This is a genomic window from Anoxybacillus sp. TBDG-1 (assembly GCF_054815885.1).
This window is the reverse complement of sequence record NZ_JBTZSY010000022.1, coordinates 1-43,761: the sequence shown is the minus strand read 5'-3', so window position 1 is coordinate 43,761 and position 43,761 is coordinate 1. Positions and strand designations below refer to the sequence as shown.

Below are 43,761 nucleotides of genomic sequence, written 5' to 3'. Positions count from 1 at the left end.
AATTGTATATAGAGTTTTATGGATTTTTACAAAAACATTTTAACAGTTACTACCCCCCTTAACGCTAGCGCGTTGTGTGATGACGTAATACACAACAACGAGAACAAGCGTAAATAAGAAAAGAAGGGTAGATAAAGCGTTAACGGATAATGAAATCCCTTGGCGTGCGCGCGAATAAATTTCAACAGACAACGTCGAAAAGCCATTGCCTGTCACGAAAAACGTGACTGCAAAGTCATCGAGCGAGTACGTGAGCGCCATGAAAAAGCCAGCAAAAATGCCTGGTGTAATGTATGGGAGGACAACTTTCGTTAAGACGTTCCATTCGTTTGCCCCTAAATCGCGTGCTGCATCAATCAATGTCGGACTCATTTCTTGTAGCTTCGGTAACACCATCAACACGACAATCGGAATGCTGAAAGCAATATGAGATAATAAGACAGACGTAAATCCGAGCTGAATGCCAGCAATCGTAAATAAGATCAGAAACGATGCTCCGATGATGACGTCAGGGCTGACAATTAAGATGTTATTTAGCGTAAGCAACGTTTGCTTCCAGCGATGTTTTGCATAATAAATGGCAATCGCGCCTAAAACGCCAATGATTGTCGCAAGCGATGACGATAATAAGGCGATAATCATTGTATGCAAAACGATAATAAGCAAGCGTGTATCAGCAAACACTTCTTTATACCAATCAAGCGTAAACGATTCGAAATGATGCATCGTCCCACCACTATTAAACGAATAATAAATTAAATATAAGATAGGCATGTATAATATGAAAAACACAAACGCTAAATAGAGGCGAGAAACTTTCATTGTCTCACCCCCCATTTTTTATTTCCTGTTAAAGCCATGATGCCGGCCATGGCAATCATTAAAAAGACAGCGATTGTCGCACCCATCCCCCAGTTTTGCGTCACGAGAAAATGTTGCTCGACAGCGGTACCAAGCGTAATGACGCGGTTTCCGGCGATTAATCGCGTCAACATAAAGAGCGAAAGCGACGGAATGAACACCGCTTGACAACCTGCTTTGACACCATCGAGAGTAAGCGGAAAAATGACGCGACGAAATGTCGTCCATTCGCTCGCCCCTAAGTCACGCGCAGCATCGATTAAAGAAGGATTCAATTTTTCAAGCGCATTAAAAATCGGCAAAATCATAAACGGAATAAAAATATAAACAGATACAAAAACAAAACTAAAGTCCGTAAACAATAGTTGTTTCGTTCCAATTCCAATCGCTTCAAATAGCGCATTGACTGCCCCATACGTGCCAAACAAACCGAGAAAAGCGTACGCTTTTAACAATAAATTGACCCATGTTGGTAAAATAATAAGCAACAACCATAACTGCTTATGTTTCGTTTTTGTTAACAAATAAGCGGTTGGGTACGCAATAAGGAGTGAACATGCTGTAATTAGAAATGCATACCAAAACGAATTTACTGTCATTCGTAAATAAACTGGCGTAAAAAAAGTTTGATAATTGACGAGCGAGAAATGGCCTTCGATATCGAAAAAAGAATAATAAATAATAAGAATAATCGGTGCAACAACGAACAACCCGATCCATAACCAATAGGGGATGGCATAAGCATAGCGGCGCATATTATTCTCCCCCGTTTCTTTTCATAACATGAATAGCTTCTGGTTCAAAATGTAGGCCGATTTCTTCTCCGATCTCTGCTTTTTTTGTCGAGTGAACGAGCCACTCGTTACCATGCGTATCATAACAACAAAGCTCATAATGTACGCCGCGAAATAAGACAGAATCAACACGCACGTGCAATTTGCCTCGCTCAACCGTTGTTAATTCTAAATCTTCAGGGCGAATGACAATATCGACTTGTTCATTTTTCGCAAATCCGTGATCGACGCACGTAAATTGTTGATTCGCAAATTCCACAACAAAATCGTCGATCATCGTTCCAGTAATGATATTTGATTCCCCGATAAAATCAGCGACGAAACGGTTCACAGGTTCATCATAAATATCTTTTGGTGTACCACGTTGTTCAATCTTTCCTTTATTTAACACAAAAATTTCATCTGACATCGCAAGTGCTTCTTCTTGATCGTGAGTGACGAAAATAAATGTAATGCCAAGTCTTCGTTGTAATTCGCGTAACTCGTATTGCATTTCTGTTCTCAGCTTTAAATCAAGTGCTGATAGCGGTTCATCTAGTAACAGCACGTCCGGTTCGTTGACGATCGCACGAGCGATAGCGACACGTTGTCGTTGACCTCCTGACATTTCATGAATGGCCCGTTGTTCGTATCCTTCTAAGTTGACGAAGCGAAGTGCTTCTTTTACTTTTCGCTCAATGTCTGCCTTTGGCACTTTTTTTATACGCAAGCCAAAAGCAACGTTTTCAAACACGTTTAAGTGAGGAAAAAGCGCATAATCTTGAAATACTGTATTCACTTGCCGTTTATTTGCTGGAACATTGTTCATTCGTTTTCCGTGAAAGTAAATATCTCCTTTTGTCGGTTCGATAAACCCAGCAATTAAGCGAAGAATGGTCGTTTTTCCACAACCGGAAGGACCAAGAAGCGTATAAAATTTGCCACGCTCCATTTCAAAACTGACGTTATCGAGCACAGGAGGATCATCATCGTATTGTTTTGTGACATGGTCAAAGCGAATAATGACGCGATCGTCCATATTGTTTTTCCCACCTCATTTAGCCATTTTTTAAATTCATTATGAACGATCGGTTCATATTCAGCAACTTTTTATTGAAGAACACCGTAGCTAATGATTTTAACTGTCGGGTGAATGTTAATGTCTGCTTTCGCGAATGCTTTTGGCCAGCTTTTTACCTTTTGAAACTGTTTGTATTCGTAAGCGCGGGCATACAAACCAAATCCGATCGGATCGACTTCAAATTTTTGTAGTTTTTTAATGACATTTTCAAGCTGCTTTTGTATTTCTTTCGTGAGTAATTTCTCAATTTTTTCCTTATCTTTTTTCATATCAATGTACGTTGTTGACTCTGTTAAAATAGCGCTTAATTTCATGTGCACATCAAAGTGAAAAATTCCGTTTTGAAACGACGGTTTATATGAAAAATCACCATGTTCAATAGAAATGCTTACGTATTCCGTCTGTTTTGTTAATGTTTTAATTGGTAACGTAATCGATGTCGCGGGTTTAATATTTTTTTGCAATATCGCAAAATACGGACTTTCTTTTTGTGATAATGAGCCGACATATTTCCTCTGTTTGTTAAATAAAGCAATCCCTCCTGCGACTAAATCCCCTTTATGTACTTTTAAAATTGGCGCAAATGGGGTTTGGGAACGATCAAGCGATAAACGTCGAAATTCAAGCAAGTTTATTTTTGTTGTTTGTTTGCCTACATTCGCTGTTAATAGTACATCTCGAATTGCGACAGATAAACGAGGTTTATCTTCAAGGCGAATATACATTAGCTCTTTTAACGGTCCATCGAAAACGATAAAATTGGCTGTTGTTGAATTTTTCGGATCGCGATAAAGCACATCTAAATATGGAAACATATTAAGCTTTTTCGCGAGAGTTTTGCTTATAACTACATTTTGTGTTTTTCCTCCAACTATTTTTCCAGTGGCAAAGGCGTTTGCTTTAAAACGATTATCACGCAACGTTAATCCGGATGTACGAATGACTTCGTAAATGTTTTTTGACTCTTTATTAAACACAGGGCTTACAGAGTAAACGAGCAAATTTTTGTCTTTTCCTTCATCTAAACCGACCGTTAAAACGAGCGTCAATTCATCGAGCTGTGTTCGCGTGCCACATCCGACTGTTAAGAGAAAACAAAGAACAAAGTATATATATTTTCTCATTTCTTTTTTCCCCCTTGAAACCATTGCGCAACGGAAACGTAAATGAATAAAATGATAGGAAAAATGTAAGCACCCCATAGACCGTATCGCTCCCACCACGACCCCATCGTTTGAATATGGGAAAACGATGGATTGTATAAAAAAGATATTAAAATAAATATGCAAACTGCAATAAGCAATACAATCGTATGGTCTTTTTTTCCGATAAGTTGACTAATACCAAAAACAGTTGTGAAAATGTACGGGATACCTGTCGTTGACATCACGAACAAATAAAACGATAAAAAAATCACTTCAAACCGTTCAATAAATGAAAACTCGATTGTTTTAAGCAACAATAATGTCGGCCAAATAAGTGAAGGTGTTTCGTCAGGGCTAAAAAAAATAAAACAAGTGATCGTAATTAATAAAAAAGTAAAAGCAGAGATACTGTTGGCGATAACCATTGCTTTTACCGCATGTCTTTTTTCTCTTAAAAACGGATAAAAGACGAACGCTAATTCAAAGCCTAAAAACGACAAAATGGTCGTTTTCACCGCTTGAAAAATAGGTGTCCATCCTTCTTTTAAAATAGGGAGCATATGCAAAATCGTTCCTTTTTGTAACGGTACAGCGATGAGAATCGGCATCCAAAGCGTTAAATAAAAGATGACTTCTGCGTAGCGACCGAGCACGCGTGCACCATTTCGCGTAATTAAAAATCCGGGTAGCATAAATAACATCATAATAAGATAGTTTGGAGTGTTCGGCAAAATCCATACTTGTGTAATATGAATGGCAGTAAACACGACGGTGATGGACGCTAATAGAGCGTAAGCGACAAAAGCGATATGGATCAAAGTTCCGAATATACGACCGAAGTAGCGGCGAGAAAGATCGAAAATGGTATCTTGCGGATGCGTATTCATCGTTTTTATAATGATCGTACTTGCGATAATCGAAATGATCCAACCGATAAGAAGCGCAATCCAGCCATCTGTATTGGCGATATCAGCAAGCTGGGCTGGAAGTGATAAAATGCCAATGCCGATTTGAGTGCCCGAAATAAGAAAAATATATTGCATCGTTGTCATTTCGTTAAATTCATATCGTTTCATATGCACCACTTATTTGCGAAATTTTTTTTGTCTCGTCAGCTGTGTTGGACGGGCAGATAATGGACGCGTGCGCATCATCCAAAGCGGAAAACGTAAAATCGTATCTTTCCAGTCGCGCAATCGTGCAGGGGCAAACGGGCTTCCTTCAGGTGTACCAAGCGATTCTAATGAAATAAGGTGCCCAATAATAAGCATAAAGCCGATTACCATGCCGACTAAACCAAATAAAGAAGCGGCAATCATCATCGGAAAGCGCAATAAACGAATCGATTCCGACATATCTGGATTTGGAATAATAAATGACGCAATCGCCGTTAATGAGACGATAACGACCATAATGTTGCTGACGATACCGGCTTCTACAGCTGCTTGCCCGATGACGACCCCTCCAACGATGCCGACCGTTTGTCCGATCGGTGCAGGCAGGCGCAAACCTGCTTCACGTAACATTTCAATCGCAAGTTCCATTAAAATGGCTTCTAAAATAGGGGGGAGCGGAACACGTTCGCGCGATTCGCCAATCGTTAACAATAAATTGAGCGGGATAATTTCGTAATGAAACGAAAGCGCTGCAATATAAGCGGACGGTAAAAAAATAGCCATAAAAAAGGCAAGCAAGCGCAAAAGCCGTAAAAATGATGCGATCATCCACCGCGTACTGTAATCGTCAACTGTTTGGAAAAACGTAATAAATGTCATTGGTCCGATCATGACGCTAGGCGAGCGGTCGACGACGATCACGATGCGCCCTTGTAGTAAATTGCTGACCGCAGCATCTGGCCGTTCGGTTAATAAAAATTGCGGAAACGGTGAAAACGGATTATCTTCAATATGCTGCATCAATTCCCCTGTATTGACGATCGTATCGACGTCAACTTGTTCAATGCGATCTTTTAATTCTTGCAGTACTTCTGGATGGGCAACGTCTTCTAAATACAATAAGGCGACAGGTGTATGTCCGCGTCTGCCGACAGTCGTTTCTTCAATTTTTAGTTGTTGATGTGGCAAATAACGGCGAATAAGCGCAATATTTTTTTCGCATGTTTCAATAAATCCTTGATGCGATCCTTTTAGTGACGATTCAATTTGCGGTTCAGCGATGGCACGATGCGGCCACCCTTGTGTATCTAAAAGTAATACTTGATTGTCGCCGTCTAGGAATAGCGCTGTTTCCCCTTGAAATATATGTTGCATGACATGTTCCCATTTTGTCGTATATGATTTTGAACCAATCGGGAGTTGAATATCCGCAATTGTATGAATGTGTTTCGTTTCAAATAAAAGCGGATCAATAATGTTGTTGTTAATCGAGTTTTTATCAACGAGCGTATTAAGATATACAAGTAACGCCCGTTTTTTCGGCTCACCAATGAGTAGATGGCAGTATACAAGGTCAGGCGTTTTTGTAAAATAGTCACGCAACGTTTGTTCATTCGCATCAAGCGAATGAGTCAATAGTTGTTGAGTGCCGTTCATTATTCATCTCCTTTCAGCTGTTGAAGCGGTTCGATGGCTGGTCCTTCTAGCACTTTTCCTGTAAAACAGAAGCGTGAACCGTGGCATGGACAGTCCCATGTCCGTTCACTATTGTTCCACTCCAGTTCGCAACCCATATGTGTACACGTCGTATCGACGACATAACGTGTACCTTCATCATCGCGATAGGCCCCTGCCCGTTTTCCATTTACATTGACAACGGCCCCTTCTCCTTTTGATATGTCGCGCGAGGTACGAAGGGCATATTCAAGTTTTCCGATTAGGAAATGCTTCGCGACATCGATTCCTTCCGTCAGCAAGTGATTGAGCGACGGATCAGCAACAAATCGTGACGGAGTAAACAGTTGAGCGTAACGGTTTTCTTTTTGTAATGCTAAATCGGTTAACAGATGAGCAGCAACCGTGCTTGTCGTCATGCCCCATTTTCGATACCCTGTCGCGACAAGAATGTGTGGAAGACCTGTGCGAACAGAACCGATGTATGGAAGATTGTCTAGCGTGATGAGATCTTGCGCCGACCAACGATATAGCACATGTGATAAACCGAACGTATGTTGACAAAATGCTTGTAACGCTTCATAGTGTTGAATCATGTTGATCCCTTGTCCGACTTTATGCGACTCGCCACCGATTAGAAGAAGCGGCTTGCCGTCCATCGTTGTGCAGCGAAGAGATCGCTTTGGTTCATTTGCGCTTAAATACATGCCTTGCAGTCGTTCGTGTGACTGGACTGCAATAACGTACGATCGTTCTGCATGCAAGCGTGCAAAGTAAAATGCAGGGTCAAAAAACGGAAAGTGGGTACAAATAATGACGGTATCACATGTAATGGTAGATCCGTTTTTTGTTTGGACGACTGGTCGTGTCGCTGTTTCGATATGTTGTGCAACAGTTTGTTCGTAAAAAGATGCCCCATGTTTTACTGCAACATCGACTAATGTTTTGACGTAATGAAGCGGATGAAATTGCGCTTGGTTGCGCATCATGACTGCACCTTGGATGGAGAAAGGAAGTGACAGTTGATCGACATATGCCCCGTCGATGCCGAGCGTTTCATACGCTTTCCATTCCGCCTCAAGCTTATATAATTGCGTTTCTTCAGTCGTATACACGTATGCGTCTTCTACCGATAAGTCACAACGAATATCGTGTTCTTTTATCGTTTGCAAAATCGATTGCAGCGCTTCTTTATTTGCTTCGTAATATTGACGAGCGCTATCTTCACCGAAGTGGGCTATCAGTTCATGATAAATGAGATCATGCTGGGCAGTGATTTTTGCGGTCGTATGCCCTGTTGTGCCGTGACATAGCCGATCTGCTTCGATGACGGTGACGCGCACTCCTTGTTTAGCGAGCAAATAAGCCGTCGTAATGCCTGTTATTCCTCCTCCAATAATCGTCACATCCGTTTTAATCGGTTGCTTCAGAGGGGGGAAAGACGGAATCGTTGTTGATTGTAGCCAATACGATTGTGATAACTTTGGTAAAGACATGTTTTTGTTCCTCCATAACCACGTTTTTCTTAATTTTCCCCAAATCGAAAAGTTTATGATGAACATTTGTAAAGATGATAAAATGGAAATAGACGAGTATCGAAACGTTTTTATAACATAACGTAAGAGGGAGATCGAAAGTGAATAAAGATGCAAACATTCGTTTACAAGATAACGTGGTGTTAGAACATTATGGGCTTAATGAATTGCATTTAGAATCTGTTCGTCATTATCGCGAACAATTTGCAAAAGCAAAGCCAAACCATCCATGGAACGGGTTAGAAACGAAAGATTTTTTATATAAAATTGGGGCATGGGGGAAAATACGAGATACAAACAAAGAAGGGCTCACATTAGCAGGGCTCCTTATGTTCAGCGAAGAGCGAATGATTACAGAAGTTTTACCACAATACTTTTTGGAATATCGCGAACATGACGACAATGATATGCATTGGACAAATCGTTTCACTTCACAAGACGGAACGTGGTCGGGAAATATTTATGATTTTTATTTTAAAGTGATGAACGAGTTTAAAGATGTATCTACATTTGAAAAAGAAGCTGTGCATGAAGCGCTCATCAACGCGATTGTCCATGCCGATTATAATGGCGATGGAGGCGTTATTGTTGAACGGCAGCGATCATATATACAATTTTCTAATCCTGGGCTTTTCGGCATTCCTTTAGAACAAGCGTATAGCGGCGGGATTAGCCATTTGCGCAATCCGAATATGTTTAAAATGTTTATTTACATTCAATTTTGTAAACGTGCTGGAGTCGGTTTAAAAACGATAGAGACGATTTGCTTACAACAACTTGCTGTCGAGCAATATGATTTCCAAAAACGAACGGTCGTTACATTGCCTATTATGTCCTTCTCAGAAAGACACGAACATATAGAGAAGATCGAGGCAGTAAGTGATTGGACGGATGATGTGCCATTATTGGACTCCGTAAATAAAGATGAAAACTCCTATAATATCGAACGAAACTCCATTAATAACGATATTGAGTCCATAAATAAAGAACGAAACTCCTTAAATAGCGAGCTTAACTCCGTAAACAAAGGGCTTAACTCCGTAAATAATAAGGATAGCTCCATAAATAAAGACGAAAACTCCGTAAATATCCTTTTTGACTCCGTAAATAAATCGGATGAGAAAGCAGAAATAAATATCGATCAGGAGCTATGGAACATTGCTGAAATTGCACGTAAGAAAAAAAGGCTTGCACCGACTAAAATGGAAGAAATCATTTTGCAACTATGTGCTCATCGACCGTTAATGCTAAAACAATTATCGTATTTATTAGATCGAACGCCAGACGGTTTACGAAACAACTATTTAGGAAAGTTATTAGCAGAAGGAAAAATGAGGTTAAAGTATCCAGAACAACTAAATCATCCGAAACAAGCATATATGACGAATAAGTAATATTCATGATTTGTTCAATATTTCACAATCTATAATAGAGAAAAGAATGTTACAATGATGGTAACAAAAGAAAAGTTGAGGTGACAAACAATGCTTGTATGCGAATGGAGAAACTTTTCAACAGATGCGGAAACATATACACTAGAGCTATTTGAAGAAATGATTGGCGATGAATTTGAGGCGATGATGTTTGAAGATGATCAAGAAATTCCTTCTTATATATGGACAGTAAACTATGTTGTCATTGTCAAACGAAATACGCGCATGTACAACGATATTTCGTTTACGAAAATTCCGCGCAATCCAGTATGTGAGTAACCGCCTTCTTTATGAAGAAGCGGTTCTCTTATAAAACATAATTGCTCAATATTTCACAAAGTTGACACACACGAACAAAATTCCTTTCGCTATAATGAAAATGTGAAAAAAATCACAATTTTATTTTCAATTAACTTGTGAAAAAATTCACAAATAATAATACAGGAGGGTCTTATATGGCTGTTGATGAAAAAGTATTAGACCAAAAGAAAGAAGTTACGAAAATGATCGACACCCTTGTGGCGAATGCGCAAAAGGCGTTAAAAGCATTTCGTGATTACGATCAAGAAGCGATTGACCATATCGTCAAGCAAATGGCGTTAGCTGGACTTGACAAACATATGTATTTAGCGAAGTTAGCGATCGAAGAAACAAAACGTGGCGTGTATGAAGATAAAATGATTAAAAACATTTTTGCGACAGAATATATTTATCATAACATTAAATACGATAAAACGGTTGGCGTCATCCGAGAAAATGAACAAGAAGGCATCATTGAAATTGCCGAGCCTGTTGGGGTGATTGCTGGGGTTACACCGGTAACAAACCCAACATCAACAACGATGTTTAAGGCGCTTATTTCAATTAAAACGCGCAACCCAATCATTTTTGCGTTCCATCCGTCCGCGCAAAAATGTAGCAGTGAAGCAGCACGCATTTTACGCGATGCAGCCATTGCAGCTGGTGCACCAGAGTATTGTATTCAATGGATCGAAACGCCTTCTGTCGAAGCGACTCAACAATTGATGCATCATCCTGGCGTTTCGCTTATTCTTGCGACAGGTGGAGCAGGCATGGTTAAAGCGGCATATAGCTCAGGAAAGCCAGCATTAGGGGTTGGACCTGGCAACGTGCCTTGCTATATTGAGAAAACCGCAAATATAAAACGTGCCGTGAACGATCTCATTCTATCAAAAACGTTTGACAACGGTATGATTTGTGCATCTGAACAAGCGGTCATTATTGATAAAGAAATTTATGATGCCGTGAAAAATGAGATGATCGTAAACAAATGTTATTTCTTAAATGAAGAAGAAAAGAAAAAAGTTGAAAAGCTTGTCATTAATGAGAATACGTGCGCAGTCAATCCGAATATCGTCGGTAAACCAGCATATGAAATTGCGAAAATGGCAGGCGTTGATGTGCCAGTTGATACGAAAATTCTTGTGGCAGAACTAAAAAGCGTTGGCCCGCAAGAGCCGCTTTCTCGTGAAAAATTAAGTCCGGTATTGGCGTGCTATAAGGTAAATAGTACAGAAGAAGGATTAAAACGAGCAGAAGAAATGCTTGAGTTCGGTGGACTTGGTCATTCTGCTGTTATTCATTCAGAAAATCAAGAAGTCATTCTTGAATTCGGTAAGCGAATGAAAGCAGGGCGAATCATTTCTAACGCACCATCTTCACAAGGGGCGATCGGTGACATTTACAACGCATACATTCCGTCATTGACGCTCGGTTGCGGTACGTTCGGTGGCAACTCTGTTTCGACAAACGTTGGTGCGACACATTTAATTAACATTAAAAAATTAGCGAGAAGGAATGTAAACATGCAATGGTTTAAAGTTCCGCCAAAAATTTATTTTGAAAAACACGCGACACAATATTTAGCGAAAATGCCAAACATCTCACGCGCCTTTATCGTTACAGACCCAGGCATGGTGAAGCTCGGCTATGTCGATAAAGTGTTGTACTATTTACGCAAACGCCCAGATTATGTGCATTGCGAAATTTTCTCAGAAGTTGAACCAGACCCATCAATCGAAACAGTCATGAAAGGTGCCGACATGATGCGTGCGTTCCAGCCAGACGTCATCATCGCTCTCGGCGGTGGTTCAGCGATGGACGCAGCGAAAGCGATGTGGTTGTTCTATGAACATCCAAATACAGACTTTAACGGCTTAAAACAAAAGTTTTTAGATATTCGTAAACGTGTATTTAAATATCCAAAGCTTGGTCAAAAGGCGCAATTTGTCGCGATTCCAACAACGTCTGGTACAGGTTCGGAAGTCACATCATTTGCGGTCATTACAGATAAGAAAAATAACGTTAAATATCCGCTCGCTGATTATGAGTTGACACCAGATGTCGCCATCGTTGATCCACAATTCGTTATGACGATGCCAAAACATATTACAGCGGATACAGGTATGGACGTATTAACACATGCGATTGAAGCGTACGTATCGAACATGGCGAACGACTATACAGACGGGTTAGCGTTAAAAGCCATTCAGCTTGTCTTTGAATACTTGCCACGTGCATACAAAAACGGCAACGATGAAGTAGCGCGCGAAAAAATGCACAACGCATCAACGATTGCCGGTATGGCATTTGCGAACGCCTTTTTAGGCATTAACCATAGCTTAGCGCATAAACTTGGTGCAGAATTCCATATTCCGCACGGACGTGCAAATACGATTTTAATGCCGCATGTCATTCGTTACAACGCGCAAAAACCGAAGAAATTTACAGCGTTTCCGAAGTATGAACATTTCGTGGCTGACCAACGTTACGCTCAAATTGCCCGCTTGCTTGGCTTGCCAGCGAAAACGACAGAAGAAGGAGTAGAAAGCCTCGTTCAAGCGATCATTAAGCTCGCAAAAGAGCTCGACATGCCATTAAGCATCGCAGCAACAGGCGTCAGCAAAGAAGCATTCGAAAGCAAAGTCGAACAACTTGCTGAATTAGCTTTCGAAGATCAATGTACAACAGCCAACCCAAAATTGCCATTAGTCAGCGACCTTGCCGACATTTATCGCCAAGCATATAAAGGGGTTTAAGATGATAAGGGGCGTCCGATGAAGGATGTCCCTTCTTTTTGTTTATGGTACACTAATAGAGGAAAGAGAGGGACGGATCGTGAAACAAGCGAAGACGAATGCTGTGCGCATGCTTGATCGCGCACGTGTGCCGTATGAACTGTTGACTTACGAATATACAGATGGACAAATTGATGGGATATCCGTTGCGAGAAAAACTGGACAACGTGAAGAAATAGTGTATAAAACGCTTGTCACAAAAGGGGCGAGCGGTCAACTTTACGTATTTGTTATCCCTGTCGCAGCAGAACTGGATTTAAAAAAAGCGGCGATCGCTGTCGGTGAAAAAAGTGTGCATATGTTGCCTGTGGCGGATATCGAAAAAATGACGGGGTATGTGCGAGGTGGTTGCTCGCCAATCGGAATGAAAAAAATGTATGCCACATATGTGGATGAATCGGCGTTTTTGCACGAACAAATCATTGTGAGCGCAGGGAAAATCGGCATGCAAATGAAACTTTTTGTTCAAGATTTATTAAAGTTAACGAAAGGGAAAACCGCACATGTCATCAAAGCGTAGGAGGGTTGTCGCATGCGAATGACAAAAGAGGTAGAACGTCAATGGCTTAAGCAGCGCATCGAAGAAGGACTGTTGACAGACGACAATCGCTTGCTTTGGGAAATGATTTTGCCAAGTCGCTTAAAGCGCATGTACGATGTGTTAAGCGAACGGACGAGGTATATTACCATTTTGACGGAAGCGGTAGACGACCCACACAATCAAGCAGCAGTGTTACGTTCAGCCGAGGCGTTTGGCATTCAAGACGTTCATGTTGTCGCCGGAGCCGCTCCGTTTGAACCGAATAAATGGGTGACGCGACGTGCGGACAAATGGTTAACTGTGCATAAACATTCATCGATTGAACACGCCATTCGCCGCCTTCAACAAAACGGCTATCAAGTATATGCAAGCTATTTAGGAGAAGGAACGATTCCGCTTGAACAAATCAACGTATCGAGGCCAACGGTGCTTTTGTTCGGAAATGAGCATCGCGGAGTATCGGAAGAGGCGCTTGCTTTGGCGGATGGGAAGTTTATCATTCCGATGAACGGCTTTGTGCAAAGCTTTAATATTTCCGTTGCAGCAGCTATTTCTCTTTACGATGTCACGAAGCGGGCGAAACAAGTGGCGAATGGGCGCTACTATTTGTCGCTTGCGGAAAAGAAGGAAATATATGAGCATTGGATGAAACTTTCGCTTAGTCCACGGCTAAGAAAAATGGTGGAAAGTAAAATAGGAGGAAGCAATGATTGAAGGAGTGATTTTTGATTTAGATGGCGTCATTGCTGATACGGTTGAGCTGTACTATATCGCGACAAAACGCGTCGCCGATGAAATCGGAGTGCCGTTTGATCGACAGCTCAATCAAAAGCTGCAAGGTATGAGCAGACAGGCGATGGTTGAGGCGCTTCTTGGTGAAACGGCGCATGAATGGACGGAAGAAGAAAAGCGTGCTCTTGGCGATCGCCGTGGCCAATATTATCGTGAGCTGATCGAGCAATTGTCGCCAAGTGACGTGTTGCCGGGAATGATAGATCTCCTTCGCGACATTCAGCGCGACGGCGTCCCGATGGCGCTCGCATCGTCAAGTTCAAACGCACGTATTGTTGTTGAACGGCTTGGCGTACGCTCTTTTTTTGATGTCATTGTCGATGTAAAAACCATTGCGCGCATGAAGCCAGATCCAGAAATTTTTTTAACAGCTGCAACACAACTTTGTGTGGACCCATCCCATTGTGTCGCTATTGAAGATGGGGAAGCGGGAATGAAAGCAATTAAGCAAACAAATATGTTTTCTGTCGGCATCGGGGTGCATTTAGCCTCGCTGTCTCCCGATTGGCTCGTTCAGCGGACAACGCAATTGACATGGGATGAGTTGAAAGTAAAATTTATGCAAAAAGCTGGTCAATGACGACCAGCTTATTTTGCGCCTAATATTTGTTTTGCTTTTTCAACACTTTCTTCTGATGGCGTCGGGATGCCTTCAAGCGGATACGTCAGTCCAAGTGCTTTCCATTTGTACACGCCGAGTTGATGATAAGGAAGCACCTCAATTTTTTCGACGTTGCGCAACGTACGAATGAATGCAGCTAAGCGTTGCAAATCGTTTTCATCGTCTGTGACGGTTGGAACGAGCACATGGCGAATCCAGACGGATACGTTTCGTTCAGATAAAAGACGAGCAAAAGCTAAAATATGTTCATTTGTTTTGCCAGTTAGTTTCCGATGTTTTTTTTCATCGATATGTTTTACATCTAGCAAAATTAAATCTGTGTATTGAAGCAATTCATTTAATTTTTTTTGAAATGATGCTTCCGTCGTATAACATCCGCCAGACGAATCGATCGTTGTATGAATGCCAAGCTGTTTACAACGGCGAAATAGTTCAATTAAAAAATCGATTTGTAAAAGCGGTTCTCCACCACTAACCGTTATCCCGCCGCCGGATGCTTGCATAAACGGCAAATACGTTTGGGCATCAGCGATGATTTCATCGACGGACATTTGTTTTCCTTTGCCAATTTCCCACGTATCTGCGTTGTGGCAATATTGACAACGCAATAAACATCCTTGGGTGAAAATGACATAACGAATGCCGGGACCATCAACTGTTCCGCACGATTCAATCGAATGAATAAATCCGTTCACGATGTTTTCCTCCTAGGTAGAAAGCTCCCACGATGTGTGGGAGCTTCCATTACATAGTTTCATGGAACGTCCGATTAATGACGTCAATTTGTTGTTCACGTGTTAATTTAATAAAGTTGACTGCATAACCAGATACGCGAATGGTTAGTTGCGGATATTTTTCAGGATGTTCCATCGCGTCAAGTAATGTTTCGCGGTTAAAGACGTTGACGTTTAAATGATGACCGCGTTTTTGTGCATAACCGTCTAAAATGGCGACAAGGTTTTGAAGACGTGCCGCGTCATCTTTACCAAGCGCTTTTGGTACGATCGAGAACGTATTTGAAATGCCGTCTAATGCATATTCATACGGTAATTTGGCGACAGAGCTTAATGAAGCGAGCGCTCCTTTTGTGTCGCGACCGTGCAACGGGTTAGCGCCAGGTGCGAACGGTTCGCCAGCGCGGCGACCATCAGGCGTATTTCCTGTCTTCTTACCATATACGACGTTTGATGTGATCGTTAAAATCGATGTTGTATGCTTCGAATCGCGATACGTTTTATGTTTGCGCAATTTTGTCATAAAGCGCTCGACAATATCGACTGCAATCGAATCGACGTGATCGTCGTTGTTTCCGTATTTCGGGAAGTCACCTTCAATTTCAAAGTCGACCGCTAAGCCATTTTCGTCGCGAATTGTTTTTACTTTTGCATATTTTATTGCGCTAAGTGAGTCAGCAACGACAGAAAGACCAGCAATTCCCGTTGCCATCGTGCGCATGACGTTCGTATCATGAAGCGCCATTTCAATGCGCTCATAACAATATTTATCGTGCATGTAATGGATGACGTTTAACGTATTAATATACAACTCTGCTAGCCATTCCATGACGTTATCGAATTTGCGCATCACTTCATCGTAGTCTAAGTATTCAGACGTGATTGGTGCAAACTCTGGTCCGATTTGCACTTTTAACTTTTCGTCAACACCGCCGTTAATTGCGTATAACAATGCTTTCGCGAGGTTTGCGCGTGCGCCGAAAAATTGCATTTGTTTACCGATGCGCATGGCGGATACGCAGCATGCGATGCCGTAGTCGTCGCCGAACTCAGGACGCATTAAATCGTCATTTTCATATTGAATGGAGCTTGTTTGAATCGACATTTTCGCGCAATATTTTTTAAACGCTTCTGGCAACTGTGTTGACCAAAGCACCGTTAAGTTTGGTTCTGGCGCCGGGCCTAAGTTATCGAGTGTATGCAAGAAGCGGAATGAGTTTTTCGTCACAAGCGGACGCCCGTCAATCGCGACACCGCCAATGGATTCTGTGACCCACGTTGGGTCGCCGCTAAATAGCTCATTGTATTCTGGCGTTCTTGCGAATTTGACGAGACGCAATTTCATGACGAAATGGTCAACAAGCTCTTGCGCTTCGCGTTCCGTTAATGTTCCTTCTTGCAAGTCGCGTTCAATATAAATATCTAAAAACGTGGAAACGCGACCTAAGCTCATTGCTGCACCGTTTTGTTCTTTAATCGCAGCAAGATAGGCGAAATATAACCATTGAAAAGCTTCATGTGCGTTGCGAGCTGGCTTGGAAATATCGTAGCCGTAGCTTGCCGCCATTTCTTTTAGTTCTTGCAGGGCGCGAATTTGTTCCGCTAATTCTTCGCGGAGACGAATGATGTCTTCGCTCATTGTGCGTGAACCTGTGTTGCGTAAATCTTTTTTCTTCTCCTCAATGAGGCGATCGACACCATATAAAGCCACGCGACGGTAGTCACCGATAATGCGACCGCGTCCATATGCGTCAGGAAGTCCTGTAATGATACCTGCTTTGCGAGCGGCTTTCATTTCATCCGTATATACGTCGAATACGCCTTGGTTATGCGTTTTACGATATTGCGTAAAAATTTTCTTTACTTCATCGCCTACTTCATATCCGTAAGCTTCACATGCTTGCTCCGCCATGCGAATACCGCCAAATGGCATAAGCGCCCGTTTAAACGGTTCGTCTGTTTGAAAACCAACAACTTTTTCAAGTTCTTTATTCAAATAGCCCGGTCCATGTGACGTAATTGTCGATACAATTTCAGTATCCATGTTGAGAACGCCGCCTCTTTCGCGTTCTAACTTTGAAAGCTCCATCACTTGTTCCCACAGTTTTTTCGTCGCTTCTGTCGGACCTTGTAAAAATGATTCATCCCCTGTGTAAACGGTTACGTTATTTAAAATAAAATCACGAACGTTAATTTCTTTTTTCCATTTATCACCTTTGAACGTTCTCCATGCGTCCATCAACGCTTCATTTACGGTAAGTAGCGTCATGATAATCTCCTCCCAATCATCAGAATTAACCCCTATATAAAGAATACTACTTTTTTACATGACGAGGAGAAAGAAGGATTGACGAATTTGTGAAACATTGATCAAAAATATTTTCTAAAATAAAGATTTTTCCAAAAATTATTTTTATAAAATTTGTTGCATAAAAACAATAAAGCTGATAATATGTGAAACATAGAGAGCATAACATGTTTATACACAAATATTTATTATTTTACAGCAAATAGTAAGGGGGAATAACAATGGTAAAAAAAGGGATGATCGCAGCGCTCGTTTTTATACTTATTTTTGCGCTTTTTGGCTGTAGTAGCTCGACAGAAAAAACAGCAACAACAGAAAAGAAAATTACAGTTGTGACAGACGCAGCGTTTGCTCCTTTTGAGTATATGGATAAAGGTGAAATTGTCGGCTTTGATGTCGATTTATTAAAAGCAGTCATGAAGGAAGCAGGACTAGCATATGAATTAAAAAACATCGGTTGGGATCCGTTATTTGCGGCTATTCAAGGAAAAACAGCGGATATGGCCGTCTCAGGTATTACAATTAACGACGATCGGAAACAGACGTATGATTTTTCGATTCCGTATTTTGAATCGACACATATGATTCTTGTGAAAGAAGGAAGTTCGATTAAAAGCGCGAAAGATTTACAAGGAAAAGTGGTCGGTGTTCAAAATGGTACAACGGGACAAGAAGCTGTTGAGAAAATTTTAGGAAAAGAGAATAAAAATATTAAAAAGTTTGAGAATACAGTCGTTGCGATTATGGATTTATTAAACGGCGGTGTCGAAGCGGTTGTGACAGATAATGCGGTTGCGAATGAATATGTAAAAAATAATCCAGATGCTAAAATTGTAGCGTTTGAGGATCCTGAACATTTTGAATCTGAATTTTACGGCTTTATGTTCCCGAAAGGAAGCGAGTTAAAGCAAAAAGTAGACGAAGCGTTGAAAAAAGTCATCGAAAATGGAACATATGCAGAAATTTATAAGAAATGGTTCGGGACAGAACCGAATATTGAATCATTACAACAACAGCAATAACGTTGAAGTAAAAATTGCGTAACTGTGTAAAGTTACGCAATTTTTACAAAAAGAAAGGTGATTGATGATGGATTTTCGTTTCAATATTATTTTGGAATATGCACCATTTTTCTTCAAAGGAGTGCTATGGACAGTCGGTTTATCGTTAGTCGGTATTTTTTTTGGAACGATTCTTGGTTTGGCGATTGGGCTGGGGAAAATGGTTCAAAACCGCCTCGTCCGTTTGCCGTTTGATTGGTACGTTCATTTTTTCCGTGGCACGCCATTATTTGTACAAATTTTACTTATTCATTTTGGCGTGATGCCGATGTTTACTGCCCAACCGAACCCGCTCGTGTCTGGCGCCATTTCTTTATCTTTAAACGCAGCGGCGTATATTGCGGAAATTTTCCGTGCTGGCATCCAGTCCATTGATCGCGGTCAAATGGAAGCGGCCCGTTCGCTTGGAATGACGCATGTACAAGCGATGCGTTACATCATTTTGCCACAAGCAATCAAACGCATGATTCCACCGCTTGGTAACGAATTTATCGTCCTTATTAAAGATTCATCGCTTGCAGCAATTATTGCAGCGCCTGAACTCATGTATTGGGGACGAGCGATGCAAGGTCAATATTATCGCGTGTGGGAACCGTACTTAACTGTTGCGCTCATTTATTTAGTGCTTACCCTCTCGTTAAGCAAGTTGCTACATCGGTTAGAAAGAAGGTATGACGCATGATTCGGGTTACAAATTTAAAAAAATCGTTCGGATCGCTACAAGTGTTAAAAGGAATTGATGTGCATATTCATGAAAAAGAAGTGGTCGTCGTTATCGGCCCTTCTGGATCAGGAAAGTCGACATTTTTACGTTGTTTAAACTTGCTTGAAGATTTTGATGAAGGGGATATCGTCGTTGACGGATTTCATTTAAAAGATCCGAAAACAGACCTAAATAAAGTGCGCGAGGAGGTGGGTATGGTATTTCAACGATTTAATTTATTTCCGCATATGACGGTGCTTCATAATATTACGCTTGCCCCGATGAAAGTGCGCAAATGGTCGAAAGAAAAAGCGACAGAAAAGGCGATGCAATTGCTTGCGAAAGTAGGTTTACAAGATAAGGCGCACGTATATCCAGATTCGTTGTCGGGCGGGCAGGCACAGCGTGTAGCGATTGCTCGTGCGCTTGCGATGGAACCGAAAGTGATGTTATTTGACGAACCGACGTCTGCGCTCGATCCAGAAATGGTCGGTGAAGTGCTTGCGGTAATGAAGCAACTAGCTAAAGAAGGAATGACGATGGTCGTTGTGACTCATGAAATGGGATTTGCGCGTGAAGTTGGTGATCGTGTGCTCTTCATGGACGGTGGAGTGATCGTAGAGGAAGGAACGCCACAACAAATTTTTGATGCACCACAACATGAGCGAACAAAGTCATTTTTATCGAAAGTGTTATAGAAAAAGGTGTCCCGTTTGCCAGGACACCTTTTGTTGTATAAAAATTCGAGTTTAGAGAGCTGTCTAGCTCTGATCACATTTATGCTAACAATTGCTTTTCTAACGCCACTTCAACTGGAACGTAATCGTAACCGAGGTCGCGTGCGACAGCTTCGTATGTGATTTCTCCGTTTGCGACGTTTACACCAAGGCGTAATGCAGGGTTGTCTGCGACCGCTTTGTGTACACCTTTATTTGCAATTTGTAGTGCGTATGGCATCGTAACGTTTGTGAGCGCAAGTGTCGAGGTGCGCGGAACCGCCCCTGGCATGTTTGCAACCGCGTAATGAACGACGCCATGTTTCACATATGTTGGGTTGTCGTGCGTTGTCACATGGTCGCTCGTTTCGACAATACCGCCTTGGTCGATCGCTACGTCAACGATGACCGAACCTGGCTGCATCGCTTTCACCATTTCTTCTGTCACTAGTTTTGGCGCTTTTGCTCCTGGAATTAATACCGCACCGATCACAAGGTCAGACTCGGCAACGGCTTGTGCGATGTTCATTGGGTTAGACATAAGCGTATTAATTTGGCTTCCGAAAATATCATCAAGCTCACGTAAACGTTCTGCGCTTAAGTCGATAATTGTGACGTTTGCGCCTAAGCCAATTGCAACTTTGGCAGCGTTTGTTCCGACAACACCACCACCAATAATTGTCACTTTTCCACGGCTAACGCCTGGCACGCCGGAAAGAAGAATACCTTTTCCGCCTTTTGTTTTTTCAAGGAATTGCGCACCAATTTGTGCCGCCATGCGTCCCGCTACTTCGCTCATCGGTGTTAAAAGTGGTAACGTACGTCCAACTTGTACTGTTTCATAAGCGATGGCAATGACGCCTTTTTCTTTGAGTGCACGTGCTAACTCTGGTTCAGCAGCAAGATGTAAGTATGTGAATAGCACTAATCCTGGACGGAAGTATTCGTATTCGCTTGGTAGTGGCTCTTTTACTTTCATGACCATATCTGCTTGCGCCCAAACATCTGCAGCACGCTCAACAATTTGCGCTCCTGCACTAACGTAAGCTTCGTTTGTGAAACCGCTCCCAACTCCTGCATCTTTCTCAATGAGCACAGTATGTCCATTGCTGACAAATGACATGACGCCAGCAGGTGTAATCGCTACGCGATTTTCGTTATTTTTAATTTCCTTTGGAACACCAATAATCATGTGCTGTTTCCCCTTTCGTGTTGTCTTTCATTATTATCTACAGTATAAATGTTTTTTATCATTTGTTGTTTGTTTAGAAAAGAGAAAGAAAAAACAAGCTTTTGTGGATTTCCACAAAAGCTATGTTGTCCGATATTTGTCTAATTTCATATCAATATATAGTTTTACTTTTTCGCTCATATTGCTTAAGTCAATGTTTCCAATTTCACTTATTCGCTTCAGACGGTAAGCGAGTGTATTCGGATGAATGTTCAGTGCTTTTGCTGTTTCGTTTACGTTGCTGTCATAGTCGAGATATGTTTCGATCGTCTCGACTAAGTTGGTATGATGTTGGGCATCGTATTGTTTTAGCTTTTCTAGCGAAGCATTGTGAAAATCCCCATGTCGTTTTTTTTCAAAAAGTAAATCAAAAAATTGATACATGCCAAGGTGTTGATAACTTTGAATGTTCGTAAGCAGATGGGGAAAGGCACGTTTCATTTTTAATACGGTTTGCGCTTCTTCGTAACTCTTGGCGATTTTCGTATAACATTCATACACATTGCCGAATGCTCCCATCATAATGTCCACGCGGAATCGCTCTTTCATTTGCGTCATAAACGAGCGGAAAAAACGTTCAATATGCGCTTCGCCGTAGATGTTTGAACTTGGTGCAACGAGTACAATTAATCGTTGATGATCGATCGTATAAAGTGGTACGGCGAGTTGTTGTGTCGTTTTTAATAAGTAATCAATTTGTCTTTCTACTTGTGTTTGAATATGTTGTTGAAATTGAAAAATGCCGACAGAAAAAAACGGATACACATGTACGTTTAATTGATGACATTGTTCAATTACTTCGTGAGGAGATGGAAAATGCCCAGTCAATAGCTTCCAAAAAAATTCTTGAATCCGCTCTTCTTTTTTATGTTTGCGAATTTGTAATTGCAATAATAAATTTTTGGCGGATTTCGCTGCTTGTTTTAACAATTCAAACTGTTGCTCTGTCCATGTTTCGTTCATTTCAATTGCCCAAATAAACCCGAGTACCTCTTTATTTTTCCAAATCGAAATGGCGATGCGATTGCCGAGTCCTACTTCTGAAATTTCTGTGACACGAACAGGTTCTTCGCTCTGCAAAAGTTTTGGAATTACCCCTTCGCGCCATAAACTATTAATGACGCGCTCTGGCACGCGCCGATGGATGATTGTCGCCGTGCGAGCCGGATCGGTGTAATGCTCATGCCCGCTATAAGCAATTAAACGATGGTTTGCATCTTCAATCGTAATCGGACATTGTAATAGTTCACTTACACGATCAGCAAACTCCTCTAAACTTTCAAAGTGAGTGGCAAAAGGATTCATTACATCCACTCCGTTTCTTACGTTGTTTTACGATTATTGTAGCACGTTTTGTTATTGTACGTTGCATTTGTATCATTGTACGTATTACGATGGAATGGGAGGGATGATGATGAAGCAAGGAGTTATTAGTCTTGGTGAAGCGTTAATTGATTTCATTCCGCTCGATGCAACAAATCGGGCTTACCAAAAAAGTCCTGGTGGGGCGCCAGCGAATGTCGCGGTCGGTGTCGCACGACTGGGCATACCATCGACATTTGTTGGAAAAGTCGGACGTGACGTACTCGGTGTCTTTTTGAAAGAAACGCTTGATGAATACGGTGTAAATACGACTTGGCTCCAATTTAGTGATGATGTTCGTACCGGTGTTGTTTTTGTGACATTAGCCGAAAGCGGAGAACGAAGCTTTGATTTTTACATTAATCCGAGTGCCGATCGCTTTTTAAGCGAAAAGGAAGTGGATGAGTCGTTATTTCGCACGCATCGCATTTTCCATTTTGGTTCTATTTCACTTATTAGCGAACCAGCACGAAGCGCGACAAAGCGGGCTGTTATGTTAGCTAAAGAAAATGGAATGATCGTCTCGTATGACCCGAATTTACGTCTCGGTCTGTGGGGAAGCGAACAACAAGCTCGCCAAATGATTATATCTATGTTAACTGAAGCGGACGTATTGAAAATTTCCGAAGAGGAATTGACATTTATTACAGGGGAAGAAGATATTCAAAAAGGTGTAGATGCCCTTGCTTCCTACAACATTCCACTTATTGTCGTCACGCTAGGAGAAAATGGAAGTTATGCGTTCACGAGGGAAGGATCGGTATTTACCCCAGCGCTTAAAGTAGAGGCGGTGGATACGACAGGGGCAGGAGATGCGTTTGTTTCCGGTATGCTTTATTGCTTGCATGAGCGAGAAGGGACGATCGACGACTTGTCGCTTGCGGAAGTTGAACAAATGGCGCGTTTTGCGAGTGTTTCAGGGGCGCTAGCTGCATCAACAAAAGGAGCGATGACAGCGTTGCCAACACGTGGTGAAGTGGAACGTATTTTACGTGAAGGTTGGTCAAAATAATAGAAATTATGTTAAAACTTTTGCTTGTCAAATGTTCAGTCATTTTCGTATGATGAAAGAAAAGGGAGTATTCCTTCAAATATGGAAGGCTGCTCCTTTTTCATTCGACATGAAAAGGTGATGAAGCGATGGAGCAAGAAAAGTTGAAAAAAGTTGTTGAGGCGGCGAAGTTGTATTATTTGCTAGACTACAATCAAAACGACATTGCTAAAAAGCTCGGCGTGTCGCGACCGACTGTGTCCCGTTTATTGCAGCAAGCGAAAGAGGAAGGAATTGTGGAAATTAAAATTAACGATCCAGCAGAGGATATTCAACAGTTGGCAAAACAACTTGAACAAAAGTTCAACCTAAAAAAAGCAATTGTTGTGTCGGTTCCTGAACATCAAGATGGCATTATTAAAAAATATGTAGGGAAAGAAGCTGCGGAATATTTACGTTCGATTGTAAAAGATGGGGATGTGATCGGTGTCACATGGGGAACGACGTTATATCATGTCGCATTGCAACTAAAGCATAAACATGTCAAAGACGTGAAAGTTGTACAGTTAAAAGGTGGCGTCAGCTTATCAGAAACGAATACGTTTGCTTCTGATATTTTGCATTTGTTTGGAAGCGCATTCAACGCAACGGTGCATCATTTGCCGCTTCCAGCAATCGTTGATCATGTCGTTGTGAAACAAGCGATGGAAGCGGACCGCCACATTCGTAAAATCCTCGATCTAGGACGCCAAGCGAATATTGCTGTATTTACGATTGGACCAATTAAATCAGAGTCGCTATTGTTCCAGCTTGGTTATTTTACAGAAGAAGATTTGCAAACGATTTATTCAAAAGCTGCTGGTGACATTTGTTCACGTTTTTTTGATCAAAATGGAAAACTATGTAGTGAAGAGTTAAATTCGCGTACGCTCGGTATTGAGTTAGAAGAGCTCAAGAAGAAAGAATACTCGGTTGTGATCGCGGGAGGTATTCATAAAGTTGCTGGCATATACGGTGCATTGAAAGGGAAATATGCAAACGTATTAGTCACAGATCAATTTACTGCCGAATGCTTATTAGAAAAAGAATAAAGAAACGACAAATGGGGGAAAAGAAGAAAGCCCCCTTTATTTATGCAAACAAGGAAGAAAGATTTAGTCAAACCATGAATTTTCTTTGACATTTGTTCATGTTAACGTTTACATATGTTCGTTTTCCTGTTATATTGATTACGTAATCAAAATTCAACTTATAGGAGTGTGCAACATGAATATCGTTTGGGGACTTGTTGGTATTGTCGTTGTCCTTGGGATCGCTTTTCTTTCTTCTAACAATCGTAAAGCGATTAATCCGCGAACGATTTTAGGTGGTCTTGCGATTCAAGTTACTTTTGCGTTTATCGTTTTAAAATGGGAAGCAGGAAAAGCAGCATTGCAATGGTTAACAAATGGTGTGACGAACATTATTAACTATGCGAACGAAGGAATTAACTTTTTGTTCGGTGGTATGTTTGTCGCAAAGGGAATCGGATTTGTGTTTGCGTTTCAAGTGTTGCCCGTTGTCATTTTCTTCTCCGCGTTAATTTCCGTTCTTTACTATATCGGTGTCATGCAGTGGATCATTAAAATGATTGGTGGCCCGCTTGCAAAGTTGCTCGGAACGAGTAAAGCGGAGTCGATGTCAGCAGCAGCGAACATTTTCGTCGGTCAAACAGAAGCACCGCTTGTCATTCGTCCGTATTTATCAAAAATGACGCAATCTGAGTTGTTTGCGGTCATGACGGGAGGATTGGCATCTGTTGCGGGTTCTGTTCTTGTCGGTTATTCGCTTTTAGGTGTTCCACTTGAATATTTACTTGCCGCAAGTTTCATGGCGGCGCCAGCAGGATTAGTGATGGCGAAAATGATTGTGCCAGAAACAGAGCCGATTAAAGAAGACGAACATTTTGAAATGGAAAAAGACGAAGAATCAACAAACGTCATCGACGCAGCAGCTCGCGGGGCAAGCGATGGTTTGAAGTTAGCATTAAATATCGGTGCGATGTTGTTAGCGTTTATCGCTCTTATTGCGTTAATTAATGGATTGCTTAGCGGCATCGGCAGTTTGTTTAATTATGAAGGTTTAACACTTCAAAACATTTTAGGATTCCTCTTTGCACCTATTGCGTTTGCGATCGGTGTACCGTGGTCTGAAGCGGTGACAGCTGGAGGATTTATCGGGCAAAAATTAATTTTAAACGAGTTTGTTGCGTATTCATCGTTTGCGCCACAAATTCCAGACTTATCAGCAAAAACGGTAGCGATTGTTAGCTTTGCACTATGTGGATTTGCTAATATTTCTTCGATGGGTATTTTACTTGGTGGATTAGGAAGCTTAGCGCCGAATCGTCGCAGCGACATTGCGCGCATGGGCTTAAAAGCTGTCCTTGCTGGTATGCTCGCTTCATTGTTAAGCGCGTCCATTGCGGGTATGTTTATTTAAAAAAACAAGGAGGAATACATGATGAACATTGCTAGCATGATTGATCATACGTTATTAAAGCCAGAAACAACGAAAGCACAAATTGAAAAGTTAGTGGAAGAGGCGAAAAAATATGAATTTGCATCTGTATGTGTCAATCCGACATGGGTGAAATTCGTTGCGGAACGTTTACAAGGAACGAAAGTAAAAGTATGTACAGTCATTGGCTTCCCGTTAGGAGCGACAACACCAGAAGTCAAAGCGTTTGAAACAAAACAAGCGATTGAGAATGGCGCACAAGAAGTCGATATGGTTATCAATATTGGCGCGTTAAAAGACGGCGATGATGAGCTTGTAGAGCGCGATATTCGCGCCGTTGTTGATGCAGCAAAAGGAAAAGCATTAACAAAGGTCATTATCGAAACAGCATTGTTGACAGATGAAGAAAAAGTACGCGCATGCGAAATTGCTGTTCGTGCTGGGGCTGATTTTGTTAAAACATCGACAGGATTTGCAAGCGGTGGGGCAACAGTTGAAGATGTCGCATTAATGCGCAAAACAGTTGGACCAAACGTTGGTGTAAAAGCATCTGGTGGTGTACGTAGTACAGCGGATGCAAAAGCGATGATTGAAGCAGGTGCAAACCGCATCGGTACAAGCTCTGGACCAGCGATTATGGAAGGAACAACGTCAAACGAAGCATACTGATGGAGGCATTGACCTATGAAAGAAGTATTACTTAGCTTACTTGCTGGGCTTGTTGTCGGGATTTTGTTTAAGTTTTTACGTTTGCCGTTGCCAGCTCCGCCTGTATTAGCAGGAATGATGGGGGTATTTGGCGTATATTTAGGTGGCGTTGTTGCAGATTGGTTAATGAAGACGTTTTTTAATTAAACAGCCCAAGAAGGGATGATCAACAATGAATAAACAACAGTTAATTGAAGCGGCAAAACAAGCGAGAGAGCGGGCGTACGTTCCGTATTCAAAGTTTAAAGTGGGGGCAGCACTATTAACGAAAGATGGGAAAGTGTATGGTGGCTGCAACATCGAAAACGCATCATACGGTTTATGCAACTGTGCGGAGCGTACCGCTTTATTTAAAGCATACTCCGAAGGCGACCATGAGTATGCGATGTTGGCTGTCGTTGCGGATACGGAGCGACCAGTCCCGCCGTGTGGCGCATGCCGTCAAGTCATTGTTGAATTGTGTGATCCAAATATGCCTGTCATTTTAGCGAATATGAAGGGTGATGTGCAAGAAACGACAGTGAAAGAACTTCTCCCTGGAGCTTTCTCAAAAGAAGATTTGCGATAAGCGTCGGTTTTTTCCGACGCTTTTTGCATTGATACATAACAAAAAAGGAAATATAATCATGAGGAAGGCGATTTGACAGCTGACAAGCGGAGGTGTGACATGAGTAAAGACATATCAAGAAACAAATTGCTTTGGATTGCAGGACTTGGTTGGCTATTTGACGCGATGGATGTCGGCATGCTTTCGTTTATTATAGCTGCCTTGCAAAAGGAATGGAACTTGACTGCCGAGCAAATGGGGTGGATCGGAAGTGTGAACTCGATCGGCATGGCCGTCGGTGCCCTCGTTTTTGGGTTGTTAGCTGATCGTATCGGGCGAAAACAAGTTTTCATTATTACGCTCTTATTATTTTCGATCGGTAGCGGTTTATCTGCACTTGCCACAACATTAACGGTCTTTTTAATTTTACGCTTTTTCATTGGTATGGGGCTTGGAGGGGAGCTCCCAGTAGCATCGACACTCGTGTCGGAAAGCGTGCCTGCACATGAGCGTGGAAAAGTTGTTGTTTTATTGGAAAGCTTTTGGGCAGGTGGTTGGTTATTAGCAGCGCTCATTTCATTTTTCATTATTCCAGCGTATGGATGGCAAATGGCACTTATTTTAGGGGCTTTACCGGCATTATATGCCATTTATTTACGCATGAACTTACCAGATTCACAAAAGTTTATCGCGACAAAAACAGAGCGTCGTTCCGTTTGGCGAAATATTGCAGACGTTTGGGCAAAGCCGTATGCAAAACAAACGACCATGCTTTGGATTTTATGGTTTGCCGTCGTCTTTTCCTATTACGGCATGTTTTTATGGCTGCCGAGCGTCATGGTCATGAAGGGGTTTAGTTTAATTAAAAGTTTTGAATACGTGCTCATTATGACGTTAGCGCAATTGCCGGGTTATTTTAGCGTGGCATGGTTAATTGAACGCATCGGAAGAAAAGCGGTGCTCATTATTTATTTAGTTGGGACAGCGTTAAGTGCTTATTTCTTCGGAAATGCTGAGACAGCTACCGCATTAATGACGTTTGGAGCATTGTTATCGTTTTTCAATCTCGGTGCTTGGGGAGCGCTTTACGCGTACACACCAGAGCAATATCCAACTGTTATTCGAGCAACAGGAGCAGGGATGGCCGCTTCATTCGGACGCATTGGTGGCATTTTAGGACCGCTTCTTGTCGGCTATCTCGTTGCACAAAACGTATCAATCACGATGATTTTTGCCATATTTTGTATCGCCATTTTCATCGGTGCGCTCGCTGTTCTTTTCCTCGGAAAAGAGACGAAACAACAAGAACTCGCATAATCATAAGAAAAGAAGCTATAATGGTTTCATTGTAGCTTCTTTAATTTTTGAAAGGAGATATGTCATTTGGGTGTTTCTGTAGTCATTGCGACATATAACCGATTACTACCTTTAGCAGAATTACTAGAGTCATTAAGCAAGCAAACGTATAAACCAAAGCAAGTCATTATTGTCAACGACGGGGGGTCGTCGGTACAAGCCGCGGTTGATGCGTATCCTGAGCTTCCTATTGAGCTCATCCAATTGCGTGAAAATGTCGGGCATGTTGAAGCGCGAAATATTGGTGTGCGCGCAGCAACAGAAGATTTTATTATGCTTTGTGATGACGACGACTTATTATTGCCATGTCATACGGAACGAATGATTGGGAATATGAACGACGCGGACTTTATATATAGCGATGTGGAAATTTTTCATTATCGCATTGAAAACGGAACGCGCATACCGACAGATCGCTTTTTATTTGCATATGAATGTGATTTACAAGCGATGCGCTCATTTTCAACGTATGTCCCTTCAGGTAGCATGTATCGGCGCGCGATTCATGATATGATCGGCTATTTTGATCCGTACGTTCATAACTATTGGGATTGGGATTTCTTTTTACGTGTTGCAAAACAATTTCGCATCAAACGCATGCCGACAGCAAGCGTCCTTTATGCTTTTTCAAATGAAGGCGATCATTTATCGAAACAAATGAACGAAACGAGACAAATGTATTTAAACCGATTAAGTGAAAAACATGGGCTCGGCGATTTACCGACGAAAAACTTTTGGCTTCTTTTATCGGAGCCCGAATTGCAAAAGCGACAATCAAAAAGTGAAATTATATGGAACGGCGAACCGTTTCGCTCACGGCTCGCCCATTTCATTCGTTGTTAGGAGGAAACAAGATGTATAGGTGGAGCGTCCAACAACTATTCATTTTGCTTTTGTTTTCCCCGCTTTTTGTTCGACATGTGTTCCATGGGCGAATCGCATTGTTTTTATTGTTTGTTTGTTTCGCTTTCGGGACAGTCGCATTTGCAGAATATATTGTGAAGAAAAAAAGGAAACAAAAATGGCTTTTTGTAGTTGCGTTATTATTTAACGTGCTCATTTTGCTTGGCTTCACTTTTATAACATGAGAAAACAGAGTCTTCGCCGAGGCTCTGCTTTTTTGTTTATGAAAAAGGAATAAAGTGAATACGTGTCGAAAAACTAAAAGGGTGAAATAGTTTTTGCTTGACAAATAAACATTACTATATGATAATTTATATCGAATTATAATTGTTATAATTTTATTTCGCTTTCAGTCATATTTTTCGTATGACTGTAGCATACTACTAACATGCAAAAAATGATGTAGGAGGATGATTCACAATGCCACTAGTAGGAAAACAAGTACAACCATTTAAAGCGATGGCGTACCATAACGGTGAATTTATCGAGGTGACAGAAGAAAACTTAAAAGGAAAATGGAGCGTTGTTTGCTTCTACCCAGCAGACTTCACATTCGTTTGTCCAACTGAGTTAGAAGATTTACAAAACGAATATCCAAAGTTAAAAGAGCTTGGTGTTGAAGTATACTCTGTTTCAACAGATACACATTTCACACATAAAGCATGGCATGACCATTCACCAGCGATCAGCAAAATTGAATATGTAATGATCGGTGACCCTTCACAAAAATTATCACGCATGTTCGAAGTACTTGATGAAGAAACAGGTCTTGCACAACGTGGTACGTTCATCATCGATCCAGATGGCGTCATTCAAGCAGTTGAAATTAACGCTGACGGCATCGGTCGCGATGCGAGCACAATCGTAAACAAGATTAAAGCAGCGCAATACGTGCGCAATAACCCCGGTGAAGTATGCCCAGCAAAATGGCAAGAAGGTGGCAAAACGCTTAAGCCAAGCCTTGACCTTGTAGGTAAAATTTAAGGAGGCTTATGTAAATGATATTGGATGCGGAAATTAAAGCACAGCTCGCCCAATATCTACAGTTGATGGAAAATGACATTGTGTTAAAAGTAAGCGCGGGAAACGATGAAGTTTCCCGCGATATGCTTGCTTTAGTCGATGAACTCGCCACAATGTCATCGAAAATCAAAGTAGAAAAAACAACGCTAGAGAGAACGCCAAGCTTTAGCGTCAATCGTGTTGGTGAAGAAACAGGCGTTGTATTTGCGGGCGTGCCTTTAGGACATGAATTTACTTCTCTTGTGCTTGCATTGCTTCAAGTGAGTGGAAGACCGCCAAAAGTAGATCAAGCGGTCATTGAACAAATTAAACATTTAAAAGGGACGTATCGTTTTGAAACATACGTCAGCTTAACGTGTCATAATTGCCCGGATGTCGTGCAAGCATTAAACGTTATGAGCGTATTAAATCCGAACGTCTCTCATACGATGATTGATGGGGCAGCATTTAAAGAAGAAGTTGAACAAAAAGACGTAATGGCGGTGCCAACTGTCTTTTTAAATGGCGAACCGTTCGCAAGCGGTCGGATGTCGCTTGAGGAAATTCTTGCGAAGTTAGGAAGTACGCCAAATGCTTCAGTCTTTGCGGACAAAGACCCGTTTGATGTGCTTGTCATCGGCGGAGGTCCTGCTGGTGCAACAGCCGCGATTTATGCGGCGCGTAAAGGCATTCGTACAGGAATCGTTGCAGAACGCTTTGGCGGTCAAATTTTAGATACGTTAGGCATTGAAAACTTCATTAGTGTGAAATATACAGAAGGTCCGAAGCTTGCCGCAAGCCTAGAGGAACATGTGAAACATTATAACGTCGACATTATGAACTTACAACGTGCCAAACGGTTAGAAAAGAAAGACCTTATTGAAGTAGAACTTGAAAACGGAGCCGTTTTAAAAAGCAAAGCGGTCATTATCGCCACAGGTGCACGTTGGCGCAATCTCGGCGTTCCGGGTGAAGCGGAGTTTAAAAATAAAGGAGTCGCTTACTGCCCGCATTGTGACGGTCCGTTATTCGAAGGAAAACATGTCGCAGTCATCGGCGGAGGTAACTCTGGCGTTGAAGCCGCGATTGATCTGGCCGGCATTGCTAAGCATGTGACGGTGCTTGAATTTGCACCAGAATTAAAAGCGGACGCAGTATTGCAAGATCGTTTGTACAGCTTACCGAACGTCACGGTCATTAAAAATGCACAAACAAAAGAAATTACAGGCACAGATAAAGTGAACGGTCTCACATATATTGATCGCGCAACAGGCGAAGAGCACCATATTGAACTTCAAGGTGTATTCGTTCAAATCGGGCTTGTGCCGAATACAGAATGGTTAGAAGGAACGGTAGAACGCAATCGCTTTGGCGAAATTATCGTCGATAAGCGCGGTGCAACAAACGTTCCTGGCGTCTTCGCTGCTGGCGATTGTACAGATAGCGCATATAAACAGATTATCATTTCCATGGGTTCAGGCGCAACAGCTTCTTTAGGAGCGTTTGACTACTTAATTCGAAATTAGTATAACTCCTTAACTCGCTTTACTGTCATAAAGTAAAGCGAGTTTTGTTTTCCCTCTCCCCTTGACTCTCCTATTTCACTTTGATACAATATCAACCAAATGAAATACAGATGCAACGATGAAAGATGGATAGTAGCTAAGGTTGTTCTTTTGTAGCGAGCTAGGGATGGTGGAAGCCTAGCAAAGATGCTTAGTGAAACGGCAGTCTGGAGTTGCTTCACGCAAAAGTGGATGCGTTACGCATCAACTAGGGTGGAACCGCGGGAGTTACGCTCTCGTCCCTAGGCGAAAGGCCTAAGGATGAGAGCGTTTTTTGTTTACATTTGACAAAAGGAGGATGAAAGATGTCGGTAACGATGGATCAAATTGTAGCACATGCGAAGCATCGCGGTTTTGTTTTCCCCGGCTCAGAAATTTACGGCGGATTAGCGAATACGTGGGATTACGGTCCGTTAGGGACAGAGTTGAAAAACAACATTAAACGTGCATGGTGGAAAAAGTTCGTTCAACAATCGCCATATAACGTTGGCTTAGATGCGGCGATTTTAATGAACCCACGCACATGGGAAGCGTCAGGTCATTTAGGAAACTTCAACGATCCGATGATTGACTGTAAACAATGTAAAGCGCGTCATCGGGCGGATAAGTTAATTGAAAGCGCGCTTGAAGCAAAAGGCATTGAAATGGTTGTCGATGGGCTTCCGTTTGAAAAAATGGAGCAGCTCATTCAAGAGCACGACATCGCGTGTCCAGATTGTGGAAGTCGCGACTTTACGAACATTCGTCAATTTAACTTAATGTTTAAAACATTCCAAGGTGTGACGGAGTCGAGCGCAAACGAAATTTATCTTCGTCCTGAAACGGCGCAAGGCATTTTCGTCAATTTTAAAAACGTGCAACGGACGATGCGTAAAAAATTGCCGTTTGGTATTGCGCAAATTGGAAAAAGTTTTCGCAACGAAATTACACCAGGAAACTTTACGTTCCGCACACGCGAATTTGAACAAATGGAGCTTGAATTTTTCTGCAAGCCAGGAGAAGAATTGCAGTGGTTTAGTTATTGGAAACAATATTGCGAACAATGGCTTTTATCGCTTGGTATGAAGCGTGAAAACATTCGTTTGCGCGATCATTCCGAAGACGAACTATCTCACTACAGCAACGCGACAACAGATATTGAATATAAATTCCCATTCGGTTGGGGCGAGCTATGGGGCATTGCATCACGTACCGATTACGATTTACGCCGTCATATGGAATATTCAGGCGAAGATTTCCACTACCTCGATCAAGAAACGAATGAACGTTTCATTCCGTATTGCATTGAACCTTCACTCGGTGCAGATCGCGTGACGCTCGCATTTATGATTGATGCGTACGAAGAAGAGCAACTTGCAGACGGCACAACGCGCACGGTGATGCATCTTCATCCAGCATTAGCGCCATATAAGGCAGCTGTATTACCGTTATCGAAAAAGTTATCAGAAGGTGCACGTGCGATCTTTGAACAACTTTCACAACACTTTATGGTTGATTACGATGAGTCTGGATCAATCGGTAAACGTTATCGCCGCCAAGATGAAATCGGGACCCCGTTCTGTATTACGTATGACTTTGATTCAGAGCAGGACGGCATGGTAACCGTGCGCGACCGCGATACGATGGAGCAAACGCGCATTCCAATTGCGGAATTAAAAAACTTCTTAGAAGAAAAAATTCAGTTTTAAATGAAAACAGGCTATCCTATGTAGTAGGGTAGCCTTTGTATTGGAAAGGAGTGCGGTGATGAGCATATTGAAAAACGATTGGGCTCCTTTATTAGAAGAGGAGTTTCAAAAACCTTACTATTTGAAGTTGCGCCAGTTTTTAAAAGAAGAATATCGAACAAAAACGATTTATCCAGATATGCACGACATTTTTAACGCCCTTCATTATACTTCATATGCAGACGTCAAAGTCGTCATTTTAGGACAAGACCCGTATCACGGACCAAATCAAGCGCACGGATTAAGTTTTTCCGTCAAACCGGGCGTTGCTTTGCCGCCGTCGTTATTAAACATTTTTAAAGAGTTACAAGATGATCTTGGTTGCTATATTCCAAACAACGGTTATTTATTAAAATGGGCAAAGCAAGGGGTGTTATTGTTAAATACGGTATTGACGGTGCGACGAGGAGAGGCGAATTCGCATAAAGGAAAAGGATGGGAGCATTTTACGAACCGTGTCATTGAACTTGTAAATGAAAAGGATGAACCGGTTGTCTTTATTTTATGGGGACGTCATGCGCAAGCAAAAAAAGAGCTCATCACAAATGAGCATCATTATATTATTGAGGCGCCACATCCAAGTCCATTTTCTGCAGCACGAGGCTTTTTCGGAAGCCGCCCTTTTTCAAAAACGAATACTTTTTTACAACAGACAGGGAGAGAGCCAATTGACTGGCAAATCGAAAACATTTAATACACGTGTCAATTGTTATGAATGTAAACATTTTTATGTGACATGGAATGCACAAATGCCGCGTGGCTGTCGCGCGTTCGGTTTTAAAAGCGCGATGTTGCCGTCTATTGTCGTCAAGCAATCATCAGGTGTGCCTTGCATGAAGTTTGTAAAAAAAGAACATAAGGGGAGAAACGGATGAGTTCGTCGCGCTCGATCGTCGTTTCCGTCATCGCGATGATTATCGCTATTATCGCGGGAACGATCGGATTCATGTTTTCGGAACAATTAACGTTTTTTGATGCGCTTTGGTTGACGGTTGTTACGATTTTGACGGTCGGCTATGGTGATACAGTGCCACAAACGTTTTATGGCAAACTGTTTGCCCTCATCATTATTCCAGTTGGTATTAGCATTGTGACATATGCGACAGGGGCGGTTGTTTCGATGATGATGGAAGGAGAATTTTCAAAAACGGTGCGGAGGCGAAAAATGAAAAAGAAAATTGAAGTGATGACGAACCATATTATTGTATGCGGGTTTGGTCGTGTTGGCGAACAAGTTGTGCGTGAGCTTGTCAAAAATGGAACACCTGTCGTTGTCATCGAACGGAATGTAGATTGGCTTGAAGAAATGGGCGATCCTATTCCTTATGTGGAGGGGGATGCGACAGCAGATGACGCGTTAATTGCCGCAGGCATTGAGCGTGCGTCGGGATTAGTTGCTGCATTGCCTTCTGATGCAGATAACGTCTTCATCTCTTTAACTGCAAAAGGACTGAATCCTAGCATTCAAGTTGTCGCGCGTGCCGAGCGAACGGAATCGGAAGAAAAATTGCGTCGCGCTGGTGCGGATAAAGTCATAAACCCTGCTTTTTTGAGCGGTCGGCGCATGGCGATGACGATGTTAAAGCCGGTGAGTGTCGATTATGTCGATACGATTTTCCACGAACATGCTGAACAATATGCGATTGAAGAAATTACGATTGAATCGCACTCTTCATTTGTCGGGACATCTGTCCGCGATCAAGCGGTGCGCACCCGCTTTGGCGTGACGATTATCGCCATTCAACGTCAAAACAACATGATTGGTAACCCAACGCCAGAGGAGCGGTTTTTCGTTGGCGATGTTCTGATCGTATTCGGTGAAAAACGAGCGCTAGAGTCGTTTGAACAGGCGGTAAATCAAAAATAAGCAGCCAAATCGGCTGCTTATTGTAATGTATAAATTCTTGCCTCATGTGGACGCATATGAAGCATTGCGCCTTCTTCTCTTACGTCTGTATAATTGCCGAGTAGAAGGTGACGGTAAGCCACGGCAAGCTCTTCTGGTAACTCATATACGTTGTCGTTGTCGCAATGGTTTAAGACGATGAGCCAGCGGACGCCATCAAGCTCGCGTGTGTAGGCGTAAATGTACGGATCATTTTCCGAAAAATCGCGGAACGTTCCGTACACCATGACTGGATGTTGCTTGCGCAGTTGAATGAGCTTTTTATAGTAATAATATACAGAGTTCGGATCTGCTAACGCTTGTTTTACATTGATTTCTTTATAGTTCGGATTCACTTTTAGCCAAGGCGTTCCTGTTGTAAATCCTGCATGTTCGCTATCGTCCCACTGCATTGGCGTACGCGAGTTATCTCGGCTCAGTAGCTGCAAGCTTTCAAGCACTTCTTTCGGATCGCGACCTTTTGCCACTTCTTCTGCGTATTTATTTTTCATCGCAATGTCGTTATAGTCGTCGATCGAGTCAAACTTGACGCCAGTCATGCCAATTTCTTCACCTTGATAAATGTACGGCGTTCCAGGCAACGTATGCACGAGCGTAGCGAGCAATTTCGCTGACTCGACGCGGAATTGTTTATCGTTTCCGTAGCGCGTCACTTGTCGCGTATGGTCGTGATTGTTTAAAAACTGCGAGTTCCACCCTTTGCCCCACAATCCTTCGTACCAACGTTTTTGAATTTGTTTGAAACGAATCGGGTCCCATGTCGGCATTTCGTCGCACACTTCAAAGTGGAACAGAGTATGTAGTTCATTTCGGTCTTCTCCGACATATTTTAATCCTTCCTCTGGCGACACGAAAGCGACTTCTCCGACGGTGAAAATATCATAATGTTTTAATACTTTTTCATTCATTTCTTTTAAATAATCATGCACGCCTAGATTGTTTGTTAAATAACGAATGTCATACGGATTTTCGGCATCTGGGAATCCGTCAGGCTTTGCGAGTAAGGCAATGGCGTCTAAGCGGAACCCGTCGATCCCTTTATCTAACCAAAAACGCATCATTTTATAAATTTCTTCACGAACTTCTTCGTTTTCCCAGTTCAAATCTGGCTGTTCTACCGCAAACGAATGGAAATAATATTGTCCTGTGTTTTCATCATATTCCCATGCGGATGGAGTAAAGTACGAGCGCCAGTTATTCGGTTTGTCGCGCCATATGTACCAATCGCGTTTCGGATTGTCTTTTGATGAACGAGATTCAAGAAACCAAGGATGTTGATCGGATGTGTGATTTACGACAAGATCCATAATTAATTTCATTCCACGTTTATGTACTTCATGAAGCAAGCGGTCAAACGTCTCCATATCGCCCGCCTTATCCATGATGCGATAGTAATCAGAAATGTCGTATCCGTTATCTTTATCTGGCGACTCATAGCACGGATTCAGCCAAATGACATCGACCCCTAAGTCGCGAATGTAATCAAGCTTTTGAATGAGCCCTTCTAAATCGCCATACCCATCACCGTTTGAGTCAAAAAAGCTGCGCCAATATACTTGATATACAACCGCTTCTTTCCACCATGTCCGTTTCATCTATTCTCGCTCCTTTTTAAGCGTTTTCAATTTGAAAAGTTGCTATGTATAAGATAACATTGTTTTAAAGGAAAAAGAAGTAGGGAGTGAAAACGTTTTGGACATATCGGTGACAAATGTATTCGCAAGAATAGAAGAAGAAATTGCAAAAGCCAAACATGCGTCGTCACCGCAAGCGGTGCGTGAACATATATATGCCGTTCGCGCGTTGTGCGACGTCATTTTACACCAACCATCGCCAAGTGCACAAACGATCATTACACCGCAACCAACAACAACTGAACGATTAACTATCGATGCTGATGCGAACGGGCCATCATTACTTGATTTTTAGGAGGGGGAACAACATGAAACTATTTACAATTATCGCATCAATTAGTGCAGCGTTATGTGTGGCGCTAGGGGCGTTCGGGGCGCATGTGTTGGAAGGAAGAATTCCAGATCGATATATAGACACGTGGCAAAAAGCCGTTCAATATCAAATGTTCCATACGATCGGTTTGTTTCTCGTTGCGCTGCTGGCAACAAAATGGCCGAACGTGACGCCGGCTGGATGGTTAATGCTTGTGGGCATCGTTTTATTTTCAGGTAGTTTATACATACTGAGCTTGACGCAAATAAAAATACTTGGAGCCATTACGCCGTTTGGGGGCGTGTCGTTTATTATTGCTTGGCTACTTTTAGCATATATGGCAATGAAACAAATGTAAAACGAGGCGGGTGTGACGCCTCGTTTTTAACGTGGAGCATATGTGCTTAATCCGATCCCAGATGCAAATGGGTATTCATAATTAATTTCTTCATCGAACGTCACATAGTCGAGATAAATCATTGGCAATAAGTAGCGCATTCCTGTTTGCGGATCGCTTAAAATGAGATGATCACGACCAGCTGCTTCAATGACACCGCGGAAAATTTTCGCGTTCCATTCACGATTGTTTTCAAACGTCATATAAACGGTCGCAATTTTCCCTTTGTTTAAGCGCAAAATGTTTTCAATGTACGATTCTTCGATCGGAAGCATGCCAGGAAGCGGCTGACTGGCCGTTGTCGGCGTTTGCATCGCCCCTGTTTGTGGTGTAAATGTTGGTGTAGGCAGGCCAAACGGATATGTCGGCATTTGGTATGGATAGTAGTACGGATACGAATAATATGGCATTTGTTGACGTTCATCACTCATTGAAACCCCTCCTTTTAATATACGCGCGGACAATTAGAACGCGTTGGCGCATAAAAACAATGCGCTTTAAAACGTCCAGTATTCCATTGATTAAACCATTGCGGTGGGCAACTGCCATCTGGCCGAAAAAACCAAAGCGAATTCGTTGCGGGATGAAAACGTTCCCCGCGGATGACGCGGCGGGCAAGACGAATGTCTTCTTCACGCGCCCGTTGATAAAAATACCCTTTTTGTACTGCTTCAAATCCTCCAGGGCTTTGAAATACCATTTGACGAATAGTACGAAGTCCTTCAAAGTCTAAACAGTTTGCGCGCACACGGTTCACTCCAACGTTTCCAACCATTAACATACCGAGCTGTCCGTCTTCCTCTGCTTCTGCGCGCATAAGACGGGCAAGCAATTTGACATCTTCTTCTGTATACGCAACAACAGCCATCCCTTCACCTCACTTTATAGAAATCGCTATTAGCCTATGATGGAAAATAAAAAATGTGAGGAAAGTCGTCATTGTTATATGTATGAAACACATCATAAAAAAAGACCTCCAAATCGGAGGCCTACACATGTAAAAACTGTTCCATTTTTTCTTTCGGTAAAATGTTGCCGACAAAGAAAGAGCCGAATTCACCAAATCGTGCGCTCACTTCGTCGAAACGCATTTCGTACACAAGCTTTTTAAATTGAAGCACATCATTTGAAAAGAGCGTGACGCCCCATTCGTAATCGTCAAATCCGACCGAACCTGTAATGATTTGAACGACTTTTCCAGCATATTTTCTTCCTGTCATGCCGTGTGCGCGCATCAAGTTGCGGCGTTCTTCCATCGGAAGCATGTACCAGTTGTCGTTTCCTTGACGTCGCTTGTCCATCGGATAAAAGCAAACGTGATTTGTTTTCGGTAAAATCGGATATAAACGGCGACGCACCTCTGGATTTTCGTACGGGTCGCCTGCTTCTGCCGGCAAGTAGTTGCTTAATTCAACGACAGAGACGTATGAATAAGCAGGTACGAGATATTTAGCGAGCTTTGTTTTATTGATTGCCGTTTCAATTTCATGAAGCTCTTCCATCGTTGGACGTAAAAGCATGAACATCAAATCTGCTTTTTGCCCCATAATTGTGTAAATCGCATGGCTGCCTTCATTTGCGGCTTCTGTTTTTTCCCATTTTTCCACTAATGTAAAAAACTCTTGTATTGCTTCTTGGCGCTCTTCATTTGTGAGCGTTTTCCAAGCCGCCCAATCAACCGTGCGGAAATCATGCAGACAATACCAACCGTCTAGCGTTTGTGCTGCTTCGCTCATGTCCAACACTCCTTTTGTTATGTACTACCGAAATTGTATCATATGTGTTTCGTTTATGCCAAACGCACTATTTGAACCGTTTGTAAATAAGAAAAGCAACGACAATAATAATGCCGCCAACGATCGTAATCGTTGTAAAATGTTGTTCAATAAATGTTTTCGCTTGAGCGCCTAACATGAAAATAATAAGCCCTTCTGCGAAAAAGCGCGCCCCACGACCGATGAACGACCAAAAAAGCAACGTGCGAATGTTTATGTTAGAAATGCCCGAGAAAATAGTGAACACTTTATACGGAATCGGGGTGAACCCAGCGATAACGATCGCCATTGCCCCGTATTGTTGAAAATATTGTTCTACTTTATCCATCTTTTCATCAGAGATAAAATAACGCAAAATCGGTCTCCCGAACTTTTTTCCAATATACCATCCAAGTAATGCACCGAGCACAGAAGCGATCGTTGTTAAAAAGGAAAACCATAATGCTTTTTCTGGCTGGGCGATGCTTAATGGAATTAATAATACATCAGGTGGAATCGGGAAAAACGAAGATTCTGTAAATGAGACGATGACGAGACCAATAACGCCAAATTCAAGCAACCATTGTTCAAGATGATGAATCCATTGTGACATATCGTAACGCTCCTTTGTTTTTTACATGTTCCTTAAAAATATATCACTTTTTAGGCGATATATCACTCGGTACAAAAAACAGAATTGTTATAAAAAAAAGACTATTTTTGTTTGTAGCGTAATTCATTGCTTTTCGTTTCAATAAGAGTATTCTAATAGATAGACGAATTTTTTTAAACTAAGGAGGAACATTTCGTGAGTGACTTATTTGCAGCCTTAAAACAAAAGGTGGCAGAAAAAAATGTAACGATCGTATTTCCAGAAGGACTCGATGAACGTATTTTAACAGCTGTCGGACGTCTAGCGGCAGAAAGTGTATTGCATCCGATTGTCATCGGCGATCAAGAAGCTGTCGCCCAAAAAGCAAAAGAGCTCGGTTTGACGCTTGAGAAAGTAGAGATCATCAACCCACATACGTATGAAGAAATGGATGGGATGGTTGCTGCGTTTATTGAACGTCGTAAAGGAAAAGTGACGGAAGAAGATGCGCGCAACATTTTACTTGATGAAAATTACTTCGGTACGATGCTTGTGTATATGGGGAAAGCGCACGGGCTTGTGAGCGGTGCTGCGCATTCTACAGCGGATACAGTTCGCCCTGCGTTACAAATTATTAAAACAAAGCCAGGTATTCGCAAAACGTCGGGCGTGTTCATTATGGTGCGCGGCGATGAAAAATACGTATTTGCCGATTGCGCCATTAACATCGCTCCAGATAGCCAAGATTTAGCGGAAATCGCAGTCGAGAGTGCCCAAACAGCGAAAATGTTTGATATTGAGCCACGTGTAGCGATGCTTAGCTTCTCTACGAAAGGATCGGCGAAATCACCGGAAACAGAAAAAGTGATTGAAGCGGTGCGCATCGCAAAAGAAATGGCGCCAGAGTTAACAATCGATGGCGAGTTTCAATTTGATGCTGCATTCGTTCCGTCTGTGGCGAAAAAGAAAGCGCCAGACTCTGTCATTCAAGGCGATGCGAACGTCTTTATTTTCCCAAGCTTAGAAGCAGGAAATATCGGGTATAAAATTGCCCAACGTCTCGGCAACTTTGAAGCGGTCGGTCCAATTTTACAAGGATTAAATCAACCAGTAAACGACTTATCGCGCGGATGTAACGCCGAAGATGTGTACAAGCTATCACTCATCACAGCAGCGCAGGCGCTTGCGGCGATGGAATAATGAGCGAATTGTTGCGACAACAAACGTGGCGAATTATCGATCATTCGAGCCTCGGTCCATCGTTTGATGCGAAACAGTCATTTGCGTTTGATGATGCGCTTTGCGAATCGGTTGGAAACGGTCAATCGTATCCGATTGTTCGCTTATGGGTGCATCACCAGACCGTTGTGCTCGGCATTCAAGATACGAAACTGCCTTACATTGAAAAAGGACTCGCCTACTTACATGAACAAGGTTGGCATACGATCGTTCGTAACTCTGGCGGATTGGCGGTCGTATTAGATGAAGGGGTTTTAAACGTTTCACTCATTTTTTCGGATACAAAAAAAGGAATTGACATTGATCGTGGGTATGAGGCAATGGCGGCGCTCATTGCCCGCATGTTACCAGAAGCGCACATGCAAGCGGGGGAAGTTATTGGCTCGTATTGTCCAGGAAGTTTTGACTTAAGCATTGATGGAAAAAAGTTTGCGGGCATTTCACAGCGCCGCATTCGAGGCGGTGTCGCTGTGCAAGTGTATATATGTGCAAACGGAAGCGGCGCGGCACGAGCGGAGTGGATTCGTCAGTTTTATGAGCACGCGCTTGCGGGAGAACAAACGAAGTTTACGTATCCGACAATCGTTCCGCATACGATGGCATCGTTAAGTGAATTGCTCGGCAAAGAAATGACCGTTTCAACGCTTATCATCCGCCTATATGAAGCGCTTCAATCGTTTGGAAGTACGCTTGCGCCATCTTCGCTTACTCAAGCAGAATGGGAGCGATACTATATGTACTTTCAGCGTATGATCGATCGAAATGAAACGATGTTGCCGAAATAAAAAAGCTGTCCGATACGACAGCTTTTTTACTCGGCAATCTTTTCGATTTTTTCTAAATTTCCGTTGCGATCCATTTTGAAAATCGGTGGCTTAAACTCATCTTCTGAAATTTCCATTTGTCTTGCCCGATTAATGATGCGAGCCATCGTTCCGTAATCTTCGCGCAATTCTTCATTTTCCTTTTGTAGTTTTGTAAATTGTTGTTCTAGTTGTTTATATTGTTGTTGTAATTGTTCGAGCTCCAGCTTTAGTTGCTTATTTTCCACTAGCGCTGTTTCTTGTCCGATATACGATTGTTTTAAAGAATGTAAAAAAGCAATAACATGGTCAAGCGTTAAATGATTTGTTTCGACATGTTCATATTCATTTGCTTGCACTTCTAACGGTTCCATCCCTAACTCCTCAAGCGAAGGAACAGGTGGTGTATAAAGCGGCCGTTTTCGCAATGCATGTTTATTTCCAAGGGCACGCTGCCGTTGTTTACGGAATTTTTTCGCCATTTGTAACGATTCTTCATATTGTTGGCGAACGACCGCATTCCAGCGAAACCCGCATGCCGCTGACGTACGATTCAACTTATCGCCTACTTCTTCAAACGCATTTAATTGCGTACTCCCTTCGCGCACGTGGCGCAACACCGTTTCAGCTAACAATAAATCTTCTTCTTCAGTCCAAGCATCTTGTCGTTTTTTTGTCATGCCAAAAACCCCTTTCTCATTCTTTTACTTTCATAATCACCAAAAAACGAGAAATATATACTATTTTTCAAAGGAAATAGATGCAGCTTGCATTGTTCGCGTATACGCGTTAGAATACTCGTTAGCGAAAAGGAGTGAGGACGGTATGCAAAATGAATTTCGCGTCTGTGACGACTGTCAAGCAACGAATTTAAAAACGTTGTTGCCAAGGTTAAAAAAATTAGATCCGAACGCAACAATCGAAATTGGCTGCCAATCGTATTGCGGGCCAGGTCGAAAAAAAGTGTTTGCGTTCGTCAACAATCGACCTGTATCAGCGATGACGGAAGACGAGTTAATCGAAAAAATTGCTGCGAAGTTGAAAAAATAAAAAATCGCCTTTGTGTTAAAAGGTGATTTTTTTCTTTATTTCAGGAAAAAGGAAGTCTTTGTTTTTTATAAAGAACGCTCTATAATAAAGCTATGTTATGAACGGAAGAGAGGGTTAGTAACTGTTAAAATGTTTTTGTGAAAATCCATAAAAATCTATATACAATTTATAAAAAATTACAAGGCAAAAGAGCCAATAAAGCCAAGAGA

46 protein-coding genes are annotated in these 43,761 nt (G+C 42.1%); 29 read left to right on the top strand and 17 right to left on the bottom strand.

Going from position 1 to position 43,761, the window contains the following annotated elements:
* Positions 1-39 precede the first annotated feature (39 nt).
* The 7 genes from ACYQY7_RS08315 to ACYQY7_RS08285 all read right to left on the bottom strand — a co-directional run bounded on the left by ACYQY7_RS08315 (position 40) and on the right by ACYQY7_RS08285 (position 7,926).
* On the bottom strand, positions 40-822 hold the full coding sequence (locus ACYQY7_RS08315; protein WP_461201591.1) for an ABC transporter permease: 783 nt from the start codon (positions 820-822) through the stop codon (positions 40-42).
* Positions 819-1,616, bottom strand: a complete 798-nt coding sequence (locus ACYQY7_RS08310; RefSeq protein WP_461201590.1) for an ABC transporter permease — start codon at positions 1,614-1,616, stop codon at positions 819-821. The genes ACYQY7_RS08315 and ACYQY7_RS08310 overlap by 4 nt, the downstream gene beginning before the upstream one ends.
* A gap of 1 nt (position 1,617) precedes the next feature.
* Positions 1,618-2,673, bottom strand: a complete 1,056-nt coding sequence (locus ACYQY7_RS08305; RefSeq protein ID WP_461201589.1) for an ABC transporter ATP-binding protein — start codon at positions 2,671-2,673, stop codon at positions 1,618-1,620.
* Between the two features lie 71 nt (positions 2,674-2,744).
* Positions 2,745-3,839: a Ger(x)C family spore germination protein gene (locus ACYQY7_RS08300; protein WP_461201588.1), complete on the bottom strand. Its 1,095-nt coding sequence runs from the start codon at positions 3,837-3,839 to the stop codon at positions 2,745-2,747.
* Positions 3,836-4,936, bottom strand: coding sequence for a GerAB/ArcD/ProY family transporter (locus ACYQY7_RS08295; protein WP_461201587.1), 1,101 nt, complete (start codon positions 4,934-4,936; stop codon positions 3,836-3,838). The genes ACYQY7_RS08300 and ACYQY7_RS08295 overlap by 4 nt, the downstream gene beginning before the upstream one ends.
* 9 nt (positions 4,937-4,945) lie before the next feature.
* Positions 4,946-6,415 carry a spore germination protein gene (locus ACYQY7_RS08290; RefSeq protein WP_461201595.1) on the bottom strand — a complete coding sequence of 490 codons (1,470 nt, stop codon included), beginning with the start codon at positions 6,413-6,415 and terminating at the stop codon, positions 4,946-4,948.
* Positions 6,412-7,926, bottom strand: coding sequence for an FAD-dependent oxidoreductase (locus tag ACYQY7_RS08285; RefSeq protein ID WP_461201586.1), 1,515 nt, complete (start codon positions 7,924-7,926; stop codon positions 6,412-6,414). The genes ACYQY7_RS08290 and ACYQY7_RS08285 overlap by 4 nt, the downstream gene beginning before the upstream one ends.
* Positions 7,927-8,066: 140 nt before the next feature.
* Between ACYQY7_RS08285 and ACYQY7_RS08280 the strand changes: the two genes are divergently transcribed.
* From ACYQY7_RS08280 to pgmB, 6 genes are all read left to right on the top strand, one after another.
* Positions 8,067-9,359, top strand: a complete 1,293-nt coding sequence (locus tag ACYQY7_RS08280; RefSeq protein WP_461201585.1) for a transcriptional regulator — start codon at positions 8,067-8,069, stop codon at positions 9,357-9,359.
* Between the two features lie 90 nt (positions 9,360-9,449).
* Positions 9,450-9,677, top strand: a complete 228-nt coding sequence (locus ACYQY7_RS08275; protein WP_021094383.1) for a hypothetical protein — start codon at positions 9,450-9,452, stop codon at positions 9,675-9,677.
* A gap of 176 nt (positions 9,678-9,853) precedes the next feature.
* Positions 9,854-12,457, top strand: coding sequence for a bifunctional acetaldehyde-CoA/alcohol dehydrogenase (gene adhE, locus ACYQY7_RS08270; protein ID WP_461201584.1), 2,604 nt, complete (start codon positions 9,854-9,856; stop codon positions 12,455-12,457).
* 79 nt (positions 12,458-12,536) lie between these two features.
* Positions 12,537-13,016 (top strand): Cys-tRNA(Pro) deacylase, encoded by a 480-nt coding sequence (ybaK, locus tag ACYQY7_RS08265; RefSeq protein ID WP_461201583.1) that lies wholly within the window; start codon positions 12,537-12,539, stop codon positions 13,014-13,016.
* A gap of 18 nt (positions 13,017-13,034) precedes the next feature.
* Positions 13,035-13,751, top strand: coding sequence for a TrmH family RNA methyltransferase (locus ACYQY7_RS08260; protein ID WP_461201594.1), 717 nt, complete (start codon positions 13,035-13,037; stop codon positions 13,749-13,751).
* The gene (gene pgmB, locus ACYQY7_RS08255) at positions 13,744-14,409 is read left to right on the top strand and encodes a beta-phosphoglucomutase (protein ID WP_461201582.1); all 666 of its coding nucleotides are present in this window, start codon (positions 13,744-13,746) and stop codon (positions 14,407-14,409) included. The genes ACYQY7_RS08260 and pgmB overlap by 8 nt, the downstream gene beginning before the upstream one ends.
* Positions 14,410-14,417: 8 nt before the next feature.
* Here pgmB and pflA read toward each other — a convergent pair whose 3' ends face one another.
* Positions 14,418-15,146 carry a pyruvate formate-lyase-activating protein gene (gene pflA, locus ACYQY7_RS08250; protein ID WP_461201581.1) on the bottom strand — a complete coding sequence of 243 codons (729 nt, stop codon included), beginning with the start codon at positions 15,144-15,146 and terminating at the stop codon, positions 14,418-14,420.
* A gap of 49 nt (positions 15,147-15,195) precedes the next feature.
* On the bottom strand, positions 15,196-17,424 hold the full coding sequence (gene pflB / locus ACYQY7_RS08245; protein WP_461201593.1) for a formate C-acetyltransferase: 2,229 nt from the start codon (positions 17,422-17,424) through the stop codon (positions 15,196-15,198).
* A 290-nt stretch (positions 17,425-17,714) separates the two neighbouring features.
* On the opposite strand from pflB, the gene ACYQY7_RS08240 reads away from it, so the two are divergent.
* From ACYQY7_RS08240 to ACYQY7_RS08230, 3 genes are all read left to right on the top strand, one after another.
* Positions 17,715-18,515, top strand: coding sequence for a basic amino acid ABC transporter substrate-binding protein (locus ACYQY7_RS08240; protein WP_461201580.1), 801 nt, complete (start codon positions 17,715-17,717; stop codon positions 18,513-18,515).
* Between the two features lie 67 nt (positions 18,516-18,582).
* Positions 18,583-19,236, top strand: coding sequence for an amino acid ABC transporter permease (locus ACYQY7_RS08235; protein ID WP_461201579.1), 654 nt, complete (start codon positions 18,583-18,585; stop codon positions 19,234-19,236).
* The gene (locus ACYQY7_RS08230; RefSeq protein WP_461201578.1) at positions 19,233-19,955 is read left to right on the top strand and encodes an amino acid ABC transporter ATP-binding protein; all 723 of its coding nucleotides are present in this window, start codon (positions 19,233-19,235) and stop codon (positions 19,953-19,955) included. The genes ACYQY7_RS08235 and ACYQY7_RS08230 overlap by 4 nt, the downstream gene beginning before the upstream one ends.
* 79 nt (positions 19,956-20,034) lie before the next feature.
* Here the strand turns inward: ACYQY7_RS08230 and ald are convergent, their stop codons facing one another.
* Together ald and ACYQY7_RS08220 are read right to left on the bottom strand one after the other, a co-directional pair.
* Positions 20,035-21,165, bottom strand: coding sequence for an alanine dehydrogenase (gene ald / locus ACYQY7_RS08225; RefSeq protein ID WP_461201577.1), 1,131 nt, complete (start codon positions 21,163-21,165; stop codon positions 20,035-20,037).
* Between the two features lie 120 nt (positions 21,166-21,285).
* Positions 21,286-22,509: a PucR family transcriptional regulator gene (locus tag ACYQY7_RS08220; protein WP_461201576.1), complete on the bottom strand. Its 1,224-nt coding sequence runs from the start codon at positions 22,507-22,509 to the stop codon at positions 21,286-21,288.
* 103 nt (positions 22,510-22,612) lie between these two features.
* On the opposite strand from ACYQY7_RS08220, the gene ACYQY7_RS08215 reads away from it, so the two are divergent.
* The 15 genes from ACYQY7_RS08215 (at position 22,613) to ACYQY7_RS08145 (ending at position 35,731) form a co-directional block, all read left to right on the top strand.
* Positions 22,613-23,578, top strand: coding sequence for an aminoimidazole riboside kinase (locus ACYQY7_RS08215; RefSeq protein WP_461201592.1), 966 nt, complete (start codon positions 22,613-22,615; stop codon positions 23,576-23,578).
* A gap of 128 nt (positions 23,579-23,706) precedes the next feature.
* The gene (locus ACYQY7_RS08210; RefSeq protein ID WP_461201575.1) at positions 23,707-24,648 is read left to right on the top strand and encodes a sugar-binding transcriptional regulator; all 942 of its coding nucleotides are present in this window, start codon (positions 23,707-23,709) and stop codon (positions 24,646-24,648) included.
* A 175-nt stretch (positions 24,649-24,823) separates the two neighbouring features.
* Positions 24,824-26,038 (top strand): NupC/NupG family nucleoside CNT transporter, encoded by a 1,215-nt coding sequence (locus tag ACYQY7_RS08205; RefSeq protein WP_461201574.1) that lies wholly within the window; start codon positions 24,824-24,826, stop codon positions 26,036-26,038.
* Positions 26,039-26,056: 18 nt separating this feature from the next.
* Positions 26,057-26,725, top strand: a complete 669-nt coding sequence (deoC, locus tag ACYQY7_RS08200) for a deoxyribose-phosphate aldolase (protein ID WP_461201573.1) — start codon at positions 26,057-26,059, stop codon at positions 26,723-26,725.
* A 15-nt stretch (positions 26,726-26,740) separates the two neighbouring features.
* Positions 26,741-26,911, top strand: coding sequence for a XapX domain-containing protein (locus ACYQY7_RS08195; protein WP_003397112.1), 171 nt, complete (start codon positions 26,741-26,743; stop codon positions 26,909-26,911).
* A gap of 25 nt (positions 26,912-26,936) precedes the next feature.
* Positions 26,937-27,332, top strand: coding sequence for a cytidine deaminase (locus tag ACYQY7_RS08190; RefSeq protein WP_043964437.1), 396 nt, complete (start codon positions 26,937-26,939; stop codon positions 27,330-27,332).
* Positions 27,333-27,431: 99 nt separating this feature from the next.
* Complete coding sequence (locus ACYQY7_RS08185) at positions 27,432-28,628, top strand: MFS transporter (protein WP_461201572.1); 1,197 nt, start codon at positions 27,432-27,434, stop codon at positions 28,626-28,628.
* 66 nt (positions 28,629-28,694) lie between these two features.
* On the top strand, positions 28,695-29,510 hold the full coding sequence (locus ACYQY7_RS08180) for a glycosyltransferase family 2 protein (protein ID WP_461201571.1): 816 nt from the start codon (positions 28,695-28,697) through the stop codon (positions 29,508-29,510).
* A gap of 11 nt (positions 29,511-29,521) precedes the next feature.
* Positions 29,522-29,755 carry a hypothetical protein gene (locus ACYQY7_RS08175; protein ID WP_461201570.1) on the top strand — a complete coding sequence of 78 codons (234 nt, stop codon included), beginning with the start codon at positions 29,522-29,524 and terminating at the stop codon, positions 29,753-29,755.
* Positions 29,756-29,990: 235 nt separating this feature from the next.
* Positions 29,991-30,554 (top strand): alkyl hydroperoxide reductase subunit C, encoded by a 564-nt coding sequence (gene ahpC / locus ACYQY7_RS08170; protein ID WP_035050260.1) that lies wholly within the window; start codon positions 29,991-29,993, stop codon positions 30,552-30,554.
* 14 nt (positions 30,555-30,568) lie between these two features.
* Positions 30,569-32,098 (top strand): alkyl hydroperoxide reductase subunit F, encoded by a 1,530-nt coding sequence (gene ahpF, locus ACYQY7_RS08165; protein ID WP_461201569.1) that lies wholly within the window; start codon positions 30,569-30,571, stop codon positions 32,096-32,098.
* A 344-nt stretch (positions 32,099-32,442) separates the two neighbouring features.
* Positions 32,443-33,825, top strand: coding sequence for a glycine--tRNA ligase (locus ACYQY7_RS08160; protein WP_461201568.1), 1,383 nt, complete (start codon positions 32,443-32,445; stop codon positions 33,823-33,825).
* 58 nt (positions 33,826-33,883) lie between these two features.
* The gene (locus ACYQY7_RS08155; protein ID WP_461201567.1) at positions 33,884-34,558 is read left to right on the top strand and encodes a uracil-DNA glycosylase; all 675 of its coding nucleotides are present in this window, start codon (positions 33,884-33,886) and stop codon (positions 34,556-34,558) included.
* A complete protein-coding gene (locus ACYQY7_RS08150; protein WP_461201566.1) occupies positions 34,533-34,739 on the top strand; it encodes a uracil-DNA glycosylase in 207 nt (68 codons plus the stop codon). The genes ACYQY7_RS08155 and ACYQY7_RS08150 overlap by 26 nt, the downstream gene beginning before the upstream one ends.
* On the top strand, positions 34,736-35,731 hold the full coding sequence (locus tag ACYQY7_RS08145) for a potassium channel family protein (RefSeq protein WP_461201565.1): 996 nt from the start codon (positions 34,736-34,738) through the stop codon (positions 35,729-35,731). The genes ACYQY7_RS08150 and ACYQY7_RS08145 overlap by 4 nt, the downstream gene beginning before the upstream one ends.
* A gap of 17 nt (positions 35,732-35,748) precedes the next feature.
* Here ACYQY7_RS08145 and ACYQY7_RS08140 read toward each other — a convergent pair whose 3' ends face one another.
* Positions 35,749-37,365 carry a glycoside hydrolase family 13 protein gene (locus ACYQY7_RS08140; RefSeq protein WP_461201564.1) on the bottom strand — a complete coding sequence of 539 codons (1,617 nt, stop codon included), beginning with the start codon at positions 37,363-37,365 and terminating at the stop codon, positions 35,749-35,751.
* A 97-nt stretch (positions 37,366-37,462) separates the two neighbouring features.
* Here ACYQY7_RS08140 and ACYQY7_RS08135 point away from each other — a divergent pair, with 97 nt between their 5' ends.
* Both ACYQY7_RS08135 and ACYQY7_RS08130 read left to right on the top strand, forming a co-directional pair.
* Positions 37,463-37,699, top strand: a complete 237-nt coding sequence (locus ACYQY7_RS08135) for a YwdI family protein (protein ID WP_461201563.1) — start codon at positions 37,463-37,465, stop codon at positions 37,697-37,699.
* Positions 37,700-37,712: 13 nt separating this feature from the next.
* Positions 37,713-38,075, top strand: a complete 363-nt coding sequence (locus ACYQY7_RS08130) for a DUF423 domain-containing protein (protein ID WP_461201562.1) — start codon at positions 37,713-37,715, stop codon at positions 38,073-38,075.
* Between the two features lie 26 nt (positions 38,076-38,101).
* On the opposite strand, the gene gerQ is transcribed toward ACYQY7_RS08130, so the two are convergent.
* The 4 genes from gerQ to ACYQY7_RS08110 form a co-directional block, all read right to left on the bottom strand.
* Complete coding sequence (gene gerQ, locus ACYQY7_RS08125) at positions 38,102-38,545, bottom strand: spore coat protein GerQ (protein ID WP_461201561.1); 444 nt, start codon at positions 38,543-38,545, stop codon at positions 38,102-38,104.
* Between the two features lie 14 nt (positions 38,546-38,559).
* Positions 38,560-38,982, bottom strand: a complete 423-nt coding sequence (locus tag ACYQY7_RS08120) for a cell wall hydrolase (RefSeq protein WP_085788605.1) — start codon at positions 38,980-38,982, stop codon at positions 38,560-38,562.
* 121 nt (positions 38,983-39,103) lie between these two features.
* Complete coding sequence (hemQ, locus tag ACYQY7_RS08115) at positions 39,104-39,850, bottom strand: hydrogen peroxide-dependent heme synthase (RefSeq protein WP_461201560.1); 747 nt, start codon at positions 39,848-39,850, stop codon at positions 39,104-39,106.
* 67 nt (positions 39,851-39,917) lie between these two features.
* Positions 39,918-40,481 (bottom strand): YqaA family protein, encoded by a 564-nt coding sequence (locus ACYQY7_RS08110; protein WP_461201559.1) that lies wholly within the window; start codon positions 40,479-40,481, stop codon positions 39,918-39,920.
* A gap of 195 nt (positions 40,482-40,676) precedes the next feature.
* Between ACYQY7_RS08110 and pta the strand changes: the two genes are divergently transcribed.
* Together pta and ACYQY7_RS08100 are read left to right on the top strand one after the other, a co-directional pair.
* A complete protein-coding gene (gene pta / locus ACYQY7_RS08105) occupies positions 40,677-41,660 on the top strand; it encodes a phosphate acetyltransferase (RefSeq protein WP_461201558.1) in 984 nt (327 codons plus the stop codon).
* The gene (locus ACYQY7_RS08100) at positions 41,660-42,484 is read left to right on the top strand and encodes a lipoate--protein ligase family protein (RefSeq protein ID WP_461201557.1); all 825 of its coding nucleotides are present in this window, start codon (positions 41,660-41,662) and stop codon (positions 42,482-42,484) included. Before pta ends, ACYQY7_RS08100 begins: the two co-directional genes overlap by 1 nt.
* Positions 42,485-42,510: 26 nt before the next feature.
* On the opposite strand, the gene ACYQY7_RS08095 is transcribed toward ACYQY7_RS08100, so the two are convergent.
* The gene (locus ACYQY7_RS08095; RefSeq protein WP_461201556.1) at positions 42,511-43,182 is read right to left on the bottom strand and encodes an RsfA family transcriptional regulator; all 672 of its coding nucleotides are present in this window, start codon (positions 43,180-43,182) and stop codon (positions 42,511-42,513) included.
* A gap of 145 nt (positions 43,183-43,327) precedes the next feature.
* On the opposite strand from ACYQY7_RS08095, the gene ACYQY7_RS08090 reads away from it, so the two are divergent.
* Positions 43,328-43,552: a YuzB family protein gene (locus ACYQY7_RS08090; RefSeq protein WP_003397078.1), complete on the top strand. Its 225-nt coding sequence runs from the start codon at positions 43,328-43,330 to the stop codon at positions 43,550-43,552.
* Positions 43,553-43,761 lie beyond the last annotated feature (209 nt).

What these genes read in the sequence shown, in the direction of transcription:
- ACYQY7_RS08315 (WP_461201591.1), bottom strand. Translation starts at nt 822, where the DNA reads ATGAAAGTTTCTCGCCTCTATTTAGCGTTTGTGTTTTTCATATTATAC.
- ACYQY7_RS08310 (WP_461201590.1), bottom strand. Translation starts at nt 1,616, where the DNA reads ATGCGCCGCTATGCTTATGCCATCCCCTATTGGTTATGGATCGGGTTG.
- ACYQY7_RS08305 (WP_461201589.1), bottom strand. Translation starts at nt 2,673, where the DNA reads ATGGACGATCGCGTCATTATTCGCTTTGACCATGTCACAAAACAATAC.
- ACYQY7_RS08300 (WP_461201588.1), bottom strand. Translation starts at nt 3,839, where the DNA reads ATGAGAAAATATATATACTTTGTTCTTTGTTTTCTCTTAACAGTCGGA.
- ACYQY7_RS08295 (WP_461201587.1), bottom strand. Translation starts at nt 4,936, where the DNA reads ATGAAACGATATGAATTTAACGAAATGACAACGATGCAATATATTTTT.
- ACYQY7_RS08285 (WP_461201586.1), bottom strand. Translation starts at nt 7,926, where the DNA reads ATGTCTTTACCAAAGTTATCACAATCGTATTGGCTACAATCAACAACG.
- ACYQY7_RS08275 (WP_021094383.1), top strand. Translation starts at nt 9,450, where the DNA reads ATGCTTGTATGCGAATGGAGAAACTTTTCAACAGATGCGGAAACATAT.
- adhE (WP_461201584.1), top strand. Translation starts at nt 9,854, where the DNA reads ATGGCTGTTGATGAAAAAGTATTAGACCAAAAGAAAGAAGTTACGAAA.
- ACYQY7_RS08260 (WP_461201594.1), top strand. Translation starts at nt 13,035, where the DNA reads ATGACAAAAGAGGTAGAACGTCAATGGCTTAAGCAGCGCATCGAAGAA.
- pgmB (WP_461201582.1), top strand. Translation starts at nt 13,744, where the DNA reads ATGATTGAAGGAGTGATTTTTGATTTAGATGGCGTCATTGCTGATACG.
- pflB (WP_461201593.1), bottom strand. Translation starts at nt 17,424, where the DNA reads ATGGACGCATGGAGAACGTTCAAAGGTGATAAATGGAAAAAAGAAATT.
- ACYQY7_RS08240 (WP_461201580.1), top strand. Translation starts at nt 17,715, where the DNA reads ATGGTAAAAAAAGGGATGATCGCAGCGCTCGTTTTTATACTTATTTTT.
- ACYQY7_RS08235 (WP_461201579.1), top strand. Translation starts at nt 18,583, where the DNA reads ATGGATTTTCGTTTCAATATTATTTTGGAATATGCACCATTTTTCTTC.
- ACYQY7_RS08230 (WP_461201578.1), top strand. Translation starts at nt 19,233, where the DNA reads ATGATTCGGGTTACAAATTTAAAAAAATCGTTCGGATCGCTACAAGTG.
- ald (WP_461201577.1), bottom strand. Translation starts at nt 21,165, where the DNA reads ATGATTATTGGTGTTCCAAAGGAAATTAAAAATAACGAAAATCGCGTA.
- ACYQY7_RS08220 (WP_461201576.1), bottom strand. Translation starts at nt 22,509, where the DNA reads ATGAATCCTTTTGCCACTCACTTTGAAAGTTTAGAGGAGTTTGCTGAT.
- ACYQY7_RS08215 (WP_461201592.1), top strand. Translation starts at nt 22,613, where the DNA reads ATGATGATGAAGCAAGGAGTTATTAGTCTTGGTGAAGCGTTAATTGAT.
- ACYQY7_RS08210 (WP_461201575.1), top strand. Translation starts at nt 23,707, where the DNA reads ATGGAGCAAGAAAAGTTGAAAAAAGTTGTTGAGGCGGCGAAGTTGTAT.
- ACYQY7_RS08205 (WP_461201574.1), top strand. Translation starts at nt 24,824, where the DNA reads ATGAATATCGTTTGGGGACTTGTTGGTATTGTCGTTGTCCTTGGGATC.
- deoC (WP_461201573.1), top strand. Translation starts at nt 26,057, where the DNA reads ATGATGAACATTGCTAGCATGATTGATCATACGTTATTAAAGCCAGAA.
- ACYQY7_RS08195 (WP_003397112.1), top strand. Translation starts at nt 26,741, where the DNA reads ATGAAAGAAGTATTACTTAGCTTACTTGCTGGGCTTGTTGTCGGGATT.
- ACYQY7_RS08190 (WP_043964437.1), top strand. Translation starts at nt 26,937, where the DNA reads ATGAATAAACAACAGTTAATTGAAGCGGCAAAACAAGCGAGAGAGCGG.
- ACYQY7_RS08185 (WP_461201572.1), top strand. Translation starts at nt 27,432, where the DNA reads ATGAGTAAAGACATATCAAGAAACAAATTGCTTTGGATTGCAGGACTT.
- ACYQY7_RS08175 (WP_461201570.1), top strand. Translation starts at nt 29,522, where the DNA reads ATGTATAGGTGGAGCGTCCAACAACTATTCATTTTGCTTTTGTTTTCC.
- ahpC (WP_035050260.1), top strand. Translation starts at nt 29,991, where the DNA reads ATGCCACTAGTAGGAAAACAAGTACAACCATTTAAAGCGATGGCGTAC.
- ahpF (WP_461201569.1), top strand. Translation starts at nt 30,569, where the DNA reads ATGATATTGGATGCGGAAATTAAAGCACAGCTCGCCCAATATCTACAG.
- ACYQY7_RS08160 (WP_461201568.1), top strand. Translation starts at nt 32,443, where the DNA reads ATGTCGGTAACGATGGATCAAATTGTAGCACATGCGAAGCATCGCGGT.
- ACYQY7_RS08155 (WP_461201567.1), top strand. Translation starts at nt 33,884, where the DNA reads ATGAGCATATTGAAAAACGATTGGGCTCCTTTATTAGAAGAGGAGTTT.
- ACYQY7_RS08145 (WP_461201565.1), top strand. Translation starts at nt 34,736, where the DNA reads ATGAGTTCGTCGCGCTCGATCGTCGTTTCCGTCATCGCGATGATTATC.
- ACYQY7_RS08140 (WP_461201564.1), bottom strand. Translation starts at nt 37,365, where the DNA reads ATGAAACGGACATGGTGGAAAGAAGCGGTTGTATATCAAGTATATTGG.
- ACYQY7_RS08130 (WP_461201562.1), top strand. Translation starts at nt 37,713, where the DNA reads ATGAAACTATTTACAATTATCGCATCAATTAGTGCAGCGTTATGTGTG.
- gerQ (WP_461201561.1), bottom strand. Translation starts at nt 38,545, where the DNA reads ATGAGTGATGAACGTCAACAAATGCCATATTATTCGTATCCGTACTAC.
- ACYQY7_RS08120 (WP_085788605.1), bottom strand. Translation starts at nt 38,982, where the DNA reads ATGGCTGTTGTTGCGTATACAGAAGAAGATGTCAAATTGCTTGCCCGT.
- hemQ (WP_461201560.1), bottom strand. Translation starts at nt 39,850, where the DNA reads ATGAGCGAAGCAGCACAAACGCTAGACGGTTGGTATTGTCTGCATGAT.
- ACYQY7_RS08110 (WP_461201559.1), bottom strand. Translation starts at nt 40,481, where the DNA reads ATGTCACAATGGATTCATCATCTTGAACAATGGTTGCTTGAATTTGGC.
- ACYQY7_RS08100 (WP_461201557.1), top strand. Translation starts at nt 41,660, where the DNA reads ATGAGCGAATTGTTGCGACAACAAACGTGGCGAATTATCGATCATTCG.
- ACYQY7_RS08095 (WP_461201556.1), bottom strand. Translation starts at nt 43,182, where the DNA reads ATGACAAAAAAACGACAAGATGCTTGGACTGAAGAAGAAGATTTATTG.
- ACYQY7_RS08090 (WP_003397078.1), top strand. Translation starts at nt 43,328, where the DNA reads ATGCAAAATGAATTTCGCGTCTGTGACGACTGTCAAGCAACGAATTTA.